The organism is Faecalibacterium prausnitzii (genome assembly GCF_003324185.1).
Classification (GTDB): domain Bacteria; phylum Bacillota; class Clostridia; order Oscillospirales; family Ruminococcaceae; genus Faecalibacterium; species Faecalibacterium prausnitzii.
This window is the reverse complement of record NZ_PXUP01000006.1, coordinates 1-57,363: the sequence shown is the minus strand read 5'-3', so window position 1 is coordinate 57,363 and position 57,363 is coordinate 1. Positions and strand designations below refer to the sequence as shown.

Here is a 57,363-nt window from a genome sequence, read left to right as displayed (position 1 = left end):
CGAGGAGGGGGTGGCGGTGGACGGCGTGACCGTAGCCGCCAGCATGGGCGAGGGCCCTGCCTGCGTTTACAAGACGCTGGTAACGCAGGGCAGCAGCAAAAACTATTTTGTGTTCGTCATTCCGGTGGCGGCAGAGCTGGACTTAAAGGCCGCTGCCCGCAGCGTGGGCGAAAAGAGCGTGGCAATGATCCATGTGGCGGATATCAACAAGGTCACCGGCTATGTGCGGGGCGGCTGCAGCCCGGTGGGCATGAAAAAGCAGTACCGCACCGTCTTTGACGAAAGCGTGCTGACCCAGCAGAAGGTCTATGTTTCCGGCGGGCGCATCGGTACGCAGGTGTGCTGTGCCCCGGCAGATCTGATCCGCGCTGCACGCGCCGACACCGCAAAGATCATTTTTTAAAAATCCGGCTTTCTATCTGGGATACATCAACACAGCCTTTACATAAAATATACCCGCTGCATAAGTCATACTTAAAAAGAAAAAGGATGGCGAAACTGCACAAAACTTTCGAAAGTTTTTTGACGGCATGGGAACACAAGGGAGAATTTGCCCAAACGCTCTTTGCAAAGCGGTTTTTTTGCCGTAAACTGTATCTAGCACAGGGACGATGCCCCAAAAAACGGGCTTGCATCGCCGCCTGAAAAAAACGCTTGCACAGGAAACTGCGGAGGGAAACTTCAATGATGCTGCTGGTGCCGGGTCGCATGGAATGGGGTCACATTCACTGCAATCAGGGGCATGGTGCAGCCTTGTGCAAAATGCGCGGACAGAAAAACTGGAAATAAAGGCCGTGGTACAGGTGTACCGCAGCCTTTTTTGTTTGTCGGTCTTGTTGGACATGAGAAAGAGAGGCTTTGGAAAATGGTTCGTAAAGTGGCAGTGATCATGGGTTCGGACAGCGATTGGCCGGTGGTCAAGGGTGCCTGCGCCCAGCTGAAGGCACTGGACATCCCCTTTGAGGCACACATCCTTTCGGCACACCGCACCCCCGCCGAGGCAGCAGCCTTTGCAAAAAGCGCAAAGGCCAACGGCTTTGGCGTCATCCTGTGCGCGGCAGGCATGGCAGCACATCTGGCAGGAGCTTTTGCCGCCAACACCACCCTGCCGGTCATCGGCATCCCCATGAAGGGCGGCGCGATGGATGGCTTGGACGCCCTGCTGGCTACCGTGCAGATGCCCAGCGGCATCCCGGTGGCGACCGTGGCGCTGAACGGTGCCAAGAACGCCGCATGGCTGGCTGCTGAAATTCTGGCACTGAGCGATGATGCACTGGCTGAAAAGCTGGAAGCCGAGCGCGTATCCATGGCACAGCAGATCGCAGCCAAGGAAGAAAAGCTGCAGAACGAACTGAACGAGCTGTAAAGGAGAACCAATGTCTGATTTTGCATATCCGCTGCATGAGGAGTGCGGCGTTTTCGGCATCTACGACCGTGCCGGTACCGAGGATGTGGCCGCAGCGGCTTATTCGGCGCTGTATGCGCTGCAGCACCGCGGGCAGGAGAGCTGCGGTATTGCCGTCAACGATGACGGCGTGATCTCCGGTCACCGGGATCTGGGCCTTGTGAACGAGGTGTTCACCCCGGAGGTGCTGGCAAGTCTGTCCACTACCACGGCACACATGGCCACCGGCCATGTGCGCTACGCCACCGCCGGCACCCGCGTCCGCGCCAACGCCCAGCCCATGATCGTCCGGCATGGCCGCGGCACCATGGCGCTGTGCCACAACGGCAACCTGACCAACGCCGTGGAGCTGCGCCGCCAGCTGGAAAACGAGGGCGCCATCTTCCACGGCTCCTCGGATACCGAGGTCATCTGCTACCTCATTACCCGCAACCGTCTGCGCATGGGCAGCATCGAGACTGCCATCAGCAAGACCATGGACGTGCTGGAAGGCGCATACAGCCTTGTGATCATGTCTGCCACCAAGCTCATCGCGGTGCGCGACCCCCGGGGCTACCGTCCTCTGTGCATCGGCACCCTGCCCGGCGGCGGCTACGTCTTTGCCAGCGAGAGCTGCGCACTGGATGCCACCGGTGCTTCTCTGCTGCGGGATGTGGAGCCCGGCGAGATCGTGGTGGTGGACACCAAGACCGGCGAGCTGCGCAGCATCAAGGATCACTGCGGCCGCCCGGACACCCAGATGTGCGTGTTCGAGTTCATCTACTTCGCCCGCCCGGACAGCGTCATCGAGGGCAGCTCGGTGCACGAGGCACGCAAGCAGGCAGGCCGCTTCCTTGCACAGGAGCACCCCGTGGAGGCCGATGTGGTCATCGGCGTGCCGGATTCCGGCTTGGATGCAGCCCTGGGCTACTCGCAGGAGAGCGGCATCCCCTACGGCATCGGCTTCATCAAGAACAAATACATCGGCCGCACCTTCATTCAGGGCAGCCAGAAGCAGCGCGAGAACAGCGTGCGCATCAAGCTGAACGTGGTGTCCAGCACCGTCAAGGGCAAGCGCGTGGTGCTGGTGGATGACTCCATCGTGCGCGGCACCACATCTGCCCGCATCATCAAGCTGCTGCGGGATGCCGGTGCTGCCGAGGTGCACTTTATGGTCTCTGCACCTCCCTTCAAGTATCCGTGCTACTTCGGCACCGATATCCCGGACCAGAAGCTGCTGGTGGCCACCGGCCGCACGCTGGAGCAGATCAACGAGGTCATCGGCGCCGATACGCTGGGCTATTTGTCCAACGAGCACGTTGTCCAGCTTGCCAAAAACGCAAAATGCGGTTTCTGCACAGCCTGCTTTACCGGCGAGTATGCCGTAGAGCCGGAAAGTGTGCTTTCTACCGATATTCACGACCGTCACCTGAACGACCGTCCCAAGGACGCCAAAAAGTTAGGAGAGTAAGAACATGGAAAAGAGCTATTCTGAAAGCTACGCCGCAGCAGGCGTGGACATTACCGCCGGTTACCGCTCTGTGGAGCTGATGAAGCAGTATGTCGCCCGTACCATGAACGAGCACTGCATCGGCGGCTTGGGCGGCTTTGGCGGCCTGTTTGAGCTGGACTGCACCGGTTACAAGCACCCGGTGCTGATCTCCGGTACCGACGGTGTGGGCACCAAGCTGAAGGTGGCCATGATCATGGATAAGCACGATACCATTGGTATCGACTGTGTGGCCATGTGCGTCAACGATGTCATCTGCGCCGGTGCAAAGCCGCTGGTGTTCCTGGACTACATCGCCTGCGGCCGCAACGTGCCGGAAAAGATCGCCAACATCGTCAAGGGCGTGGCCGAGGGCTGTGTGCAGGCCGATTGCGCTCTGGTGGGCGGCGAGACTGCCGAGCACCCGGGCATGATGCCGGAGGATGAGTACGATCTGGCCGGTTTCACCGTGGGCGTTGTGGATAAGGAGAAGATCCTGAACAACGAGACCATGGCAGCCGGTGACGTGATCCTTGCCCTGCCCTCCACCGGTGTGCACTCCAACGGTTTCTCGCTGGTGCGCAAGGTGTTCAACATCGACGCCGACCCCGATGTGCTGTTCTCCACCCCCGCCGAGCTGGGCGGCAAGACCCTTGGCGAGGCGCTGCTGGCTCCCACCAAGATCTACGTCAAGCCCGTGCTGAAGGTGCTGGAAGAGGTGCAGGTCAAGGGTATCTCCCACATCACCGGCGGCGGCTTCTACGAGAATATCCCCCGCAGCCTGAAAAAGGGTTGCTGCGCCCGCATCAACAAGGCAGATGTGCGCACCCCCGCCCTGTTCCACCTGATGCAGAAGGTGGGCGGCATCTCCGAGCACGATATGTTCAACACCTTCAACATGGGCGTGGGCATGGTGCTCACCGTGCCCGCCGAGCAGGCCGATAAGGCACTGGAGATCCTGCACGCCAACGGCGAGCCGGAGGCTTACCGTCTGGGCGTCATCGCAGAAGGTGAGGGCGTGGAGCTGTGCTGAACATTGCCGTGTTAGTGTCCGGCGGCGGCACCAATCTGCAGGCGCTGCTGGACAGCGAGGCCCGGGGCGAGAACCCCAATGGTAAAATCACGCTGGTAGTGGCCTCCAAGCCCGGCGTCTTTGCGCTGGAACGCGCCGCAAAGGCGGGTGTGGAAGGCTGCGTGGTGCGCCGCAAGGACTACGCCGCCAGCGAGGAATTTGACGCTGCGCTGCTGGAAACACTGCGGGCGCACAAGATTGATCTGGTGGTGCTGGCGGGCTTTCTGTCCGTGCTGGGCCCCAGCGTCATCGCGGCCTATCCGCGCCGTATCCTGAACGTGCACCCGGCGCTGATCCCTTCCTTCTGCGGGCCGGGAATGTACGGCCTGCGTCCCCATGAGGCTGCACTGGCCCGGGGCTGCAAGGTGACCGGCGCCACCGTCCACTTTGTCAACGAGGAGTGCGACGGCGGGCCCATCCTGCTGCAGAAGGCCGTGGACATCCTGCCCGGCGACACCCCCGAGGTGCTACAGAAGCGGGTGATGGAGCAGGCTGAATGGAAGCTGCTGCCCAAGGCGGTGGCTATGGTGTGTAGCGGAGAGATCTGCTGAAAGCTTGCAGAGCGTTGTTCTTGCCTCTCCCTTTGGGAGAGGTGGCACGGCGTAAGCCGTGACGGAGAGGGCGGGGAAGTTGCCTCCGCAAAGAGGTTCGCCCTCTCAGGCGCTGACGCGCCAGCTCCCCCAAAGGGGGAGCCGAGAGTTGCTCTTTGAAAACAAAAATGCAAGGGAGAACAACAATGGAAAAGATCAACCTGAACGAGTATCTGGCCTCCAACGAGTACCCCGGCCGCGGCATTGCTGTGGCAATGGCACCGGACGGACGGCAGATGTTTATCGGCTACTTTATCATGGGCCGCAGCGAGAACAGCCGCAACCGCGTGTTTGACCCTGTGCCCGAGCGCGGCGGCATCTGCACCGTTGCAGCCGACCCCGCAAAGCTGGAGGATCCCAGCCTGATCATTTATAACCCGGTGCTGACCCTTGGCAAGACCCATATCGTGACCAACGGCGACCAGACCGATACCATCTACGACCTGATGAGCCAGGGCAAGAGCTTTGCCGACGCCCTGCGCACCCGCACCTTTGAGCCGGACGGTCCCAACTACACCCCCCGCATCTCCGCTGTGGTGTACGCCGACGGCAGCTACCAGATGAGCATCCTCAAGTCTGCCGATGGCAACGGTGACAGCGTGCAGCGCTATTTCTTTGATTACCCCCAGCCTGTTGCAGGCGAGGGCCACTTCATCAGCACCTACAAGCACAACGGCAACCCCATCCCCAGCTTTGAAGGTGAGCCTTTGCGCTTTGCCTGCCCCCGCACCATCGGTGATTTTGCCCACGATATGTGGAGCAGCCTGAATCTGGACAACAAGGTGAGCCTGTTTGCCCGGGTCATTGATCTGGACACCGGCGAGAGCGGCGATATGATCTTTAATAAATATGATCCGGTGTGCAGCGACTTTGACGACCCTGAGGAGCCGGAGCTGCTGCCCGAGGAGCTGGAACTGCTCAAAAAGCTTGACGCCGAGGAAGAATAAGAGTAAACCTTAGGATATAAGGAGGATGCACCAATGAATGAACTCGCACTGAAGTACGGCTGCAACCCCAACCAGAAGCCCAGCCGCATTTATATGGAAGATGGCTCCGACCTGCCCGTTACCGTGCTGAACGGCAAGCCCGGCTACATCAACTTTCTGGATGCCCTCAACTCCATCCAGCTGGTCAAGGAGTTAAAGACTGCCTGCGGTCTGCCCGCAGCGGCTTCCTTCAAGCACGTTTCCCCGGCGGGTGCAGCACTGGGTCTGCCCCTGACCGAGGTGGAGCGCCGGATGTACCACATTGCCCCGGAGACCGAGCTCTCCCCGCTGGCTTGCGCCTACGCCCGCGCCCGCGGCGCAGACCGGATGTCTTCCTTCGGCGACTGGATCGCCCTGTCTGACATCTGCGATGTGCCCACCGCAAAGCTGATCCAGCACGAAGTCTCTGACGGTATCATCGCCCCGGGCTACGAGCCGGAGGCACTGGCCATCCTGTCCGGCAAAAAGAAGGGCAACTACAATGTGGTCGCCATCGACCCCGCCTATAAGCCCGCTCCCATCGAGCATAAGCAGGTGTACGGCATCACCTTCGAGCAGGGCCGCAACGAACTGGTCATCAACGCTGACACCATGCTGAACAACTGGGTCACCGAGAACAAGGACGTAACCGAGGAGCAGAAGCGCGACCTCGTCATTGCCCTTATCACCCTGAAGTACACCCAGTCTAACAGCGTGTGCTACACCTACAATGGTCAGACCATCGGCGTGGGTGCCGGCCAGCAGAGCCGCATCCACTGCACCCGTCTGGCCGGTCAGAAGGCCGACAACTGGCAGCTGCGCCACATGGATAAGGTGCTGAACCTGCCCTTCCGCGACGATGTGGCAAAGCCCAACCGCGACAACGCCATTGATGTTTACATCGGCGATACCCCGGAGGATGTCATTGGTGATGACGTCTGGGCCGAGACCTTTACCCGCCAGCCCGAGCCGCTGACCGCCGAGGAAAAGAAGGCCTACCTCAGCAAGGTGACCGGTGTTTGCCTTGGTTCGGACGCTTTCTTCCCCTTCGGCGACAACATCGAGCGTGCCCGCCGCTCCGGCGTGACTGCCATCGTGCAGCCCGGCGGCTCCATCCGCGACCAGCAGGTCATCGACACCTGCAACAAGTACGGCATCGCCATGGCCTTCTGCGGCCTGCGGCTGTTCCATCACTAAGGAAAAAGGAACGAACCCTCTCAGTCGCCTGACGGCGACAGCTCCCCCGAGGGGGGAGCTTTATGCGGGAAAACGGGCAGGAATGCTCCCTCCGTTGAACGCGGCACCTGCCGTCAGCGGAAAAAGCTCCCCCTTTCGGGGGAGCTGGCATTGCGCAGCAATGACTGAGAGGGTCATTCAAAAACGGGAAGGTGAATGATATGGCTGAAAAAATCTTGGTAGTGGGCGGCGGCGGCCGCGAGCACGCCATCATCAAGGCACTGAAAAAGAGCCCCGACTGCGGCGAGATCTGGTGCGCACCGGGCAACGGCGGCATCAGCTATGATGCCAAGTGCAAGAACATCAAGGCCACCGATGTGGATACCATGGTGGGCTTTGCAGTGGAAGAAAAGTTCGATTACGTTGTAGTGGCACAGGACGACCCCCTTGCACTGGGCATGGTGGACGCACTGGCAAAGGTGGGCATCCCCGCCTTTGGCCCGGACAAGGCCGCTGCCCGCATCGAGGCTTCCAAGGTGTTCTCCAAGGACCTGATGAAGAAATATGGCATCCCCACCGCAAAGTACGAGACCTTCGATGACCCCGCAAAGGTTATGGACTACATCCGCGCCGAGGGTAAGTACCCGGTGGTCATCAAGGCAGACGGCCTTGCACTGGGTAAGGGCGTGCTCATCTGCGAAAACGAGCAGCAGGCCGCCGACGGCGTTAAGGAGATCATGCTGGACAAAAAGTTCGGCGCATCCGGCAACCATGTGGTGGTGGAAGAGTTCCTCACCGGGCCGGAGGTCAGCGTGCTGAGCTTTACGGACGGCAAGGTGGTCAAGCCCATGGTCTCCAGCATGGACCATAAGCGCGCCAACGACCACGATACCGGCCTGAACACCGGCGGCATGGGCACCATTGCCCCCAACCCCTACTACACCCCGGAGGTGGCTGCGGAGTGCATGGAAAAGATCTTCCTGCCCACCATCCGCGCCATGAACGCCGAGGGCTGCCCCTTCAAGGGCTGCCTGTACTTCGGCCTCATGCTCACCCCGGACGGCCCCAAGGTCATCGAGTATAACTGCCGCTTCGGCGACCCCGAAACGCAGGTGGTGCTGCCGTTGCTGGAAAGCGACCTGCTGCACATCATGCAGTCCTGCACCGACGGCACGCTGGCACAGCAGGAGGTCAAGTTCTCCGATGGTGCTGCGGCCTGTGTGATTCTGGCCTCCGGCGGCTACCCTGTGGCCTACGAGAAGGGCAAGCCCATCTCCGGCCTTGTGGACGGTCAGCTGCCCGACGAGGAGAACGTGACGGTGTACCACTCCGGCACTGCCATCACCGAGGACGGCCAGCTTGTGACCAACGGCGGTCGCGTGCTGGGCGTTACCGCCACCGGCCCGCGCCTGACCAACGCCCTGAGCCACGCCTATGAAGCAGCCGAAAAGATCAGCTTTGAAAAGCTGCACAAGCGCAGCGATATCGGCCTGCGTGCCCTGAAAGCGCTGGCAGAGAAGCAGTAAGAAAGAATACAAAGGGGGAACCTACCCAATGGTCTATCGTATTTATGTGGAAAAAAAGCCCGGCTTTGATGTCGAGGCCAACGGTCTGAAAAACGAACTCACCAGCCTGCTGGGCATCAAGGACCTGACCGGTCTGCGCCTGCTGAACCGCTACGATGTGGAAGGCATCGACGAAGCACTGTTCAACCAGTGCGTCAGCACCGTGTTCAGCGAGCCGCCGGTGGATAACACCTACGCCGAGCTGCCCGCTGCCGAGGGCGTGTCCTTCGCGGTGGAGTATCTGCCCGGCCAGTTCGACCAGCGCGCAGCTTCTGCTGCCGAGTGCATCCAGCTCATCAGTCAGGGCGAGCGCCCGCTGGTGCGCTCTGCCCGCGTCTACCTGCTGGAGGGTGCTCTGACCCCCGAGCAGGTGGCCGAGATCAAGAAGTATGTCATCAACCCTGTGGAAGCCCGCGAGGCTTCTCTGGAGACCAAAGAAACCCTGAAGATGGATTACCCTGTGCCCGCTGCCGTGGCAGTGCTGGAGGGCTTCAACCAGCTGGACGAGGCTGGCCTTGCCAAGTTCATTGAGGAAAAGGGTCTGGCCATGGATCTGGGGGACATCAAGTTCTGCCAGGAGTACTTCCGCACCGAGCAGCGCGACCCCACCATCACCGAGATCAAGATGATCGACACCTACTGGTCCGATCACTGCCGCCACACCACCTTTGGCACCATTCTGGACGATGTGCAGATCGATGACGCCGTGGTGCAGGAGGCCTTTGACCGCTACATGGCTATGCGCACCGAGCTGGGCCGCGAGAACAAGCCCCGCTGCATGATGGACCTTGCCACCATTGGCGCCAAGGAGCTGAAGAAGCAGGGTATCCTGAAGAATCTGGACGAGTCTGAGGAGATCAACGCCTGCACCGTCAAGATCAAGTGCGACGTCAACGGCAAGGATGAGGACTGGCTGTTCCTGTTCAAGAACGAGACTCACAACCACCCCACCGAGATCGAGCCCTTCGGCGGCGCTGCCACCTGCATCGGCGGTGCCATCCGCGACCCGCTGTCCGGCCGCAGCTACGTCTATCAGGCTATGCGCGTCACCGGTGCAGGCGACCCGCTCAAGCCGGTCAGCGAGACCATGCCCGGCAAGCTGCCCCAGCGTAAGCTGGTCACCACCGCAGCCGCCGGTTACTCCTCCTACGGCAACCAGATCGGTCTGGCTACCGGTCAGGTGGACGAGATCTACCACCCCGGCTATGTGGCAAAGCGCATGGAGATCGGCGCTGTTGTGGGCGCTACCCCTGCTTCCCACGTCCGCCGCGAGTGCCCCGCTCCCGGCGATGTGATCGTGTTGCTGGGCGGCCGCACCGGCCGTGACGGCATCGGCGGCGCTACCGGCTCCTCCAAGGCACACAAGCTGGACAGCCTTGAGCACTGCGGTGCCGAGGTGCAGAAGGGCAATGCGCCCATCGAGCGCAAGCTGCAGCGCCTGTTCCGCCGCGAGGACGCCTGCAAGATGATCAAGCGCTGCAACGACTTTGGTGCCGGCGGCGTTTCCGTTGCCATCGGTGAGCTGGCCGACGGCCTGTACATCGACCTGAACAAGGTCACCAAGAAGTACGAGGGTCTGGACGGCACCGAGCTGGCCATCAGCGAGAGCCAGGAGCGCATGGCTGTGGCCCTTGCCCCGGAGGATGTGGACAAGTTCATCGCCATTGCCACCGAGGAGAACCTCGAGGCTACCCCTGTGGCTAAGGTTACCGAGGAAAAGCGCCTGAACATGGTGTGGAACGGCGTTTCCATCGTGAACATCAGCCGTGAGTTCCTGAACTCCAACGGTGCAGAGAAGCACCAGAACGTCCATGTGGAAAAGGGCAGCGTCTGGCAGCCCCAGTGGGCAGGCCTGACCTTCAGCCAGAAGATGAAGTCCATGGTGGGCGATTTGAACGTCTGCAGCAAGAAGGGCCTTTCCGAGCGGTTCGACTCCACCATCGGCGCTGCCACCGTGCTCATGCCCTTTGGCGGTGCATACCAGCTGACCCCCCAGAACGCCATGGTAGCAAAGCTGCCGGTGGACGGCGAGACCTCCACCTGCTCCGGCATGGCATGGGGCTATAACCCCTATCTGATGAGCGCCAACCAGTATGTGGGTGCACGGATGGCTGTTATTGAGAGCGTGACCAAGCTGGTTGCCACCGGCTTCCGCTACGAGGACGCTTACCTGACCTTCCAGGAGTACTTCGAGCGTCTGGGCAACAAGCCCGAGCGCTGGGGCAAGCCGCTGGCTGCCCTGCTGGGCGCACTGGATGCGCAGATCGGTCTTGGCATTGCTTCCATCGGCGGCAAGGACAGTATGTCCGGCTCCTTTGAGCAGCTGGATGTGCCCCCCACGCTGGTGTCTTTTGCCACCGCCATCGGCAAGGCAAGCCGCGTAGTCTCCACCGAGTTCAAGAAGCCCGAGAGCACCGTGGTGCTCGTGCGCCCCATCATCGACCCGGAGACCGGCTGCCCCAACTTCTTCTCCCTGAAGGCCAACTACAAGATCGTGGAGAACATGATCGAAGAAGGCATGGTCGCCTCCGCCTGCTCCGTGGGCTACGGCGGCATTGCCGAGGCACTGTTCAAGATGGGTCTGGGCAACCGCATCGGCTTCAAGATGCGTGCGGACATGACCACCCATCAGATGTTTGAGCCCATGTATGGTTCCATCATTCTGGAAATGGTGTCCGATTCTCCCGCCGGTATGCTGCTGGGCGAGACCACCAAGGAGTACACCTTTGAGTCCTGCGGCGAAAAGCTGGATATGGCCGAACTGCAGGAGATCTGGGAGAGCAAGCTGGAGCCTGTGTATCCCTACCGCAAGGCCGGCCCTGCCGTGGAGAAGATCAACGGTAGCCTGACCGCTCCCGCCGCACCCAAGATCGGTGTGGCAAAGCCCAAGGTTATCATCCCGGTGTTCCCCGGCACCAACTGCGAGTATGACACCGCCAAGGCCTTTGCCCGCGCCGGTGCCGACCCCGAAATTCTGGTGGTGCGCAACCTGACCCCCGCCGACGTTGCCGAGAGCTGCAAGGCACTGGTCAAGGCCATTGACGCAAGCCAGATCGTCATGCTGCCCGGCGGCTTCTCCGGCGGCGACGAGCCGGACGGCAGCGCCAAGTTCATCGCCTCCTTCTTCCGCAATCCTGCGGTCACCGAGGCTGTGCGCCGTCTGCTGCAGCAGCGCGATGGCCTGATGCTGGGCATTTGCAACGGCTTCCAGGCTCTGATCAAGCTGGGTCTGGTGCCCTACGGCGATATCCGTCCCATCACCGCCTGCGACCCCACCCTGACCTTCAACACCATCGGCCGTCACCAGAGCATGCTGGTACATACCCGCGTGGCTTCCACCGGCAGCCCGTGGCTTAGCAAGTGCGAGGTGGGCGAGATGCACACCATCGCCATCAGCCACGGCGAGGGCCGCTTTGTGGCTCCGCAGGAGGTGCTGGACACCATGCTGCGCAACGGTCAGGTGGCTACCCAGTATGTGGATCTGACCGGCGTGCCCACCATGGATCAGAGCTTCAACCCCAACGGCTCGGTGCTGGCTATTGAGGGCATCACCAGCCCGGACGGCCGCGTGTTCGGCAAGATGGGTCACTCGGAGCGCAGCGGCGAATACCTGTACAAGAACGTCACCGGCGATAAATACCAGCCGATCTTTGAGGGCGGCGTGGACTATTTCAAGGTTTGATGGTAGAATAAGAAGAAAACCCTCTCCGTCACGCCTGCGGCGTGCCACCTCCCCCGAAAGGGGGAGGTTTTCCGGTACTGACCGGCAGAGCGCAAAAAGCTCCCCACCTCGGGGGAGCTGGCGAGCGAAGCGAGACTGAGAGGGTTATTTTCAGGAGGAAAACAACCAATGTCACAGCATGATCGCTATATCAGCCCTTTTTCCACCCGCTACGCTTCCGATGAGATGCAGTACATCTTCTCGGACGACAACAAGTTCCGCACCTGGCGGCGGCTGTGGGTGGCGCTGGCTCGTGCCGAAATGGATCAGGGTCTGACCAACATCACCCCGGATATGGTAGCTGAGCTGGAAGCCCATGTGGACGATATCAACTACGAAGTGGCCATCGAGCGGGAAAAGCTGGTGCGCCACGACGTCATGAGCCATGTCTACGCCTACGGCCAGCAGTGCCCCAAGGCAGCCGGCATCATCCATCTGGGTGCCACCAGCTGCTATGTGGGCGACAACACCGATATCATCGTGATGCGGCAGGGTCTGGAGCTGGTGCGCAAAAAGCTGGTGGGTGTGCTGGCAAAGCTGGCACACTTTGCCAAGGAGTACAAGGATATGCCCTGCATGGCCTACACCCACTGCCAGCCCGCACAGCCCACCACTGTGGGCAAACGCGCTACCCTGTGGGCCAACGAGCTGGTGATGGATCTGGCCGAGATCGACCATCGTCTGGCTACCCTGCAGCTGCGCGGTGTCAAGGGCACCACCGGTACGCAGGCTTCCTTTATGGAGCTGTTCAAGGGCGATGCCGACAAGATCCGTGCCGTGGATGCTTCCATTGCAAAGGAGATGGGCTTTGACCCCAAGGCCGTTGTGCCGGTGTCCGGCCAGACTTACAGCCGCAAGGTGGATGCCTTTATCCTGAACGCACTGGCCGGTATTGGCCAGAGCTGCATGAAGTTTGCCACCGACCTGCGCCTGCTGGCAAACTTCAAGGAGATGGAGGAGCCGTTTGAGAAGAACCAGATCGGTTCTTCCGCTATGCCCTATAAGCGTAACCCCATGCGCTGCGAGCGCATCTGCGCCCTTGCCCGCTACCTGATGGTGGATGTGTTGAACCCCAGCTTTACCACCGGCACCCAGTGGTTTGAGCGCACGCTGGACGACAGCGCCAACAAGCGCGTGGCTATGGCCGAGGGCTTCCTTGCCACTGATGCCATCCTGAACATCATGCTCAACGTCACCGATGGTCTGGTGGTGTACCCCAAGGTGGTGCGCAGCCGCCTGATGGCCGAGCTGCCCTTCATGGCCAGCGAGAACATCATGATGCAGGCTGTGGAAAAGGGCGGCAACCGTCAGGAGCTGCACGAGCGCCTGCGCCAGCACGCCATCGCCGCCGGTAAGCAGGTCAAGGAAGAGGGCCTGCCCAACGATATGGTGGACCGCATTGCCGCAGACCCGGCCTTTGGCCTGACCCGCGAGGAGATCGTGGCGGGGCTTGTGCCGGAGAACTTTGTGGGCCGTGCACCCCAGCAGGTGGAGGAGTTTATCGCCAACGTCCTGCAGCCCATCTTCGATGCTGACCCCGAGGATGTGGAGCAGCACGCCTCCCTGAGCGTCTGATAATAGGATCAATTGCAAAAAGGAGAAGCCTACGGGCTTCTCCTTTTTGCGTTTGTGCCTTGCACGATTTTGTCTGTCATGTTACACTGAGGGCATCATCAACAAAGGAGAACCGCTTATGCGTTTGGATAAATATCTGGCCGAAACTGCCCAGTGCACCCGCAGCGAGGCCAAAACCATGCTGGCAAAGGGGCGCGTGCAGGTGAACGGCGCGGTGTGCAAAAAAGGGGACACCCAGCTGAAGGATAACGACACGGTGACGGTGGACGGCGCGCCGCTGCGCTATCAGAAGTTCGTCTACCTCATGCTCAATAAGCCCGAGGGGGTGGTGAGCGCCTCCACTGATAAGCGGGACACCACCGTGGTGGACCTGGTAGGGGACGCCTACCCCCGGCGGGAGCTGTTTCCGGCCGGGCGGCTGGATAAGACCAGCACCGGCTTTGTGCTGCTGACCGATGACGGCGGCTTTGCCCACGATATTCTGTCCCCCCGGCACCATGTTTCCAAGACCTACACTGTGACCATTGACACTCCGCTCACGCAGGAGATGTGCACCGGCTTTGCGGCGGGGGTCACGTTGGCAGACGGCACTGCTCTTTCGCCCGCCGAGGTGACCGCCCTTTCCCCGGACGGATGCACCGTGCGGGTAGTGCTGCGGCAGGGGGTGTACCACCAGATCAAACGGATGTTCGGTGTGTACGGTGCCGGGGTGAATGCTTTGCACCGGGAGGCGATTGGCGGCCTTGCACTGGATGCGCAGCTTGCCCCGGGGCAGTGGCGAGAGCTTTCTGACGAAGAAGTGGCAAAAATTACCAGATAAAACACTGCACTTTTCACGCGACTTTCAAAAATGTATCACAATTTACCGGTAAAATAACGGTAAGAACCACGCAAAAAGGCACTTTTTTGGCAAAAAATGGCCCCGAAAGATAATTTCAACAAGAAAGAATTATTTTTTTTGTTGAAATCTGTTGCAAAAGTAAATTCTTTTGTGTAAAATATAGATTGTAATGCGGCTAAATTGTTTAAAATCACAACCCATGCCGCCGCGGCTTGCACAAACGAGGAAAAGGGGTATCCATTTATGGCCAATAGAGTATTTCAAAGCGTGATCTACCAGATGAAGGACGCAATCAATCGGGTGGTCGGCGTTGTGGATGAGACTGGCGCTGTCATTTCCTGCTCGGAGCTGAACCTGATCGGCGAGGTGCGCGAGGGCTATATGGCCGAGCGTCTGACCGCAGGCGACCGCTTTGTGCGCGACGGCTATACTTACCAGCAGTTCTCCAATGCCAAGCATAACGATTATGCCGTGTTCGTGGAGGGCGCCGACGAGACTGCAGGGCAGTTTGCCGGTGTGCTGGCCATCAGCCTGCAGAGCATCAAGCAGTACCACGACGAAAAGTTCGATAAGTCCAACTTTATCAAGAACGTGGTGCTGGACAACATCCTGCCCGGCGATATCTACGCCAAGGCACGGGAGCTGCACTTTGCCACCGATGTTTCCCGCGTGGTGTTCATCGTGCGGGTGATCAGCGGCGGCGATATCTCTGCCTACGATGTGGTCAGCAGCCTGTTCCCCGATAAGCAGAAGGACTTTGTGTTCAATATCAGCGAGACCGACACCGTGCTGGTTAAGGAGATCCGCAAGGGCATCGACCGCACCGATATGGAAAAGCTGGCCGCCAGCATTGTGGATACCCTCTCCGGCGAACACTACATCAAGGCCGTGGTCGGCATTGGCACCCCCATTGCCAACGTGAAGGATCTGGCTACCTCCTTTAAGGAAGCCCAGATCGCCATGGAAGTGAGCAAGGTGTTCGATACCGAAAAGCAGATCATCCGCTACGATAACCTGGGCATTGCTCGTCTGATCTACCAGCTGCCTACCACCGTGTGCGAGATGTTCCTGCGCGAGGTGTTCAAACAGGGCAGCATCGAAAGCCTGGATCAGGAGACTTTGTTCACCATCCAGCGCTTCTTCGAGAACAACCTGAATGTGTCCGAGACCAGCCGCGGCCTGTTTGTGCACCGCAACACGCTGGTGTATCGTCTGGAAAAGATCAAAAAGCTGACCGGTCTGGATCTGCGTGAGTTCGACGACGCTATCGTCTTTAAGGTAGCGCTGATGGTAAAGAAGTACCTGTCCAACAACCCGGCCAAATACTGATATTCCGCTGTGCGGGTTTTGCCCCGCCGGCGTCGAACCGGCCGCTCGAAACCGATGCTGGCCGGTTCTTTTTGCAGTACGGGCTGCGGACGGGCTGTCTTGACCGTCAAAAATCTTGATGTCAGGAGCTAATACGATTCCATGATCGATTTTGAACACGTTTCCAAAGAATATAAAAAGGGCGGCCGCCTTGCACTGGAGGATATCAACTTCCATGTGGATGAAGGCGAGTTCGTCTTTCTGCTGGGTCACTCCGGCGCAGGCAAATCCACCCTGCTCAAGCTGATTCTGCGGGAGGCACTGCCTACCTCCGGCAAGGTGACCGTGCTGGGTAAGGACGTAGCCAAGCTGCGCCGCCACAAGATCCCTTACCTGCGCCGTCAGATGGGCATCATCTTTCAGGACTTCCGGCTGATCCCAAGCATGACCGTGTACGAGAACGTGGCCTTTGCCATGCACGTCCTCAACGTGCCCCACAAGGAGATCCGTCCCCGCGTGGAGTACATTCTGGAGCTGGTGCATCTGGAGGATAAGGCCAAGTGCTACCCGGATACCCTTTCCGGCGGCGAGCAGCAGCGTGTGGCTGTGGCGCGTGCGCTGGTGCATAACCCCAAGCTGGTCATTGCAGATGAGCCCACCGGCAACATTGACCCGGAGCTGAGCCTGGAAATGATGCAGCTGCTGGAGCGGGTGAGCAAAATGGGCATCACGGTGCTGGTGGTCACCCACGAGCACGAGCTGGTGCACCGTTTCCATCAGCGTGTGGTCACCCTGAGCCATGGGCGCATCGTCTCGGACGTGCCCGCAGACCCCGTGGCCGCCGCCGAGGATGATCTTTCGCTGGATGTTGCCGCCTTTGATGCGGACGATGCGTCCGCTGCCAAAAAGGAGGTGGCTGCCGTATGATGCGTCCCTCTACCTTCTTTTTCCTTACCCGGCGCGGTGTGCGCAACTTGGGCAAGCACTGGGCTATGACCATTGCCTGCATCGCTTCTTTGAGTGTTTGTATGACGCTGAACATCTTTGCCAGTCTGGCCGAGGTGAATGTGGGCAGCATGGTGGCCTATCTGGGCAGCCAGAACGAGACGGTGGTCTATCTGGACCCAGAATGTGATGATGCCACCGCTGCGCAGGTAGGCGAGACCCTTTCGGCTATGCCGGGGGTCAGCGGGGTGCAGTACGTTTCCAAGCAGGACGTGCTCGACACCTACCGCGGCTATATGCAGGATTATTCCTCCCTGTGGGATGAATTTGAGAACGACAACCCCTTTAAGGCCAACTACCGGGTCACCCTGAGCGATCTGACCCAGATGGAGCGCATGAGCGTGAAGATGCAGGCCATCCCGGGCGTTGTCAGCGTTGCTGCTCCGGTGGAGATGACCAATGTCTTTGTGGAGATCCAGAAGGCAGTCACCAAGGGTGGTCGCATGATCGTGATGGTGCTGATGGTGGTCAGCATCATCACGGTGGGCAGCACCATCCGTCTGAGCGTTTTTGCCCGCCGCCGCGAGATCGAGATCATGAAGTATGTGGGTGCTACCAACCGCATGGTCACCCTGCCTTTCTTTGTGGAGGGCCTGACCATGGGCCTGATCTCCGGCATATTGACCGCAGCGGTCAGCCTTGGCTGTTACAGTTATGTGGTCAACGCCGCTGGCGGCTTGGGCGGCATCTGGCAGATGCTCATGGGCCGTGCACTGGTGCCGGTGGCAAACGTGCTGCCGACTATCGTGGTAACAAGCCTGCTCAGCGGCGCTATCGTAGGCGGCGTGGGCAGTATGTTCTCTATCCGCAAACATCTGAATGTGTGACCGAAAGGAGCCGCGTTTTATGAGTAAAGCAATGCACGCAAAGCCCTTCCGGCTCACAGGCCCTTATACCGCCCGGCACGCCCGGCCGGAAAGCCCCCGCAGCAAGCTGATCCGTGCGGTCAGCCTTGGGCTGGCCTGTGTCTGCCTGCTGCTGACAGCCACGGTGTACCCGGCCTCGGCGGCTACCAGCAATACCAGTATGGCCAGCTTGCAGAGCAAGCTGGATAAGCTTTCCCAGTCCATCAACCAGCACAAAAAGGAGCTTTCGGACGCCAAAAAGAAGGAATCCGCCGCCAAGGCGCTGGAAAGCGAGCTGAAGGAACGGGTCACCGTTCTGCAGGATCAGATCAGCGTGCTGGGCGGTCAGATCGCCGCAGTGCAGAACAGCATCGGCGAGAAGGAACAGCAGATCGGCGTGATGCAGACCCAGATCACGGACAAGCAGACCCAGATCGAGCAAAAGCAGAACGAGATCGATGACCAGTGGGACGATTTTAAAAAGCACATGGCTGCCATGCAGGAGCTGCGGGACGGCGGCAGTGTGGCCATGCTCGGTGCGGTGAATGACCTGTATGAGCTGCTTACCTTCAACGAGGTGATGCAGGATATCTCCATCAAGGACACCGAGATCATGAACAACATGAAGTCCGCCAAGCAGGAGCTGGAGGACGATAAGGCCGCGCTGGAAGAGCAGAAGGCTGGTCTGGAAGCCGAAAAGGCAGAGCTGCAAAGCCAGAAGAGTGAGTTGGACAGCCAGAACGCCCAGATGAAGGGCAAGCAGAGCGAGCTGAACAACAGCATCTCTGCGGCAAAACTCTCCGCTGCCGAGGCACAGGCGGCGCAGCAGAAGGCACAGGCAGCCATTGAATCCGACGAGTTGAACTACGAGGCCGTGAAAAAGGAGATCCAGAAGATGATCGCCGCGGCCTCTGCCAGCAAGCCGCAGCTGAGCTTTAGCGGCTTTGCCTGCCCGCTGAAGAGTTACAGCCGCATCTCCAGTGAGTACGGCTGGCGTAAGAACCCGGTCTCCGGCGTGAACAAACTCCATGCCGGTACCGACTTTGCGGCAGCCGGCGGCACGCCTATCTACGCAGCCGCCAGCGGCTATGTGCAGGTTGCAGGTTGGTCTACCGGCGGCTACGGCAACTACGTTATCATCTACCACGGCAAAATGTCCGATGGCAATACCTATACCACCCTGTATGCGCACATGCGCTCGGTGGCTACCAGTGCGGGCAAGTATGTGAAGCAGGGCGAACTGATCGGTTATGTGGGCACCACCGGCAATTCCACCGGAAACCACCTGCATCTGGAGGTGTGGAAGGGCGGTTCCAAGGCCAACGCTGTGAACCCTCGGAGCTGCATCCCCATTCCCCACAACTAATAAGCAAGGCAAGGAGTCTGGTTGATCTATGAACGAACAAAAACGCAAGCGCGCGCTGCGCATCGGCTGTCTGGTTCTGGCAGGGGTGTTTGTACTCTCGCTGCTGGGCAGCATCTTTATGATGTTGCCGCTCTGACCGGGAGGAAAAAACCATGAACCGTAAAATTTCTTTGGGTATGGCAGTCACCATCGTGATCCTTGCCATGACCGTGACCTTTTCCATCACGATGCTCATCGCCATGCGTCTGTTCGACAGCACGGTCAACAGCGTAAAAGAAAAGGAAAGTATGTACAACAAGATCGCTGAGGTGGACCGCTATGTCCGCAGCAACGATTACTACACCATCGATGAGGCCACCCTGTACGACCGCCTGACCGCCGGTTATCTGCTGGGTACGGGCGATAAGTACGCCCGCTACTACACTGCCAACGCCTACACCGAGCTGATGAACATCCAGAGCGGCAAGATTTTGGGCATCGGCGTGGAACTTGGCATCGACCAGACCGGCTACGCTAAGGTGACCCGTGTTTACGATGGCTCTCCCGCACAGGAAGCAGGCATCGCCGTGGGCGACTACATCACCACCGTGGGCGATACCGATGTCAAGAGCCTGTCCGGTGCAGACGCCGTATACAAAGCCTTGCAGGGCGAGGCGGGCACTACCGTTACCGTGACATGGCTGAACAGTGCTGCGGCCAGTAAAACCGCTGAGCTGACCCATTCCGGCTACACCAGCACCACTGTGGACTACCAGCTGCTGGACAATGTGGGCTATATCCGCATTCGTCAGTTCGACGGCACTACGCCCAGCGAGCTGGACTATGCCCTGCGCACCCTGACCGCCAGCGGCGCAGCCAGTCTGGTATTCGACCTGCGGGATAACGGCGGCGGCATTCTGGAAGATGCCATCAACTGCATTGACCTGATCGCCCCGGAGGGCACGGTGGCCTACGCCGAGGATAAAAACGGCAACCGCACTGTCATCGGCAGCAGCGATGCCGAAAGCTCCGTCAGTCTGCCGATGGTCTGCCTGGTCAACGGCAACACCGCCAGCGCAGCCGAGCTGTTCGCAGCCACCCTGCGCACCATGAACGGTGCCCGTCTGGTGGGTACCACCACCATGGGCAAGGGCACCATCCAGAGCAGCCCGCAGCGTCTGTCGGACGGCAGTGCCGTGGTCATCACGGTGGCAAAGCTGGTCTGCGGCGACGGCAGCTGCTTTGATGGCACCGGCCTGACCGTGGATGTGGAGCGTGCCCTGAGTGCAGAGGAAGCAACGAACTTCTACGACTACACCCCCCAGACCGACCCGCAGGTACAGCGCGCTGTCAGCGCTGCCCAGCAGCTGAGCGGCACCACTACGCTGGCAGGCGCAAGCTCTGCCGCCGCAGCAGATAGCACCGCCGCCTCTGCGGCAGCAGACGATACCGCCCCCGCAGAGACTGCGGAGGGAGAGCCCGCCGAGGGTGAGACTGCCGCGTCTGAGCCGGAAACGGCTGCGAGCGCAGCGGAGTGAACCCCACGATCCTGAACCATAAACACCAAAAAGGCTGCTGCGTTCTGCAACAGCCTTTTTCTGAGAAAGGAAATGACCCTATGCCGGAACTGACCGACCTTTCTGTGATCCGTGCCCTGTGCGAAAAATACGATTTTGCACTTTCCAAGGGCTTTGGGCAGAACTTTATCATCAACCCGGGCATCCCCACCAAGATCGTGGATGCCAGCGGGGTAGACAAGCGCTACGGTGTCATCGAGATCGGCCCCGGCATCGGCGTGCTGACCAAGGAACTGGCCAAGCGTGCCGCCAAGGTGGTGTCCATCGAGGTGGACGAGCGTCTGCCGCCCCTGCTGGCCGAGACCATGGCCGGTGTGGACAACTTCAAGCTGGTGCTGCAGGATGTGCTGAAGGTAGACCTGAAAGCCCTCATTGCCGAGGAGTTCCCGGGAATGCCGGTGGCAGTGTGCGCAAACCTGCCCTATTACATCACCAGCCCCATCGTGATGAAGCTGCTGGGCGACCGTCTGCCCATCGAGAGCCTGACCGTTATGGTGCAGAAGGAGGCCGCTGACCGTCTGGCCGCTGTGCCCGGCACCCGCGCCTCCAGCGCCATCAGCTGTGCGGTGAACTACTACGCTACCTCCAAGCTGATGTTCACCGCCGCACCGGGCAGCTTTTATCCTGCCCCCAAGGTGACCAGCGCTGTGGTGCGCATGGATATCCGTCCCACCCCCGCCGTGCAGGTGGAGGACGAGGCGGGCTACTTTGCACTGGTGCGCGCCGCCTTTGGCCAGCGCCGCAAGACTGCTGCCAATGCCATTGCAGGCGGGCTGAACCTGCCCAAGGAAAAGGTCATTGCCGCCATCGAGGCCGCAGGCTTTGATGCCCGCATCCGCCCGGAGGCACTGACGCTGGAGGACTTTGCAAAGATCCAGCAGGCACTGGGCTGAGCAAAAAGCAGTATAGTCGGTGGGCGATAGCCCACTGAAAAAAGATCGCAAAAAAACCGGAACCTTTTCAGAGCCGCAAGGGCTCACAAAAAGGTTCCGGTTTTCTGTTTTTTAATGGTTATGCGGCAGCATTCGCCTTACTCAGAAGGGGAAGATGGTGCCGTCCTCCTTCACGGTGCAGGCGTTCAGGGCGACCTTACCGTGAATGTCTGCACCGTCTGCAAGGGTGTTAACGTTTGCTGCGGAGGAGGTGCCGAAGGCCTTGAATTGCCAGCCCTTTGCAGAGGCGCTGTCCTCTGCTGCCCAAACTGCGGCAGACAACGACGGACTGACTGCGGCATTGCCAAGAAGGGTATTATTTTGTGAAATGCTGGGACGAATGCGCAGGCGTACCGGACTTTTTTGCGCCCTTGCGCACCGGGCAAAAAAGAAATTTCTTTTCATAGTCCTGCGGTGGGTAGGACGAAACTTTGTCAAATGCGTGGAATATTACAGAAAAATTTGTGAAAGGCGACCAATGAATATCCCCTAAACGTGTTGATATTGAGAAAAAAGACGGAGGATTGTTTACAAAAGAATGACAGGCTGGTATACTTTATAACGGTAGATCCCTATGAGATCCGCAAAGAAATAAGAAAGGAAATACCGAACCGTGAATACCGCCGCACCGCACGCCCTGAAAAAACGATTGCTGACCCTAGCACTGAGCCTTGCTTTCCTGCTTACCTGTCTGCCCGCTGCACTGGCAGTGGATCTGAATGTGGACGCAGGCTTCTACTTCAAGCAGAGCCGGGGCGGCACCTGTACGCTGGCCTCCGCAGCCATGATGCTGCGCCGCCGTGCCTACTTTGACGGGCTGAGCGACTGGACGAACGTGACCGAGAACAGTGTGCGCTCCACAGCATGGGCCAACGGCCTTGCGCACAGCTTTACATATAAGGAGATGCAGGTGGGCTACGCCACTCTGCCTTCCGGGCTGCAAAGCAAAACGGCGGTGCTGATTTCCCTGCTGGAGCAGCACCCGGAGGGCATCGTCCTCTACGACCGCACCCAGCCCCATGCGGTGCTGCTGACTGACTACACCAACGGTATTTTCTATTGCTCCGACCCGGCGGGGAACATCGGCTACGGCCGCATCCCCATTACCAGCTCCAGCGTGTCCATTGCAAGAGCGTCCTGTTACTGGTACGTCACTGCAGATCACAACAGCGTGGCGGCACAGGCCGATGGTCTGCGGCTGGAGGGCGTGCGCTACCCGGTGAATATCCGCACCGGCAGCGGCATGACGCTGACCGGTACGGCTAACAGCGCTACCGGCACTACCTTGACCAGTGTACAGGTGGCCATTCTGGATGCGGCAGATCAGACCGTGCAGAGTGCGGCGGCGCAGGCGAACGCCGCCGCTTTCTCTCTGAACACGCTGGACAGTCAGATCCGCTTCGGGGAGCTGCCGGAGGGCAGCTACAGCTATATGGTGCTGGTGACCGACTCTACGGGCGAGAGCCTGTGCTTTGCCTCGGACTTCACGGTGTCCGGCAGCGCAAGCAGCACCCAGACCTACTGGTCGGTCAAGGATGCCGAGGGCACCAAGCTGCAGCAGACGGTCCAGCAGATGGAGACCACGGTAGAAACTGCTGCTGAGACCACCGTAAGCTGGTTTGCAAAGCTGTTCGACTGATAAAAAGAAATAATTCAGGGCTGCTGCACATTGCTTTGTGCAGCAGCCCTGTTTGTATCACAATAACAGCCGCTTTTCGTTACGACCCCTTTCCGTGAAAAAGTGGTTCCGCCCGCAGGCGGTTCTGAACCACAAAATTTAAAATGATTTTTCCGCGGCTATTACCCCCGCAGTTCTGTGCCGGGGTAATAGTGCGCCAGAATGGCGCGGTAGTCTGCGCCCTGCTCTGCCAGTGCCTTTGCACCCCACTGGCTCATGCCTACGCCGTGGCCGTAGCCCCTTGTGGTAAAGGAGAAGGTGCCGCTCTGGCAGACCACCGTAAAGCAGGCGCTGCGCAGCCCCAGCGCTTTGCGCAAGGTGGTACCCTGCACCGTCTGCCCGCAGACCGGCAGGTTTTCCACATAGCCGGAGGGAGTGAGCACCGGTGTGCCGAACCACTGTGCCTGTTGGGAGAGGTCCGCGGCGATGCCCAACCGCTCGGCCAGCAGCTGCTGCAATTGGGCGGCGGAAAGGTTCAGGGTGTATTCGTAGTTTTCTGCGGCGGTGTCAGTGCTGCTGTCCACCGGTACCAGATAGGGCAGGGCGGTGCCCCACACCTCCTCGCTGGCTTCGGTGCGGCCGTTGGACATGGCAAAGTAGCTTGTCCCGGCGGGGGCATCCTCGTAATACAGCACCTGCGTCTGTACTGCATCCACCAGCGCAGAAAGCCGGGCGTAGTTGGCCGCGTATGCGGTGCCCCAGTAACTGTGCAGCACTGCATCAGTCAGGCAGCCTTGCCGCCGGGCGGGGTCTGCGGTGAACCATGCGCAATTTTCCCCGGTGCTGTGGTCCCGGCGGTACAGAGCATAGCTGTGCGCCGCCACCGCCTGTGCCTTCAGCGCTTCATCCGGCCAGCTGACCGGCATCTCGGCGGCAACTGCCCCAATCAGGTATTCCCGCAGCGGCAGCGTTACCGTCTGACCGGTGCTCTGATCCGTAAAGCAAACGGTATCGGCTGTGTCAGCAGGGGAGGGAGCCCCTCTGCTGCTTTCTTCTGAGGTGACAGAAGCCGCTTCTGCTGCGGACGGCGCAGTGCCCTGCACAACAAGCGTCATACAGGCAAGACGGTAGGCAGCACACGGCAACGCGCAGCCCAGCACCAGCAGAACGGTGCACAGCAGCAAAAAGGAACGTTTCATACTAGACCTCCTCCCGGAACGCAAGCTTTGGGTACATCATACGCCCGGCAGCGTGCAAACCGGCAGGAAATGCGCAGGGAAGCCCCAGTATTTTTGCGCTTTGCGGTGAGAAGTGTACACTTAGCGCTTGAATTTACTTCATAAAAGCGATATTATAAAAGTATGTCCATCAGAGCGTAGGATGGACTGGATCGGAAAGTATAAGAAGTAAGAGACGGAAAGGAGCACTCCTATGAACTTTGCACACGCAGAAGTGGCAACGCTGGACCCGACGACCATGCGTACCCTGTGCGAGGAGTACATCGCAAACAACTACATCGACCCGGAGACCAGCGAGCGGCTGGGGGTCAAGCGCGGCCTGCGCAACCCGGATGGCACCGGCGTGCTGGCCGGCCTGACCAACGTCTGTGACGTTGTGGGCTACAAAAAGGATCAGGAGGGTCATGTGATCCCCACCCCCGGCAAGCTGATCTACCGGGGCGTCAACATCAACGAGATCGTGGACGAGGCTTACCGCAACGACCGCTTCGTGTTTGAGGAAGTGATCTGGCTGCTGTTGTTCGGCAGCCTGCCCACCCGGGAGCAGCTGGACGATTTCTGCGAGATCCTGGCAGAGTCCCGCGCCCTGCCGGACGGCTTCATGGACACCATGAACGCCCCCTCGCCCAATATCATGAACAAGCTGCAGCGCTGTGTGCTGGGCCTGTATTCCTACGATGACCGCGCCGAGGATCTGAGCCTTGAGAACATCCTGAACCAGAGCATCAACCTGATCGCCAGCATGCCCACCATGATGGTGAACGCTTACCAGATGAAGCGCCGCTACTACGATAAACAGAGCATGTTCTTCCACCTGCCCAAGCCCGGCCAGAGCACGGCAGAACACATCCTCAGCACCTACCGCCCGGATCAGAAGTTCACCCACGAGGAGGCAAAACTGCTGGATATGTGCCTGCTGGTCCACGCAGACCACGGCGGCGGCAACTGCTCCACCTTTACCACCCGCGTGCTGTCCTCCTCCGGTACGGACACCTACTCGGCCATCTCTGCGGCCATCGGTGCTCTGAAGGGCCCCAAGCACGGCGGCGCGAACCTGATGGTCAACCGCCAGCTGCAGGATATCCTCAAGCACGTCGAGAACCCGGAGGATGACGATGAGGTGCGCGAGTATCTGCGCCGCATCCTGCGCAAGCAGGCGGGCGACGGCTCCGGCCTGATCTACGGCATGGGTCATGCGGTTTACACCATCAGCGATCCCCGTGAGGTCATCCTGAAGCAGCGCGCAAAGCATCTGGCCTACGAAAAGGGCTTTGAGGAAGAGTACAATATGCTGTGCAGCATCGAGCGGCTGGCACCCGGCATCTTTGCTGAGGAAAAGGGCAGCTCCAAGCCGGTGTGCGCCAACGTGGACCTGTTCAGCGGTCTGATCTACAATATGTTGGGCATCTCGGAGGATCTGTACACCCCGCTGTTCGCCATCGCCCGTGTGCCGGGCTGGTGCGCACACCGGGTGGAAGAGGTGATCTTTGCCAACCGGATCATCCGCCCGGCCTACAAGTATCTGGGCGTGCGCCAGAAGTATAAGCCCATCGAGGAGCGTTAATGAAACCGTTAGAGTTCGTTGTTGTCCTGCTCTGCGTGCTGCTTGGCCTTGGCCGCGGCGCAGACCTTGCCTTTGCCACCGACGCTGCCACCGGTCTGTGTACCGCAGGTGCGGTGTGGTGGCGGTATCTCGCCTTGGGCGCTGTGGTGCTGGCCGCAGTGCTGGCCGGGCGCAGCCGCCCGCTGCCCCCGGAGCCGCTGCGCAGCCGCCGCCCGGCGGCAGGCGTGCTGGCCTTTGCCGGGGCAGTGTGTATGCTGGCTGCCGGTGCAGCACAGTTTGTGCTGGCCGCCGGTACGGTAAGCACCTTTGTACGCATTCTGCTGGAGGTAGCCTGTGCCGTGTGGCTGAGCAGCCTTGGGCGCAGCTGGCTGCGCCGGGACGGCTGGAAAACGCCCGCCGGTGGTCTGCCGCTGGCCATAGCGGGCAGTGCGTTGTTCTACTGGAATGTGTTGATGCGCTTTATGGAGAACAGTTCCAGCTGGCACCGGGTACAGCCCACGGCAGCAGTCTGGCAGGAGATGGCGGCGTTGCTGCTTCTGGCGGCGCTGGCGCGCACGCTGTATCTGCCCCGGCCGGAAAATGGCCGTAGCCTGCACGCAGCGGCGCTTGCAGCCTTTTGTCTGTGCCTGTGCTGGGAGCTGCCCCGGGTGCTCCTGCTGTTGGCAGCAGGCTTTGGCGGCGGCATGGCGGCGGTGTTGCCGGAACTGCTTTCCGGCCTTGCGCTGTGCTGCATCGGCGGCATGGGACTTGCTTGTACCAGAAAGGGAAAAGCTGGAAATAACTGACCAAAACGGCTTGATACCCTTGGTGCAATTGAACAAAAGCTTTGTGGCGGGGTGCATAAAATCGTACAAAAGCCAAAAAAGATAAAATTATGTTGTTAATTTTTTAGCAGACACTTGAAAGTTTGCCGGTTTTGGTCTACAATAAAGATACCGTGATTTATCCGATTATGGGTAAAATAATTAGGAGGTACTATTACAATGGCTGTTAGAGTTGCTATCAATGGTTTCGGTCGTATTGGCCGTCTGGCTTTCCGTCAGATGTTTGATGCTGAGGGTTACGAGGTCGTCGCAATCAACGACCTGACCAGCCCCAAGATGCTGGCTCACCTGCTGAAGTACGATACTGCTCAGGGCTCTTTCTGCGGCAAGATCGGCGAGGGCAAGCACACTGTCGAGTCCACCGAGGATTCCATCATTGTTGACGGCAAGGAGATCAAGATCTACGCTGTTAAGGACGCAAAGGATGCTCCTTGGGGCGAGCTGAACGTTGACGTCGTTCTGGAGTGCACCGGCTTCTACACCAGCAAGGAGAAGAGCATGGCTCACATCCAGGCTGGCGCAAAGAAGGTCGTTATCTCTGCTCCCGCAGGCAACGATCTGAAGACCATCGTCTACTCCGTCAACGAGAAGACCCTGACCGCTGAGGATCAGGTAATCTCCGCTGCTTCCTGCACCACCAACTGCCTGGCTCCCATGGCCAACACCCTGAACAAGACCTATCCCATCGTTTCCGGTATCATGACCACCGTTCATGCTTACACCGGCGACCAGATGATTCTGGATGGTCCTCAGCGCAAGGGCGACCTGCGCCGTGCTCGTGCTGGCGCACAGAACATCGTCCCCAACACCACCGGTGCTGCTAAGGCCATCGGTCTGGTCATCCCTGAGCTGAACGGCAAGCTGATCGGCTCTGCTCAGCGTGTGCCTGTTCCCACCGGCTCCACCACCATTCTGGTTGCTGTCGTCAAGGGCAAGGACGTCACCAAGGAGTCCATCAACGCTGCAATGAAGGCTGCTACTTCTGAGTCCTTCGGCTACAACGAGGATCTGATCGTTTCTTCCGACGTTATCGGCATGCGTTACGGCTCTCTGTTCGACGCTACCCAGACCATGGTCGCTAAGATCGATGACGACACCTATCAGGTTCAGGTCGTGTCTTGGTACGACAACGAGAACTCCTACACCTCTCAGATGGTCCGTACCATTAAGTACTTTGCTGAGAACTGCTAATCACAGCTCTACGCTCAAAAGTGCTTGAGGTGCCGTGCTGAATGACGGCTGGTACCGGCTTTGCTGGTACGAACATGCGGTGATTGGTACGACAATAGGATATTGAGTTCTACACCCTTCCTTTTGCGGGTCTCCGTGAGAGGAAGGGTGTTTTTTATCTTCTAGCAGGGGGAAAATCCCAAGAAAGGATGATTTACTCCAAGAAATGTGCTATACTGAACTCACAGTGCCCCGGAGCCGATGCACTATGCGGATGACAATGCTGTTTTGCGGGTAGCATCATGCAATAGGGGAAAGCATATATACTTATACACTAATGAAAGTTCACTTTTGGGAACGAGGTAAGCAAGAATGGGAAAGTATTTTGGGACCGATGGCTTCCGTGGTGAAGCTGGTATTGATCTGACTGCCGACCATGCCTACAAGGTTGGTCGCTTTTTGGGCTGGTATTACAATATGCTCCGCGAGCGCAATGGCAACAACGAGCCTGCACGCATTGTAATCGGCAAAGACACCCGCCGCAGCTCCTATATGTTCGAGTACAGTCTGGTCGCAGGACTGACTGCCTCCGGAGCAGACGCTTACCTGCTGCATGTCACTACTACGCCCAGTGTGGCTTACATCGCTCGCGTGGATGACTTTGATTGCGGCATCATGATCTCTGCCAGCCACAACCCGTACTATGATAACGGTATCAAGCTGATCGATTGCTACGGTGAGAAGATGCCCGAGGAGACCCTGCTGCTGGTGGAGGACTACATCGACGGCAAACTCCATGTATTTGACAAGGACTGGCCGGAGCTGCCCTTTGCACACCGGGAGCACATCGGCTGCACCGTGGACTATGTGGCAGGCCGTAACCGCTATATGGGTTACCTGATTAGCCTGGGCATTTACTCCTTCAAGGGCGTGAAGGTCGGTCTGGACTGTGCCAACGGTGCAAGCTGGAATATCGCTAAGTCTGTTTTTGATGCTCTGGGTGCGGATACCTACGTTATCAACAACAAGCCGAACGGTCTGAACATCAACAATAATGCTGGTTCTACCCATATCGAGGGCTTGCAGAAGTTCGTGGTAGAGAACGGTCTGGACGTTGGCTTTGCCTTTGATGGCGATGCTGACCGCTGCCTGTGTGTGGACGAGAAGGGCAATGTCATCACCGGCGACCACATCCTGTACATCTACGGCTGCTACATGAAGGAGCACGGCGAGCTGATGAACAACACCGTGGTCACCACGGTCATGTCCAACTTTGGCCTGTACAAGGCTTTTGATGAGCAGGGGATCGGATACGCTAAAACTGCTGTGGGCGATAAGTACGTCTATGAGTACATGGCTAAGAACGGCTGCCGTATTGGCGGTGAGCAGAGCGGTCATATTATCTTCAGCAAGTACGCCAGCACAGGCGATGGTATTCTGACCAGTCTGAAGATGATGGAAGTCATGCTGGCCAAAAAACTGCCCATGAGCAAGCTGGCTGAGCCGCTGAAGATCTATCCGCAGGTACTGGAGAATGTCCGCGTCACCGATAAAAAGGCCGCACAGAACGACCCGGCAGTGCAGGAGGCCGTCAAGGCTGTGGCTGAAGCGCTGGGCGATACCGGACGTATTCTGGTTCGTGAGTCCGGCACCGAGCCCCTTGTCCGCGTGATGGTGGAGGCTCCCGACCACGACACCTGCCAGAAATATGTCTCTCAGGTCGTGGAGGTCATCAAGAGCAAGGGTTACGCCGTCTGAGGCTGAGCGCTGCGGCGGATGTTGCCCGCGCACCAAAATGCGGGCAGCAGATGCTCTGTGTGGCGTGATTCTGCATCTTTTTGTTGACAAACCCGCACTTTTTGCGTATGATAAAGGTAACACTGAAAATTGTGTTAAATTGGCTGTGAAGAGAAGAGTACGCACCGTCTGCGCCTGACAGAAAGCCCGAAGGATGGAACCGGGCAGGCCGCGCGGTGCCGAAGATGGTCTTGGAGCCGCGCAGGTGAACAATGAGCCTGCGACGGGGTGCGCCCGTTACCGCGCAAAGGCCGGTTTTTGCCGGCTAAAGGCTGCGTCCGCAAGGGCGCGGCGAAGCAAGGTGGTACCACGAAGGTTCAGCGCTCTCGTCCTTGTCCGGTTATACCCGGCAGGGCGGGAGCGCTTTTTGCTTGCAGGAGAAGCTGCAGAACCAAAAGAAAGGAAGATAGAACCCCATGAGCGAACACAAGACATTTTATATCACCACCCCTATCTATTACCCCAGCGATAAGCTGCACATCGGCCACAGCTACACCACCGTGGCCTGTGATGCGCTGGCCCGCTTCAAGCGGATGCAGGGCTACGACGTCATGTTCCTGACCGGCACCGATGAGCATGGCCAGAAGATCCAGGATAAGGCTGCCGATGCCGGCGTCACCCCCAAAGAGTATGTGGACAAGATCGTGGCCACCGTCAAGGATCTGTGGAAGCTGCTGGATGTCAGCTACGACCGCTTTATCCGCACCACTGACGACTACCATATGGAAAGCTGCCAGAAGATCTTCACCAAGCTGTACGAGCAGGGCGATATCTATAAGGGCGAGTACATTGGCCACTACTGCAAGCCCTGCGAGAGCTTCTGGACCGACAGCCAGCTGGTGGACGGCAAGTGCCCGGACTGCGGCCGCGAGGTCTACGATGCCCACGAGGAGGCCTACTTCTTCAAGACCAGCAAGTACGCTGACCGCCTGCTGAAGCTCTATGAGGAGAACCCCCAGTTCATCCAGCCCGAGAGCCGCAAGAACGAGATGATCGCCTTCATTAAACAGGGCCTGCAGGACACCTGCGTGTCCCGCACCTCGGTCAAGTGGGGCATCCCCGTGCCCTTCGACCCCAAACACACCATGTACGTCTGGGTCGATGCTCTGAGCAACTATATCTCTGCACTGGGCTACGGCAACGAGACTTATCACGATTACGATAAGTTCTGGCCGGCCGACCTGCACATGGTGGGCAAGGAGATCCTGCGCTTCCACACCATCCTATGGCCTGCCATGCTGATGGCACTGGATTTGCCGCTGCCTAAGCGCGTGTTCGGCCACGGCTGGCTGCTGATGAACGGCGGCAAGATGTCCAAGTCTGTGGGCAACGTGGTAGACCCCGTTATCCTGTGCGATCGCTACGGCGTGGACGCCATCCGCTACTTCCTGCTGCGCGAGATCCCCTTTGGCAACGACGGTATGTTCACCAACGAGGCACTGATCAACCGCATCAACAGCGATCTGGCGAACGATCTGGGCAACCTGCTCAGCCGTACCGTGGCCATGTGCGAAAAGTACTTCGGCGGCACCGTGCATAACGTGGCCGGTACCGAGGCCATCGACACCGAGCTGGAGACCATGGTCAACGAGCTGACCGCCAAGGTCACTGCCGATATGGATGACCTGACCATCCCGCAGGCGCTGATGGAGATCTTTGCGGTCATCCAGCGCGCCAACAAGTATATCGACGAGACTGCACCCTGGGCCCTGGCAAAGGACGAAGCCAACAAGCAGCGTCTGGAGAGTGTGCTGTACCACCTGTGCGAGGCACTGCGCGTGTGCGGCATTCTGCTGAACGCATACCTGCCCACCACTGCACCCAAGATGATGGAGCAGCTGGGTCTGGACGCTTCCGCACTGGATCTGACCAAGACCACCTACGGTGCACAGCAGACCTATACCGTGCACAAGGGCGAGGCACTGTTCCCCCGCATTGACGTGGCCAAGGAGATCGCCCACCTGAAGGAAGAGGACGAGAAGCGCAAGGCTGCTGCCGCTGCTGCCAACAAAGCCAAGGAGGAAGCCGAGAAGAAGGCTGCCGCCCCCGCAGAGGAGAGCACCGTGGACTTCACCCACGAGGAAGAGATCGACTTTGACACCTTCTGCAAGGTGGAGCTGCGCGTGGCCGAGGTGCGCGCCTGCGAGAACCTGAAGGAGAGCAAAAAGCTGCTGCACCTCACCGTTTTTGACGGCGAGCGGGAGCGCTGCATCCTGTCCGGCATTGCCAAGTGGTTCAAGCCGGAGGATCTCATCGGCAAAAAGCTGGGCATTGTGTGCAATCTGGCACCCCGTCCCATGCTCAAGGGCAAGTACGTCAGCGAGGGCATGATCTTCGCTGCCGACACCGCCGACGGCGGCTGCTCCATTGCTTTCTACGGCGACGATACCCCCGTGGGCAGCCGTATCCACTAAGTGAGGAGCATCATGTCTGATAATACAGCCGTTCGTGCGGCAAAGCTGGATAAGATCTTCGGCACGCCGGTGTGCGCCATGCTGCTGGCTATTTTCTGTAATGTCCTGTGGGGCTCGGCCTTTCCGTTCATCAAGCTGGGCTACCGCCTGTTCTCCATCGACTCCGGCAACACCGCCTCCATCTTCTGTTTTGCAGGGGTGCGGTTCATGCTGGGCAGCGTGCTGGTGCTGCTGGGCAGCATTCTGCTGCAGGGAAAGGCACCTCGCCTGCCCCGGGGCAGGGTAGCAGCCGAGTGCTGCGCGCTGGGACTGTGGCAGACCACGGCACAGTATGCGTTCTACTATATCGCCGTGGCCATGCTCACCGGCGCGTTTGGCGGCATCCTGAACAGCACCCAAAGCTTTTTGGGCGTCATCTTTGCCCACTTTATCTACGGCAATGCGGACCGCATGACCCCGGCAAAAACGCTGGGCTGCGCTGTGGGTTTTGCCGGAGTGCTTATCGGTACGATTGGCAACCACGGCAGCGGCAGCGGCTGGGGCGTGTTCTGTATGATGGCGGCGACCGTCATCTTCACTCTGTCCGGCCCGTGGAACAAGTCGGTCACCAAAAAGGCCGACAGCTTTGCTGTCTGCTTCCTGAACCTGTTTGTGGGTGGGCTGGCACTGTTTGTGCTGGGCACTGTCATGGGCGGCCGTCTCCATGTGCAAAGCGCACTGGCTGCGGTGGTCATGCTGTATCTGGCCTTCATCTGCGGCGCAGGCTATATCCTGTGGGCGCTGCTGATGAAAAACAACCCGGTCAGCCGCATCGCCATCTTTGGTTTCGTCAACCCGGTGGTCAACGTGCTGCTCAGCGCCGTGCTCAACGGAGAACCGCTGTTCCGCTGGCAGTATCTTGCGGCGCTGGTGTTCGTGTGCGTGGGCATCTGGCTGGTGAACAAAGCCCCCGCCCAAAAGGAGAAGGTATGACCGGACCTATTTTTGACACCCACGCCCATTACAGTTCCCGCGCCTTTGACGCCGACCGCTTTGCGCTGCTGGACAGCCTGCCCGACAAGGGCGTGGTAGGCGTGTGCGAGCAGGCCACCCACTCCGGGGATGCGCCCCGGGTGCTGGAGCTGGCGCACCGCTACCCATGGGTGGTGGCAGCCATCGGCATCCACCCGGAAAGCCTGCTGCCCGCCGCCGACTGCGGCGAGGAAGGCCCAGCGCCCACGGTGTCGGTGTATGGCGGCGACTGGGCTGCTGAGATGCGGGCGCTGATGCCCTACTACGACGACCCCAAGGTGGTAGCGGTAGGGGAGTGCGGGCTGGACTACCACTGGCCCGTGCCCAAGGACGCCCAGCTGGCGCTGTTTGAAGCCGAGATCCGGCTGGCGTTGGAGTTGGACAAGCCCATCATCGTGCACGACCGGCAGGCGCACGCAGACGTCTACGCCCTGCTTAAAAAGTACCGCCCCAAGGGCATCGTGCACTGCTATTCCGGCAGCGCCGAGGATGCCGTGCAGTTGGCAGCGCAGGGACTGTACATCGGTTTTGGCGGCGCTTGCACCTTCAACGGTGCCAAGCGCGCAGCCAAGGCTATTGACGCCCTGCCGCTGGACGCCATCGTGTTGGAGACCGACTGCCCCTACATGGCACCGGAGCCGGTGCGCGGCACCCGCTGCGACAGCTCTCTCATCCGCTATGTGGGCGCATACATCGCCCAGCGCAAGGCGCTTGCCCCGGAAGAGGTGTTCCGCACCACCGCCGCAAACGCCCGCCGGGTGTTCGGGCTGTAACCGTTTTTCCGCAGGTCGCGGGGCAAAGCGCTCCGCTTCTGAATAAAAAGCTGATTTATTGAAAACGATAAGAATAAGGAGATCACTATTATGAAGGCACGTATTCCCAAACACCGCGAGTTCATCATCAACTTCCCCGACAGCATCGACCAGAACAAGGCCAACGAGGGCTGGGCAAAGCTGCAGCAGATCGTGGAGGACTACAAGAAGGCACACAACGGCGCTTCTGTTTACGCTCCCACCTTCATCGAGGACTGCGAGCCTGAGGTCAAGAAGCTGCAGGAAGAGTACGGCTTTGAGTACACCGTGGAGTTCGTTCAGTAAGTTCAGCATCGCCTGATAGTAAAAGGGTCATTGCACAAACCGTGCAATGACCCTTTTTGCGTAAGTTCATTCCATAAAATGGAATCCCGGAGGGCAGCTTGAATCATCCTCCGGCCTTGCTGCCTTACACCTCGTAGTCCAGACAGACGCGGTTTTTGTAGTAGGGACGCACCTTGCTGTTTGCCACTGCCACATGTGCCGGGTGGGTGGAGTAGCCCTTGAGCGCCTCGGCGCTCTCAAAGGTGGTGTCCAGCATCAGGTCTGCGTTGGAGGAGGGGAGAGCATCAATGTTGACGTGGATGTCCACAAGCCCCGGAATCTTGCCGGAAAGGCTTTCCAGACCCTCCTTGATGCCAGCCTTGACGGCGGCCTTTTCCTCGGTGGACAGCTCGTCCTTCAGCTGCCAGAGAATAACGTGCTTGACCATAACAAAAAACCTCCTGCGTTTTTTCTCATTGTAACAGGATGAGAAAAAATCCGCAAGAGGAAACAGGAAAGTCTTACGTGGGTGCGAACAGCAGCACCACCAGAAGCACGGCACTGAGCACCGAAACTACGATGCCCTCCAGCCGGGTCAGTCGGATGTACTCTTCCGTAGGTTCGGGCACCTGCGTGTACCGCCTGCGGGAGCTTAGGGCAATGGCATCCTCCGGCTGCAGCGCCATAAAAATACCGAACCCGATGCCGAAAAGCGCGACTAAAATTGCGCAGATAACTTCCATAAAAACCCCTCACTTTTTGTTTTTGTCGTCCCTGCTCAGGGTATAGCACAGATGTGAGATCAGCAACGCAACGCAGAACACGAGCGTCACGACCATCAAAATAGAGTGCAGCGGCTCTACTCTAGGTAGAAAAATGTTGACCAGCCAGAGCGCACCGCAAAGGAGCGACAGGATGCCGAAGGGTCTGTGGAAGTGGTTCTTTTCGTCCTCATTGCTCCAACCGGTGCCGGTGCCATTGTACAAGTCCCGGATGCCGCGGTATAAAAATAGCACGCCCAGTGCAACGTTCAGCCAGTCTGAAGTGGAAAGGTTCAGGTTCATATATTTGTACTTACCTCCCGGCGGCTCAGTCCGCACTGTGCTCCCAGATTTCATACAGGATCAGGTAGATGGCATCAACGACAAGGGCAATGGTGTGCGCCCAGTTGCTCAAGGTAGGGAAGTTGCCCAGAAACTGCAGGGAAGCAAAAATAATGGCATTGCAGATCTCCCACACGCCGTTTTTCTTCTGCCACATGGCGCGGTATTCCGGGTCGCTGTCATATTTGTTGAAAAAGGTGTGGATCAGCGGGTCTTTGCCCTGCAGGTCGCGGATGCCCATCCACAGCGCCACAAGGCAGAACAAGAGTTCAATAATGTTGTACCAGCCAAACGCCAGCTGCATAAAATACACCTCCCATCTTTTACCATATTATAACATAGGAGAGCGAAAACACAAGGACGGTATTCAACCTTCCTGCGTAAATTTTGCATAAATTGCGCATCAACTATTTGTTGAAACAACATAAAACAAAACCAGCCGGACGAGGCGGTTGCAAGCCCTCGTCCGGCTGGATACTTACTTCTTCGGAGTCATAAGCCTCTTCTCCTTGGTGACCTCATTTTCGGAATACGGGTTTCATAGGGTGACTCTCCTTAGAAACGTTTCTTCAGAATTTAGGTACTTTGCAAGGGGATGAAAATCAACTGTACATTGGACTGACCCTTTTCTCAACTGTTGGACTGCGGCAAACGGTTCATGAGGATGAATTTCATATTACCACATTCTTTCGAGTTAGATTTGCAAGGGAAACGTCTTACTTAGTACATTGGTAGAACTCCTTTTCAGCTATTCAAATAAGGTTCTCCGGATCATTGATACTTTCATAAGAATCATCTCCAGCGGATCTATCTGAACGCTCTGGGGAAGAATTGAATCGACAGGTTGTCGTGTTATCGCATTTTTGATGCTCAAGACTGGCTCTGTTTTTGTGTTTTTATACGGGGGAAACATCCCGTTTGTGGTGAGCCTCTGTTTTGCTTCTCAGCGAACCCCGACAGCCTGTCCCTGCTGTGCGGGTTCCATATCAACCATCGGTCTTCGCTCCTTTCTTCTTAAAGTCAGCGGGAGTAACTCTCTTTTGAGCTTCTGCTGTACCTCTCTGGTTTCTGGCTTAATTATACAGGAAGATGCACGTTTTGTCTATTGGCAGACCGCACAAAGAATGGACTTTGTTTTTGTGCAATGCTAAAGTCTGCGGCCGTGCGGAAAAATTGCCCAGAAGTTCCGGGTCGTTTGTGAAGGATTTTCCACAAAAGGGGAGAAAGTGCCCGCAAGGTATTATGCGCCGGCTTTATTTGTGCTAAAATAGCGTCAATGAATGGTAGTCGCCGCCGCCCCGCGAGATGAAAGTTTCGCGGGGCGGCTTTTTTGCGGCAAAAATTTGCATAAAAAAGAAATGGAGAATCAATCAAAATGCCTAAAACTTTACCGGAACGCATCTTCTTTACCATTGTCATGGCCGCTATCATGGTCTATGGCATGATCGTCTACAATGTGGCGTTGAACACAAACGGCGTGACCAATGCTACTTTTGTTATGGCTCTGCACGAAATGCCGATCATGGTGCCGGTAGCCTTTGTGCTGGAATTTTTTGTGGTGGAAAAGCTGGCCACGAAGCTGGCATTCCTGTTTATGCGCCCCACAGACCGCCCGCAGTTCATCACCTACGCCATCTCGCTGATGATTGTGTGCATCATGTGCCCGGTGATGAGTCTGGTCGCAACGCTGCTGTTCAAAGAGCCGAGCTTTGGGATGTGGGTACATACTTGGGGCTGCAATATGCCCATGGCGCTGTGCTGGCAGATGTTGTACTGCGGCCCGCTTGCCCGTGCCATCTTCCGGCTGGTGTTCTGCCGCGGGGAAAAGCAGGCTATGTAAGGCGGTCTGGCTGCGATTCTATAATAAATATGTATAAAGAATATACATAAGATGCCGTCCAAACATACCGGGGAAGATACCTATACGTTTTTTATATACCTGATATATAAAAGCTATACGGTACGGCTATTTTTGCGGAAATATTTCCCAAAACCGGCAGAATACGCCTGCAAAGCACTGGATAAATCCAAGAAGATTGTACAGATTATATGCTTTATTAACTTGCAATTGTGCACTCTGTACAACAGTTTTGTTTTGCTGGTGCAATGCTACCGGATAAAATGTAGAATGTGCACAAATACCCTTGCCAATTTTGTGCAATCGTACTATTATACACAACGAAAAAAGACGAAACCGAAAAAGAAAGGGGAGGGCGCAGATAGCATTCAGGCAGCGCCTTCCTTGCTTTTTTCACGGTGCACAGTCTTTTCTTCGCGCGATAAGAAGGTGTGAAGGGGCGCGGAGCAAAGGTGTGCGACAGATCCTCGGCCGGGGATCTGGCGCACACCCGGCTCCCGCCCGCAGACCCCTATCCCTGCAGGAAGGAGGAAAAGCAAATGAACAAATTGACGCAGGCTCTGATGGAAGAGCTCACTGTGGAGTATGTTAAGGTCGGCTCGCTGCAGATCCCGGAATCGGTGGTCATCAGCTGGGTGATCATGCTGCTGCTGGTGGTGGGCTCCATCCTGCTTACCCGCAACCTGAAGGTGGATCACATCAGCAAGCGTCAGGCAGCACTGGAAGCGCTGTACTCCCTTGGCAAAAACTTCTTTGAAGGGTTGCTGGGCAAGGAGGGCAGCCGCTATGTGCCCTACCTGATGACCGTGGCGCTGTACATTGCCTGCTCCAACGTGATCGGTGTGTTCGGCGTAAAGCCCCCCACAAAGGATCTGGATGTGACTGCTGCGCTGGCGCTGATGAGCATCGTGCTTATCGAGTATGCAGGCGTTCGTGCCCGGGGCGGCGCGGGCTTTCTTAAGAGCCTTGCAGCCCCTACCCCCATCATGACCCCTATGAACATCCTCGAGATCGCCATTCGCCCCACCAGTCTGTGCATGCGATTGTTCGGCAACGTGCTGGGCGCGTTCGTTATCATGGAACTGCTCAAGCTGGTGGTGCCGGTGTTCGTCCCGGCGGTGTTCAGCCTGTATTTTGACCTGTTCGATGGTCTGATCCAGACCTATGTTTTCGTGTTCCTGACCGCACTGTTCATGAAAGAGAGCATCGGCGGCGAGGAATAAACAACACATTTAAAACTGTAATTACAAAGGAGATAGAACTATGAGTGGTTTGGTAGCTCTGGGCGCTGGCATTGCAGCGCTGACCGGCATTGGCGGCGGTATTGGCATTGGTATTGCAACGGGTAAGGCAACGGAGGCCATCTCCCGCCAGCCGGAGGCTTCCGGCAAGATCCAGACGAACCTGCTGCTGGGCGCTGCTCTGGCAGAAGGTACCGCAATTTTCGGCTTCGTCGTTGCACTGCTGATCATCCTGTTCCTGGGCCAGTAACGGAGGCGTGGACGAATGCTGAAGTTGGATTTGAACCTGCTGTGGACCGTGGTGGATGTCCTGATCCTGTATGTGCTGCTGCGCAAGTTTTTGTTCAAGCCCATCCAGAACGTGCTGGATCAGCGCCAGAAGACGATCGAGGCAGACATTGCAGCGGCACAGACCTCCAAGACCGAGGCCGCCGCAGCACTTACGACCGCGCAGGACAAGCTGCGTAATGTGGACAACGAAGCCGCAGCCCGCCGCGAAGCCTACGAAAAGCAGGCCGAGGTGGAAAAGCAGCAGCTGCTGGCCGACGCGCAGAAGCAGGCCGATGAGATCGTGGCTGCCGGTAAGGCTGCTGTGGAGATCGAGCGCCAGAACAAGCTGCGGGAAGCAGATGCACAGGCTACGGCACTGGCACGCTCCATGTGCGAAAAGCTTTTGAAACATAATTTGACCGCCCAGGATGATGATCAGCTGCTGGACGATCTGCTGCAGAAAGCAGGTGCAGGCAATGGCAACTGAATTCAGTCGTGAATTTTTTGCGGATAACCGCATCGTCAAGGCCAGCCTGCGCTGCGCCCATAAACTCCGCGAAAAAGATCTGGACCGCATCAAGTCGGAGATCAAAAAGCTGTATGACGCCACGGAAGTCATCCTGAATATCACCGTGGACGAGAGCCTGCTTTCCGGCTATGTCCTGCAGGTGGGCGACCGCGTGTTCGACAATTCCGGCCGTCATCAGCTGGACAAAATGATGGAGGGCAAGCCCTCGCTGGCTACCCTCAAGACCCGCATCGAGGACTACAAGCCCGCCGAGACCTCCGCAGAGGGCGGCGTGGTCATCTCCTCCGCCGATGGCATCGTGCACATTGACGGCATGAACCGTGCTGTGTACGGCGAGATCGTCACCTTTGAAAACGGTGCCAAGGGCATGGTGGAAAGCGTAGAGCCCGAGCAGCTGGGCGTTATGCTGTTCGATGGTGCCGAGACCGTTGGTGTGGGCACCATGGTCACCCGCAGCGGCAAGCGCGCCGGCATCCCGGTGGGCGATGCTTTTCTGGGTCGTGTTATCAGCCCGCTGGGCGAGCCCATCGACGGCAAAGGCCCCATTGAGGCTGAGGGCTACAACCCCATTGAGAAGCAGGCACCCAGTATTCTGGAGCGCCAGAGCGTGGACACCCCGCTGCACACCGGTATTCTGGCCATCGACTCCATGTTCCCCATCGGCCGCGGTCAGCGTGAGCTGATCATCGGCGACCGCCAGACCGGTAAGACTTCCATTGCCACCGACGCCATCCTGAACCAGAAGGACAAGGATGTGCTGTGCATCTATGTCGCCATCGGTCAGAAGGCTTCCTCCATTGCCCGCGTGGCTGAGGATCTGAAAAAGCATGGCGCTATGAGCTATACCACCATCGTGGCAGCTACCGCGTCGGATTCTGCCCCGCTGCAGTACATCGCTCCCTATGCGGGCACTGCACTGGCCGAGTACTTCATGGCCAAGGGCAAGAGCGTACTCATCGTTTACGATGATCTGTCCAAGCACGCGGTGGCCTACCGTGCCATCTCGCTGCTGCTGCGCCGCTCCCCGGGCCGTGAAGCTTACCCCGGCGATGTGTTCTACCTGCACTCCCGTCTGCTGGAGCGCTCCTGCCGTATGCGGGATGATCTGGGCGGCGGCTCTATCACCGCACTGCCCATCGTAGAGACGCAGGCCGGCGATGTTTCGGCCTACATCCCCACCAACGTCATCTCCATCACCGACGGTCAGATCTTCCTGGAGAGCGCCCTGTTTAACGCCGGCAACCGTCCGGCTGTCAACGTGGGTCTGTCGGTGTCCCGTGTGGGCGGCGCTGCCCAGACCAAGGCCATGAAAAAGGCCAATGCAAACCTGCGTATCGAGCTGGCACAGTATAAGGAGATGGAATCCTTTGCACAGTTCAGCTCCGATCTGGACGCCGAGACCCGCCGTCAGCTGGAGCACGGCAAGGCACTGATGGAAATGCTCAAGCAGCCGCTGTGCCAGCCCAAGTCCGATGCCGAGCAGGTGGTCATTCTGGTGCTGGCTTCCCACGGCCTGCTGGACACTCTGCCCACCGCAGAGCAGCGGGAAAAGACCGCTGCCTTTGTGCGGCAGTTCCGCGCAGACGTCTCCGGCACCATGCAGAAGATCGATGCCGACGGCAAGCTGGAGCCCGACCGGGTGGATGCCATCCTGAACGCTTGGAAAGCTTATGCGGGAGGCAATGACCATGTCGTCCAGTAAGCTGCTGAAGGAGCGCATCGAGAGCATTCAGGACACCATGAAGATCACCAATGCCATGTACCTGATCTCTTCGTCCAAGCTGCGCAAGGCACGGCAGAACTACCAGAATGTGTCCCCTTACTTCAACCGTATGCGGGATACCATCTCCCGTGTTGTGCCGCATCTGCCGGAGGAGCCGGAGCACCCCTTCTTCCATGAGCGGAATCTGGAAAACCCCCGGCGGGCGTATTTGGTGCTTACTGCCGATAAGGGCATGGCAGGTGCTTATAACCAGAACCTGCTCAAGTTTCTGCGGGAGCACGCAGACCCCAACGACCGCTTTTATGTCATCGGTCAGGTGGGTTACCGCGCCCTGCGCCACCGGGACCCCCGCCTTGTGGAGGAGTTCCGTTATAGCGCAACCGCACCCACTTTGCAGCGTGCCCGCGACATCACGGTAGACGCCATTGACGACTTCAAGTCCGGCAAGCTGGACGAGATCTACATCGTCTACACCAAGATCCAGAACGCTCTTACCAGTGAGCCTGTCATGGAGCGTCTGCTGCCGCTGGACCGGCGGTTTTTGCAGCCTGCTCCCAAGGGTCTGGGCGACCCCAAGGGCGAGGTGGAACTGGTGCCGGACGCATGGACAGTGTTCGAGCAGATCGCACCCATCTATATGCACGGCATGATCTTTGGTGCCATGACCGAGAGCTTCTGCGCCGAGCAGAGCGCCCGCATGACCGCCATGGATTCTGCTACCAAGAGCGCCAATGATATGATCCGGGACCTGCAGCTGGAATACAACCGCACCCGTCAGGGCTCCATTACACAGGAGATCACCGAGATCATCGGCGGCGCAGCTGCCGTGCAGGACCGGACATAATAAAGGAAAACCCTCTCCGTCACGCCTGACGGCGACGCAGATAAAAGCCTCCCCTTCGGGGGAGCTGGCATCGCGCAACGATGACGGAGAGAGTTCGTTGGACAAACAAGATTTGACAAGAGGCAATCCAAATGATACAGGGAACTATTATTCGCGTAGCAGGCCCCGTGGTGGATGTGCAGTTCACCGCCGGCAGGCTGCCTGCCCTGCAGGAGGCGCTTACCGTGACCGCAGAGGGCACCGAGCGCACCATGGAGGTGACGCAGCACGTCAACGAGACCACGGTGCGCTGCATCATGCTTTCTGCCAGCGAGGGTCTGGGCAAGGGTATGCCGGTGGAAGCTACCGGCCACGGCCTGACCGCCCCTGTGGGCGAGGGCACACTGGGCCGTATGTTCGACCCGCTGGGCCGCCCCATTGACGGCAAGGGTGCTGTGGACGAGCTGCCGCACTGGCCCATCCACCGCAAGGCACCCGGCTTTGCAGAGCAGAAGCCCGCAACTGAGATTCTGGAGACCGGCATCAAGGTCATCGACCTGCTGGCTCCTTACGCCAAGGGCGGCAAGATCGGCCTGTTCGGCGGCGCCGGCGTGGGCAAGACTGTGCTGATTCAGGAGCTGATCCATAACGTGGCCACCGAGCACGGCGGCTACTCCATCTTTACCGGCGTGGGCGAGCGCTCCCGCGAGGGCTGCGACCTGTGGGGCGAGATGAACGCCTCCGGCGTGCTGGACAAGACCGCACTGGTCTTTGGTCAGATGAACGAGCCCCCGGGAGCCCGTATGCGCGTGGCCGAGACCGGCCTGACCATGGCAGAGTACTTCCGTGAGGAGACCCACAAGGACGTGCTGCTGTTCATTGATAACATCTTCCGTTTCGTGCAGGCCGGCAGTGAGGTCTCGGCTCTGATGGGTCGTATGCCCTCTGCCGTGGGCTACCAGCCCACGCTGGCCAACGAGCTGGGCGCTCTGCAGGAGCGCATCACCTCCACCAAGGACGGCTCCATCACCTCGGTGCAGGCCGTTTATGTGCCCGCCGACGACCTGACCGACCCCGCCCCTGCCACCACTTTTGCCCATCTGGACGCCACCACCGTGCTGTCCCGTAAGATCGTGGAGCAGGGCATCTACCCGGCTGTGGACCCGCTGGCCTCCACCTCCCGCATTCTGGAGGCGGACATCGTGGGCGAGGAGCATTACCGCGTAGCTCGCAAGGTGCAGTCCATTCTGCAGCGCTATCAGGAATTGCAGGACATCATTGCCATTCTGGGCATGGACGAGCTGGACGAGAACGACAAGCTGACCGTCATGCGCGCCCGCAAGCTGCAGAAATTCCTGTCCCAGCCCTTTGCCGTGGCCGAGAACTTTACCGGCCTCAAGGGCAAGTATGTGCCCCTGAAGGACACCGTGCGCAGCTTTGCCGCCATTGTGGACGGCAAGGCCGACGACCTGCCGGAGTGGGCATTCTTCAACGTCGGTACGCTGGAGGAAGCGCGCGAAAAGGCAGAAAAGAAGCTGGCTGAGGAAAAGGGCGGTGCCGTCTGATGAACAAGTTCATGCTGAGCATCACAGCGTCCAGCGGCGAGTTCTATCAGGGTGACTGCGAGGATCTGACCTTGCCCATCAGCGATGGCATCTACGGCGTACAGGCCGGGCATAACCCGGTTCTGGTGGCGCTGCACATGGGCATCCTCCACTTTGTAGTGGACGGCAAAGCCCGGGATGTGCTGGTGGGCGATGGCATTGCTGAGGTGACCCCCGCCTATGTGATGGTGCTGGTGGACAGCGCCGAGAACCCGGAGGACATCGACAAGAACCGTGCCGAGGCCGCCCGCATCCGCGCTGAGGAACGCTTGCAGCATAAGCAGAGCATGCACGAATATTACCAGAGCAAGATCGCGCTGGACCGTGCCATGCAGCGTTTGCAGACTGCTGCAAAGTATAAGCGCTGAGGCAGAATCACTATTCCCATATAACAAAACCTCCCCGTGCAGGAAACCTGCATGGGGAGGTTTTTTCTGTCTGTCAACGATGCGAAAATTGTGTCACAGGGTTATTTTTTGGAATCGTCATGCGCGCTGCCGTGCCTTACGCCCGCACATCTTCCCGGCGTAAAAGCAGCCATGCCAGAAGGAACATCGTCCCCAGCCAGAAGATGCAGCTGAAGGCAAACAGCCCGTAGCTGCCAGCCAGAGCATCCGCACTTCTGTTGGAGTTCATTCCGAGTTGCATCAGGGAATAGGGCCACAACAACCCATGACCCTTGGAGCTGATAAAGATGCCGGTAATGCCGCCCAGCAGCCCCAGAAAAATGGGCACGGCAAAGCTGCGGATGACCATGGCCAGCACCAGCTGTGCGGCAATGACAGCCAACGCACCCAGCAGTCCCCGCAGTAAAAACAGAGGTAAGGTGACCGGCGGCAGCCCGGGCAGATGGGCAAATACCTTGCCGCAGAACACGAACAGTGCAAACACAAAACCGTGGGTCAGAAGCGCCAGCTTTGTCACCACCGCAAACTTTGCTGCAAACAGGTCCAGCGGCGGTACAGGGCTTGCCATGATAAGGTTCCAGTTGTGCCCCAGATGTTCCAGCCGCCACAAGTAGGCAGCATAGGTGGCTACCATGGCAGGGAAGAAAAGCATGGAATAAAACAGGGTGTGCTGGGTCCACAGGCTATACCAGCCGTCGGTGAGGATCTCAAGATTTTGCAGATAATTGAAGGTGCCGTAGGTGGCCGAAAGAATGGGCAGAACAAAGAACATTGCCCAGATGGGGGATGCGTGGAGTTTGCGGTTCTCCGCAAGAATGCAGCGTTTCAGCATGGTTTTATACCTCCTCGTCCTGTACCTTGCGCCACGCAAGGGCAAACAGCACAGCGCCCAGCGCAAGGGTAAAGGCCAGCAGCCCCCAGTTGAAGGAGCGGGTGCCGTAGGTGACAGTGTGGGTGGCCTTGTCCCAGTTCGCCACTTCGTAGGCGCTCAGAGGGATGTAGTACCCAAAGGGCACAAAATAACTGGCAAGCGGCGGCATAAAGGCAGAGAACAGCCCTACCAGCGCCCCTACAATGCCCACGCAGAGCGCCGGCAGGGGATTGCCTACCCACAGCATCAGCAGAAATTCTCCAAAGAAGAGCATTGCGTCCACAGCCAGCGTGCAGACGAACAGATAGCATAGCTGCCCAGTGGGAAAGGCTTCGGTATAACCATGGACACGCCCCAGCACCGGAACACAGGCCAGCTCCAGCACCGTGACCAACAGCACCTCCAGCACTCCAAAGACCGCCTTGCCTGCAAACAGGCTGCGGCGGCTCTGCAGGGTGTAGAGCAGCTTGGCGGTGTTGCCTTTGATCTCCATATCCCACAGCCGGGAGGCCAGCACTGCCATCATCACCGGCATCAGAATGGCTTCAATGACGGGCAGGCTGTAAAGCAGGGCGCTGTAACCGTTGGCGAGCTCCTCCGGGTCTGCCGGGGCAAGGCCGCCCACCCACAGCACGATAATGCCGGGGATGAGCAGGCAGAGAGCAAGGTCGTGCCGACGGTGGGCTTTTTGCAGTTCTGCACGGAAAGCTGCCATCTTATGCCACCTCCCCGCTGGTCTGGGTCAGGCTGAGGAAGATGTCCTCAAGGCTCTTTGTCTGCGCAGTCAGTCCCACCACACCCACGCCGCTTTCGGCAAGGGTACAGACCAGCGCCGCCAGCGCTTCGTCCGGCAGCGGGGGAAGCTGCAGGGTGTCCGGCTGGTCTGCCGGTGCAGCGGCTTTTACTCCCTGCTGCTGCAGGACGGCTGTGGCTTTGGGTGCGTCCAGCACCCGCAGCAGAATGCCGCCCCGGCTGTGCTTTTGCAACTGCTGCAAGGAGCCCTCGAACAGCAGTTTGCCGTGGTTCAAGATGCCCACCTGATCCACCATCTGCTCGATTTCTCCCAGCAGGTGGCTGGAGATCAGCACGGTGGCTCCGGTGGTCTGGGGCATGGAAGCGATCAGACTGCGCATTTCCTGAATGCCTGCCGGGTCCAGACCATTCGTAGGTTCGTCCAAGATCAGCAGTTTGGGGCTGCCCAGCAGCGCCATGGCAATGCCCAGCCGCTGCTTCATGCCAAGGGAATACTGCCCCACCTTCCGGTCAGCGTCTTTTGTCAGGTGTACGATCTCCAGCACCCGGCTGATGTCCTTCCGGCCCACGTCCTTCAGGTCAGCCACGATGGAAAGGTTTTCCCGGGCGGTCAGATGCAGGTAACCGGAGGGGGCTTCGATCAGACTGCCGGTCTGCCGCAGCAGGGCGATGCGGTTTGCTTCGTTCAGGGTGTGCCCCAGCAGTTCCACACTGCCGCCGGTGGGGTGTACAAGCCCCAGCAGCATCTTCATAGTGGTGGATTTGCCCGCACCGTTGGGGCCTAAAAAGCCGTAAACACAGCCCTCCGGGACAGTCAGGTTCAAATGATCCACCACCGGACGGCCATGGTAGCTTTTGCAAAGGGCATGGGTCTCGATCACAGGTTTCATAAAGGGTCTCCTTTCGCATTCATGGTTTTCGGAACGATGCCAGAATACACCTGCTGCCTTAAACTGACCGGAAGCGCAGCTTAATTTACCCTTAAATTTGCAGGTGTTTTCCGCTGCGGCGCAAAAAGTGTGGTATAGTAAAGGCGGGAAAGGAGAACTGCCCTTATGGATACCGTTTATGATGCAAAGCTTCTCATCGTGGATGACAACGCCGAGCTGCTGGCACTGCTATGTGAGCAGCTGCGGGGCGCAGGATATGGCCATATCAGAACTGCCCAAAGCTGCGCCGCTGCCCGCGGCTGCTTTGCGGCAAAGCAGCCGGAGCTGATGATCCTGGATATCAACCTGCCGGATGGGGATGGATTTTCGCTGTTCCGGGCGCTGCGGGCAAAAGCGGATGTCCCGGCGCTGTTCCTCTCCGCACGGGACGCGGATGCCGACCGTCTGTTTGGGCTGGGTCTTGGCGCAGATGACTACCTGACCAAGCCTTTTCTGATGCAGGAACTGCTACTGCGGGTGCAGCATATTTTGCAGCGGGCGTACCGGGCAGAGCTGTCCCGTACAAAACCGGCACCTTTGCAGCTGGGGGAGCGGTGCGTAGACTTGAATGATGCCATTGTTACCCTGCCGGAGGGCAAAACACTGACGCTGACCGCTACCGAACTGGCGCTGCTGCGGAAATTGGCAGAGAACCGGGGACACATCGTTACCTACGATGCCCTTTGTGCGGCGGTCTGGGGCGCAGATTACTATGGCTACGAGAACAGTCTGGGTGTACATATCCGGCATCTGCGGGAGAAGCTGGAAGCCGAACCCGGTGCGCCGCAGTTTCTGCGGACGGTGCGGGGCATTGGCTATAAGCTGACAAAGGGGGAAGAAACATGAAAACCTTTGTGCGCCTGATCCGGCGGTATGTGCTGGCGGCGGTGGGCATTGTTCTGCTGCTGTTGTTTTCCGGTGTTGCGGTGCTGGGCTGGCTGGGTTGGCAGGAGGGCTGCCGCCTGCCGCAGCGGGAGTATTCCTCCAGCGAGATCGCGGATTCCATGGTGGAGACCGCCGAAGGGCTTGCCTTTGGGGCAGAACGCACCCCGCAGGAGTGGATGAATGGCTACGAGTGGGCGATGGTGCTGGACGATGTGGGAAACATCCGCTGGAGCTACGGCCTGCCGCAGGAACTGGACCATGCCTACACTCCCGGCGATATCGCCAAATTTGCCCGCTGGTATCTGGCAGATTACCCGGTGTTCTGCTGGACAGAACCCTATGGACTGTTCGTCATCGGGCTGCCAAAGGGGAGCCTGTGGAAGTACAGCATTTACAGCTCACCGGACTTTGCCCTGAGCATGGTGCGGGTGCTCCCGGCAGCAGTGCTGGGAATGCTGCTGCTGGGTCTGGCGCTCTGCTTCTGGCTGAGCTGGCGGGGGGCAAAGCGGCTGGAGACCGTGGCAAACGGTCTGGAAGCGCTGGCGCAGGGGCAGACCGTTCAACTGCCTACGGATGGTTTTGCCGGGGAACTGGCAGAAAAGCTGAACCAAACCGGGGCGCAGCTGCAAGCCAAAAATGAGATGCTTTCCCGGCGGGACAATGCCCGCACCCAGTGGATCGCAGGGGTCAGCCATGACGTGCGCACCCCGCTGGCGCTGATCTTAGGCTGGGCGGAGCAGCTGGAACAGGATGCACTTTTGCCGGACAGCTCCCGGCAGAAAGCGACCGGCATCCGCACCCAGTGCGAAAAACTGCGCACCCTCATTGATGACCTGAACCTGACCAGTAAGCTGGAATACGGTGCCCAACCCCTGCGCCGGAAAGACCTCCGGGCAGGGCCGCTGTTCCGGCAGCTGGTGGCGCAGTTCTGCGAAAGCCCACTGGCAGAGCGCTGCGAGATCACACTGGAACAGGAAGAACCAGCAGAACAGACCGTGCTTTCGGTGGATGAGGCGCTGCTGGCACGGCTGCTGGAAAACCTGATGAACAACAGCGTCCGGCATAACCCAAAGCCGGTGAACATTACCGTGCACACCCGGCGGGTAGGGGAGCGCTTCTGCCTGACCGTAGCGGATGACGGCATCGGCTATCCAGCTGCCGTTCTGGTGGCACTGAACGCTGCGGAGCCTGCCGAAAATGCGCCCCATATCCTTGGCTTGTATGTAGTGCAGCAGATCGCCGCCGCCCATGGCGGCACGGCAGTGTTCGGGCAGAACACCCCCTGCGGGGCAAAAACAACGGTCTGGCTGCCCGGCCGGGCGTGAACGGGGCAAAAAAGAAAATAGCGCAAAAAACAGACCGCTGCTTGCAGTTGTTGCAAACAGCGGTCTTATTGTTATGCGTTTTTGCTTTTATCCAGCGCGTCAAACTGCTGTAAGATCTGGGGGTCTTTCAGCTTGATGACCTTGCCGGAGAGGTAGTGCAGGGTGTTTTCCTCCGGTATATCCAGAAAGCTGATGCGCACCGCGCACAGTGCCTGCGTCTTGGTGCCGGTACGCTCGTTCATCTTGCGGTTGCCGTATTTGATATCGCCCAGCACCGGCTTGCCCAGATAGGCCAGATGAGCGCGGATCTGGTGGGTGCGCCCGGTGACAAGGCCAATCTTGCACAGGGCAAAGGGGCCTGCGGTGCGCAGCACGTCCACGTCCGTAATGATCTGCTTGCGGCGCTCGTCCTGCGATTGATGGGCGTGGATGCTGACCTTGTTGTTTTTCTCGTCGTGCTCCCACCATGCGGTGAACCGCCCGGACTGCGGAATGCCCACCGTGATGGTGTAGTACTCCTTTTTCAGCAGGTCGGTGCGGATGATCTCGTTCATGTCCCGCAGGGCGGCGTAATTCTTGGCGGCGATCACCAGCCCCTCGGTGCCGCGGTCCAGCCGGTTGCAGATGCCGGGCTTGAAGCGGTTCTCACCGTGGGGGTCGTATTCGCCCTTCTGGGTCAGGTACTGGGTAAAGGCATCCACCAGATTGGCATCGCCGGTGCGGTCGCTGTGGCACAGCAGATGGGTAGGCTTGTACAGCACCGCAAGATTTTCGTCCTCGTAGATGACCGTCACCTTGGGCTGATTGGGCTGCTTTTTGGGGGCAGCCTTCTGCACCGGCTTTGCGCCCTCGGGAGGGAAGAACTCGTCGTTGATGTACAACTCGATCAGGTCTCCCGCCTGCAAACGGTACTCCGGTGCGGCCTTTTTGCCGTTCACCTTCACCCGCTTGTTGCGGAAACTCTTGTACAGCAGGCTGGTGGGAAAATCGCGGGTCACGCTCTGCACAAAGCGCGAAAGACGCACGCCGTCATCGTTGGCGGTGGCAGTAAATTGTTTCATAAAGCTATCCTCATCGTTTTTGTCAGAATTATGCTTTTATAGTAATACAGGCGGGGCGGGAAGTCAACGCGCATTCCGGTGCAAAATCCGGGTTATTTTTGCAGAACGCTTGTGTTTGCGCCGCAAAATGGGTACTATAAGGAAAGAACATAGAAAAAGGAGTACCGCTATGGCAGAGAATAAACGGCACAAGGGACATCGCCAGCGGATGCGGGAGCGGGTGCAAAGCTACGGGCTGGACAGTCTGGCCGAGCACGAGGCGCTGGAATATGTGCTTTACCTGACCAACGCCCAAAAGGACACCAACGGTATCGCCCACGATCTGATCGATCGGTTTGGGGATTTTGCGGCGGTGCTGGAGGCCAGCGAGGAGGAACTGTGCACCGTGGAGGGCGTAGGCCCCTCTACTGCCCGGATGCTGCATCTGCTGCCCCAGATCAGCCGGTACTATGGCCGCAGCCGCACCAGCACCACCCGCTGCATCAAGACTACCGAGCAGATGGGCAGCTACCTGATGGCAAAATTTGCGTGGTCGGACTACGAGCGCGCCATGCTGGTCAGTCTGGACAGCCGCAAGCGGGTGCGCGCCGCCGTCTGGCTGCGGGAGGGCACCTCCGACCGGGTCAGTCTGGATATCAAAAATGTGGTAGCAGCCGCCATCAAGGGCGGCACGGACGCCGTGGTGCTCTGCCACAACCACCCCAACGGGGTGGCGCTGCCCTCGCTGGAGGATATGGACGCCACCGGCAGCATTGCCCGGGCGCTGGGACTGGTAAATGTGCACCTGCTGGACCACTTTATCCTGACCGACACCGAGTATTTTTCCATGCGGGACGCCAACCGCCTGCCTATCTACGATTTCAAGACCGGCACGCTGTTCTGGCCGTAAAACAAAAAACTGTTTACATTATAAAATGTGCGTGCTATAATACAACTTGAAGCAACAACTGATTGTGGTTATGCGCACGGAAGGGAGAAAACGATGGCAGAGGAAAAATTTGAACTGGTGTCGAACTATGCCCCCACTGGCGACCAGCCTCAGGCGATCGCGCAGTTGGTGGAGGGGGTGCAGCGGGGTGACCGCTGCCAGACCCTGCTGGGCGTGACCGGCAGCGGCAAAACCTTTACCATGGCCAACGTCATTGCCCAGTGCAACCGCCCCACGCTGGTGCTGGCGCACAACAAAACGCTGGCGGCGCAGCTGTGTACCGAGTTCCGCTCGTTTTTCCCCAACAATGCGGTGGAGTACTTCGTCAGCTACTACGACTACTACCAGCCGGAGGCCTACATTCCCAGCACCGATACCTATATTGAAAAGGACAGCGCTATCAACGACGAGATCGACCGCCTGCGCCATTCGGCTACGGCGGCACTTTCCGAGCGGCGGGACGTCATTATTGTGGCCTCGGTGTCCTGCATCTACTCGCTGGGCGACCCCATCGACTACCGCAGCATGGTCATCAGTCTGCGCCCCGGGATGCAGATGGAGCGGGATGAGTTGTGCAAAAAGCTGGTCACCCTGCAATACGAGCGCAACGACGTGAATTTTGTGCGCAATAAGTTCCGGGTGCACGGTGATACGGTGGACATCTATCTGGCCTATATGAGCGAGCTTGCCATCCGGGTGGAGTTCTTCGGGGACGAGATCGACCGCATTACCGAGTTCAACCCCCTGACCGGCTCCAAGCAGAACGTGGTCAAGCATGTTGCTATCTTCCCGGCCAGCCACTATATCGTCAGCGCGGAAAAAAAGGCCGCTGCACTGGAAAAGATCCGCGCCGAGTGCGATGCGCAGGTCAAACAGTTCACCGCCGAGGGCAAGCTGATCGAGGCGCAGCGCATTGCCCAGCGCACCAACTACGATATCGAGATGCTGAACGAGGTGGGTATCTGCAAGGGCATCGAAAACTACTCGGCAGTGCTGTCCGGTCGTGCGCCGGGCAGTATGCCCACCACCCTGCTGGATTATTTCCCGGAGGATTTTCTGCTCTTCGTGGACGAGAGCCACGTCACCTTGCCGCAGGTGCGCGCCATGTACGGCGGCGACTACGCCCGCAAAAAAACGCTGGTGGAATACGGTTTCCGTTTGCCGTCCGCCTTTGATAACCGCCCCCTGAAATTTGAGGAGGTGGAGTCCAAGCTCAACCAGATGATCTTTGTCTCCGCCACCCCCGGCGAGTACGAGCGCCGGAACAGCTCACAGGTGGCGCAGCAGGTCATCCGTCCCACGGGTCTTTTGGACCCGGTCATCTCGGTGCGCCCGGTGGAAGGGCAGGTGGTGGACCTGCTGGGCGAGATCAACGCCCGCATCCAGCGGCAGGAGCGGGTGCTTGTGACCACCCTGACCAAAAAGATGGCCGAGGATCTCACCGATTACCTCACCGAGCAGGGGATCAAGGTCAAGTATATGCACCACGAGGTGGATACCTTTGAGCGGATGGAGATCATCAAGGATCTGCGTTTGGGCAGCATCGACGTGGTGGTGGGCATCAACCTGCTGCGCGAAGGTCTGGATTTGCCGGAGGTGAGCCTTGTGGCCATTCTGGATGCCGACAAGGAGGGCTTTCTGCGCAGCGAGACCAGCCTGATCCAGACCATCGGCCGCGCCGCCCGCAACGCGGAGGGCATGGTCATCATGTACGCTGATGTGGTGACCGACAGCATGGAGCGCGCCATCACCGAGACCGAGCGCCGCCGCGCCATCCAGATGGCCTATAATGAGGAACACGGCATCGTGCCCAAGACCATCGTCAAGGCCATTGCTGACAGCATCGAGATCAGCGATAAGGCCGAAAACGCCAAGCGCAACACCCGCCGCATGGGCAAGATGGAGCGGGAAGCTGCCATCGAGCGCCTGACCCGGGAGATGAAGGAGGCTGCGAAGCTGCTGGAATTTGAGCACGCAGCCTTCCTGCGGGATCAGATCGACCGTCTGCGCCGGGGCGAAAACCCCACCGTGGACTCCGCCGCCGAGACCGAACGCAAACAGAACCATGCACAGACACAACGAAAAGGGAGAAAATACCTTGGCAAACGATAAAATCATCATCAAGGGTGCCCGCGAGCACAACCTGAAAAATATCAACCTGACCCTCCCACGGGAAAAGTTGATCGTTATGACCGGCCTTTCCGGTTCGGGCAAGTCCAGTCTGGCTTTCGATACCATCTATGCCGACGGTCAGCGCCGCTATGTGGAAAGCCTTTCCAGCTACGCCCGGATGTTTCTGGGGCGGATGGATAAGCCGGACGTGGACGAGATCACCGGTCTTTCGCCGGCCATCTCCATCGACCAAAAGACCACAAGCCACAACCCCCGCTCCACCGTGGGCACTGTGACTGAAATTTACGATTATCTGCGCCTGCTGTACGCCCGCATCGGCGTGCCGCACTGCCCGGTGTGCGGGCGGGTCATCAGCCAGCAGACCGTGGACGAGATGGTAGATGCCGTCCTCAAGCTGGAGGAGGGCACCAAGTTCCAGATTTTAGCCCCCGTGGTGCGCCAGCGCAAGGGCACCCAGCAAAAGGAGCTGGATGCCGCCCGCCGCGCCGGTTACGCCCGCGTGAAAATCGACGGCAACCTGTATGATCTGGACGAGGAGATCAGTCTGGAAAAGAACATCAAGCATACGGTGGAGATCGTGGTGGACCGTCTTGCTTTGCGCAAGGGCATCCGCAGCCGTCTGGCGGATTCGCTGGAAACGGCGCTGGCGCTCACCGGCGGCGTAGCCGAGGTGGACGTCATCGGCGGCGAGTGCATGACCTTCAGCCAGAACTTTGCCTGCCCGGAGCATGGCATTTCCATCAGCGACCTGTCGCCCCGGCTGTTCTCCTTCAATAACCCGCTGGGTGCCTGCGAAAAATGCACCGGCCTTGGCACCTTTATGCGGGTGGATGAGGATCGCATCCTGCCCAACCGCAGCCTTTCCATCCGCGAGGGTGCCATCAAGGCCAGCGGCTGGTACTACGCCGAAGGCTCGGTGAGCGAGATGTACTACCTTGGTCTTGGCAAAAAATACGGCTTTACGCTGGATACGCCCATCAAGGAGATGAGCACCGAGGCGGTGAACGCCCTGCTCTACGGCACCAACGGCGAAAAGATCGAGATGCACCGCACCAACGAGTTCGGCAGCGGGGTGTACTACAACACCTTTGAGGGCATTGTGGAAAATCTGGAGCGCCGCTTCCGCGAGACCAGCAGCGAGTGGATGAAGGAAGAAATCGGCAGCTTTATGTCCGGCGTGGAATGCCCGGACTGCCACGGCCAGCGCCTGAAGCCGGTGGTGCTTGCCGTGACCATCGGGGACAAGAACATCAGCCAGTTCTGTGAGATGTCCATCCGGGACGAGCTGGAATTTATCAAGCAAAACGAGTCGAACCTCACCGAAAAGCAGCAGCAGATCGGCGGCCAGATCATGAAGGAGATCAAGAACCGCCTGCAATTCTTGCAGAGTGTGGGTCTGGATTATCTCACGCTTGCCCGGGCGGCGGGCACGCTTTCCGGTGGTGAGAGCCAGCGCATCCGTCTGACCACCCAGATCGGTAGCGCCCTGTCCGGCGTGCTCTATGTGCTGGACGAGCCCTCTATCGGCCTGCATCAGCGGGACAACGATAAGCTCATCGCTACCTTGAAAAACCTGCGGGATTTGGGCAACACGGTCATCGTGGTAGAGCACGACGAGGACACCATGCGCAGCGCGGACTATATCGTGGACGTAGGCCCCGGTGCCGGCGTGCACGGCGGCGAGATCGTAGCCGCAGGCAGCGTAAAGGATATCTGCAAGGCCAAGCGCAGCATTACCGGCGACTATCTCTCCGGCCGCAAGCGCATTGCAGTGCCCCAGACCCGCCGCACCGGCAACGGCCACTGTCTGACCGTAAAGGGCGCACGGGAAAATAACCTGCGCAACATCGACGTCAGCTTCCCTCTGGGGGAGTTCATCTGCGTCACCGGCATTTCCGGCTCGGGCAAGTCCAGCCTCATCAACGAGATCTTGTACAAAACGCTGGCCAGCGAACTGAACGGTGCCCGCTCCCGCGCCGGCAAATGCGATGGGGTAGAGGGGCTGGAGTTCGTGGATAAGGTCATTGGCATCGATCAGCAGCCCATCGGCCGCACCCCGCGCTCCAACCCCGCCACCTACACCGGCGTGTTCAACGATATCCGCACCGTATTCTCCCAGACGCAGGACGCCAAGATGCGCGGCTACGGCCCGGGACGGTTCAGCTTCAACGTCAAGGGCGGCCGCTGCGAAGCCTGCGAGGGCAACGGCATTCTGCAGATCGAGATGCACTTTTTGCCGGATGTATATGTGCCCTGCGAGGTGTGCAAGGGCGCGCGCTACAACCGCGAAACGCTGGAAGTAAAGTATAAGGAAAAGACCATTGCGGATGTGCTGAACATGACCGTGGAGGAAGCGGTGGTGTTCTTTGCCAACCAGCCCAAGATCGCCCGCAAGCTGCAAACGCTGCTGGACGTGGGTCTTGGCTACGTCACCTTGGGGCAGAGCGCCACCACCCTGTCCGGTGGCGAGGCGCAGCGCGTAAAGCTGGCCAACGAGCTTGCCCGCCGCGGCACCGGCAAAACGGTGTATATTCTGGACGAGCCCACCACCGGCCTGCACATTGCAGACGTGCACCGCCTGATCGAGGTGCTGCAAAAACTGGTGGACGTGGGCAATACGGTCATCGTCATCGAGCATAATCTGGATCTGATCAAGTGTGCCGACCATATCATCGACCTTGGCCCGGAGGGCGGTAGTGCCGGTGGCGAGATCGTGGCCGAGGGTACCCCGGAGCAGGTGGCCGCCGTGCCCGGCAGCTTTACCGGCCAGTACCTGCGCCCGCTGCTGGAACGCGACCGTGCGCAGCGCGCCGCAGAAGCGGAAAAACACTGAAAACAGCAAAAAACAAAAAAGCGCGTATCCGTGTAAAAATCAGACTTTTCTCAGAAAAAACCAAAAATAATCGAAAAATCTGTTGACAAAACGGCCTTGCCTGAGTATAATATCTCTTGTCGCCACGCTTCGGTAGGGAAGCGGCGGTCGATATCCGGGTGTAGCGCAGTTTTGGTAGCGCGCTTGAATGGGGTTCAAGAGGCCGTGAGTTCGATTCTCGCCACTCGGACCATAAATCCAACGATTTCACGTTAGAAATCGTTGGATTTTTTTGTTTATAGGCTGACCTCATTTGGTTTTGACCACAATTTTGACCACAATGCCAACGATTTTATCTGGTCTAATTAGTGCCGTTCCATCCAATTTTCAGGCCGAAAACGCCTCACTGAACAACTGGATCGCACTCTGCCGAATGGATTCCTGAACATGGAGATAATGTTCAGTCATCTCGGTGTCGGCATGGCCTACGATGCTCTGGATGGTCTGGATATCCACGCCCAACGCCTGCATCTGCGATACATAGGTGTGGCGGCAGCTGTGCGGTGTGAGCAAGCGGACATCGCCCGCTTCTTCCAGAGATTTGCGGAACACATCCCGGAAATGGGTGGGGGTGCAGGGCAAGCCGGTCTTGGGGCTTTCCCAGATGAACTGGTCGGTGGTATCCCGCAGCTTGATGGCACACGGGCGGACATTCAGCGGCACCGGAATATCCCGGATACTGTCTTTGGATTTCGGACTGCCGATGCTGACTGTACCTTTTACGACCTTTACTGCCTGCCGGATGTGAATGACAGAGCCATCTTCTTCAATAAACTGCGGCTCCAAAGCCAGAAGTTCCTGCATTCTCATTCCAGTGCCGAGTAAAAGCCGGATGCTCAAGCCCATGCGGTCATCGGGCAGTACCTTCATCAGGTGTGCGACTTCCGCTGTGGTAAAGGCTTCCTTGCGTTTTGCGGTGCCGGATGCCCGCATCTTTTCAGCAAGCCGGACCGGGTTGCGGCGCACAAGGTCATTGGCTTCTGCCTTTTGAAAGATCTGGTAGAGCATCCCTCGTGCCTTGCTGATGTAAGAATCCGAGCGGCCATCGCGCCGCATCCCTTTCAGGAAGTTTTCAATATCGATCGGGCGTATGACGGTCAAGGGGCGATGATAAAATCCCTCTTTGAGCATTTTCAGGCAGTATTTGTAGCTTTCCTGTGTCGTGGGAGCGATATTATCCTTGTGACCCTCGAACCATGTATCAGCCCAATCCTCAAAGTACAGGATCGTGTCCAGCTGGACACCGCTGATAAGCGCATCCTGATACTCTTTCAGTTTGAGCTTGACCTCCTTCTGAGTCTTGCCATAGAAGGTCTTGAAGCGCGGCGAACCATCTTTCTGGTAGCCGTCCATCATACGTAATTCCCAGCGACCATCGCTGCGGTGGCGAAGCGTACCCTCGCCGTGTGAACGTTTGCTTGGCATATTGCCTCCTTCCTGATGTCAAGTCGTTTCGGGAATAGTATAGAAAAAGAAACCTCTTGAATCAAGGATGTCAGATCAGCCATTTACGCTGTCCGTGATCCACTGAAGAAAACGGTCTTTGGGTACGACCATCCGCTTACCGATGTGGAGCGTGGGAAAGCCGTCCGAACGGAGCAGGATGTAAGCGTTGGCGCGGGAGATGCCCAGCGCAGCAGCGACATGATCGGCTGTCAGAGTGATGGGAAGCTGCTCATACGAAGTGAACTGAGAGCGCATAGAATACCTCTTTTCTCTGAATGCTGTACTAACTGAATAAACGAAACCTATATATTGTAGTCTTAATATGTAACAAGGGGCATCTGCGGTTTGCGGATGCCCCTTGTGTATATGGGAGACTAACTATTAAAAGTCAAGCCCCAAAATGAAAAAATCCGTCTGCCGACTGCTGCCCCTGACAAACAGCATTCAAATGCCATAATCAATGCAGCGAGGGCGACGGAGAGAATAGCAAAGCAAGCCCG

At 58.5% G+C, this 57,363-nt stretch carries 52 protein-coding genes and 1 tRNA gene (1 of these 53 only partly in view); 40 read left to right on the top strand and 13 right to left on the bottom strand.

What is annotated here, in order from left to right; genetic code table 11:
* The 11 genes from ybaK to C7J97_RS05425 form a co-directional block, all read left to right on the top strand.
* Positions 1–403, top strand: partial view of a Cys-tRNA(Pro) deacylase gene (gene ybaK, locus C7J97_RS05475; RefSeq protein ID WP_113992926.1) — the 3' portion only. 80 nt of this gene lie to the left of the window's left edge; the window shows 403 of its 483 coding nt (coding positions 81–483); the start codon falls outside the window, past its left edge; the stop codon is at positions 401–403.
* Positions 404–865: 462 nt separating this feature from the next.
* Entirely contained in the window at positions 866–1,366 is a 501-nt protein-coding gene (gene purE / locus C7J97_RS05470) for a 5-(carboxyamino)imidazole ribonucleotide mutase (RefSeq protein ID WP_055185360.1), read from the top strand.
* Between the two features lie 10 nt (positions 1,367–1,376).
* Positions 1,377–2,855: an amidophosphoribosyltransferase gene (purF, locus tag C7J97_RS05465; RefSeq protein ID WP_113992925.1), complete on the top strand. Its 1,479-nt coding sequence runs from the start codon at positions 1,377–1,379 to the stop codon at positions 2,853–2,855.
* 4 nt (positions 2,856–2,859) lie between these two features.
* Positions 2,860–3,906, top strand: coding sequence for a phosphoribosylformylglycinamidine cyclo-ligase (purM, locus tag C7J97_RS05460; RefSeq protein WP_015538200.1), 1,047 nt, complete (start codon positions 2,860–2,862; stop codon positions 3,904–3,906).
* A complete protein-coding gene (purN, locus tag C7J97_RS05455) occupies positions 3,900–4,496 on the top strand; it encodes a phosphoribosylglycinamide formyltransferase (RefSeq protein WP_113992924.1) in 597 nt (198 codons plus the stop codon). Before purM ends, purN begins: the two co-directional genes overlap by 7 nt.
* Before the next feature lie 185 nt (positions 4,497–4,681).
* Positions 4,682–5,482, top strand: a complete 801-nt coding sequence (locus C7J97_RS05450; protein ID WP_005922296.1) for an IMP cyclohydrolase — start codon at positions 4,682–4,684, stop codon at positions 5,480–5,482.
* A gap of 33 nt (positions 5,483–5,515) precedes the next feature.
* Positions 5,516–6,697, top strand: a complete 1,182-nt coding sequence (locus C7J97_RS05445; protein WP_113992923.1) for a phosphoribosylaminoimidazolecarboxamide formyltransferase — start codon at positions 5,516–5,518, stop codon at positions 6,695–6,697.
* A gap of 200 nt (positions 6,698–6,897) precedes the next feature.
* On the top strand, positions 6,898–8,202 hold the full coding sequence (gene purD / locus C7J97_RS05440) for a phosphoribosylamine--glycine ligase (RefSeq protein WP_097786041.1): 1,305 nt from the start codon (positions 6,898–6,900) through the stop codon (positions 8,200–8,202).
* 28 nt (positions 8,203–8,230) lie between these two features.
* Positions 8,231–11,923: a phosphoribosylformylglycinamidine synthase gene (locus C7J97_RS05435; RefSeq protein ID WP_113992922.1), complete on the top strand. Its 3,693-nt coding sequence runs from the start codon at positions 8,231–8,233 to the stop codon at positions 11,921–11,923.
* 168 nt (positions 11,924–12,091) lie between these two features.
* Positions 12,092–13,537: an adenylosuccinate lyase gene (gene purB / locus C7J97_RS05430; RefSeq protein ID WP_015538205.1), complete on the top strand. Its 1,446-nt coding sequence runs from the start codon at positions 12,092–12,094 to the stop codon at positions 13,535–13,537.
* 118 nt (positions 13,538–13,655) lie between these two features.
* Positions 13,656–14,357 (top strand): pseudouridine synthase, encoded by a 702-nt coding sequence (locus C7J97_RS05425; RefSeq protein WP_113992921.1) that lies wholly within the window; start codon positions 13,656–13,658, stop codon positions 14,355–14,357.
* A gap of 35 nt (positions 14,358–14,392) precedes the next feature.
* Here the strand turns inward: C7J97_RS05425 and C7J97_RS14830 are convergent, their stop codons facing one another.
* Complete coding sequence (locus C7J97_RS14830; RefSeq protein WP_005922290.1) at positions 14,393–14,572, bottom strand: hypothetical protein; 180 nt, start codon at positions 14,570–14,572, stop codon at positions 14,393–14,395.
* Positions 14,573–14,621: 49 nt separating this feature from the next.
* On the opposite strand from C7J97_RS14830, the gene C7J97_RS05420 reads away from it, so the two are divergent.
* The 6 genes from C7J97_RS05420 to rsmA all read left to right on the top strand — a co-directional run bounded on the left by C7J97_RS05420 (position 14,622) and on the right by rsmA (position 21,351).
* Positions 14,622–15,707: a PucR family transcriptional regulator gene (locus C7J97_RS05420; RefSeq protein ID WP_005922289.1), complete on the top strand. Its 1,086-nt coding sequence runs from the start codon at positions 14,622–14,624 to the stop codon at positions 15,705–15,707.
* 141 nt (positions 15,708–15,848) lie between these two features.
* Positions 15,849–16,613, top strand: a complete 765-nt coding sequence (ftsE, locus tag C7J97_RS05415; protein ID WP_113992920.1) for a cell division ATP-binding protein FtsE — start codon at positions 15,849–15,851, stop codon at positions 16,611–16,613.
* Entirely contained in the window at positions 16,610–17,518 is a 909-nt protein-coding gene (locus tag C7J97_RS05410) for a cell division protein FtsX (RefSeq protein ID WP_113992919.1), read from the top strand. Before ftsE ends, C7J97_RS05410 begins: the two co-directional genes overlap by 4 nt.
* Positions 17,519–17,537: 19 nt before the next feature.
* A complete protein-coding gene (locus C7J97_RS05405) occupies positions 17,538–18,902 on the top strand; it encodes a murein hydrolase activator EnvC family protein (protein ID WP_113992918.1) in 1,365 nt (454 codons plus the stop codon).
* A 152-nt stretch (positions 18,903–19,054) separates the two neighbouring features.
* Positions 19,055–20,419, top strand: coding sequence for a S41 family peptidase (locus C7J97_RS05400; protein ID WP_113992917.1), 1,365 nt, complete (start codon positions 19,055–19,057; stop codon positions 20,417–20,419).
* Between the two features lie 80 nt (positions 20,420–20,499).
* Positions 20,500–21,351 carry a 16S rRNA (adenine(1518)-N(6)/adenine(1519)-N(6))-dimethyltransferase RsmA gene (gene rsmA / locus C7J97_RS05395; protein ID WP_112121500.1) on the top strand — a complete coding sequence of 284 codons (852 nt, stop codon included), beginning with the start codon at positions 20,500–20,502 and terminating at the stop codon, positions 21,349–21,351.
* Between the two features lie 141 nt (positions 21,352–21,492).
* On the opposite strand, the gene C7J97_RS05390 is transcribed toward rsmA, so the two are convergent.
* Positions 21,493–21,672 carry a hypothetical protein gene (locus C7J97_RS05390; RefSeq protein ID WP_044960032.1) on the bottom strand — a complete coding sequence of 60 codons (180 nt, stop codon included), beginning with the start codon at positions 21,670–21,672 and terminating at the stop codon, positions 21,493–21,495.
* A 331-nt stretch (positions 21,673–22,003) separates the two neighbouring features.
* On the opposite strand from C7J97_RS05390, the gene C7J97_RS05385 reads away from it, so the two are divergent.
* On the top strand, positions 22,004–23,029 hold the full coding sequence (locus tag C7J97_RS05385; protein ID WP_005922278.1) for a cysteine peptidase family C39 domain-containing protein: 1,026 nt from the start codon (positions 22,004–22,006) through the stop codon (positions 23,027–23,029).
* A gap of 161 nt (positions 23,030–23,190) precedes the next feature.
* Here the strand turns inward: C7J97_RS05385 and spoIID are convergent, their stop codons facing one another.
* Positions 23,191–24,207, bottom strand: coding sequence for a stage II sporulation protein D (spoIID, locus tag C7J97_RS05380; RefSeq protein ID WP_113992916.1), 1,017 nt, complete (start codon positions 24,205–24,207; stop codon positions 23,191–23,193).
* Between the two features lie 232 nt (positions 24,208–24,439).
* Here spoIID and C7J97_RS05375 point away from each other — a divergent pair, with 232 nt between their 5' ends.
* The 8 genes from C7J97_RS05375 (at position 24,440) to C7J97_RS05340 (ending at position 34,123) form a co-directional block, all read left to right on the top strand.
* A complete protein-coding gene (locus tag C7J97_RS05375) occupies positions 24,440–25,810 on the top strand; it encodes a citrate synthase (protein WP_005922275.1) in 1,371 nt (456 codons plus the stop codon).
* A complete protein-coding gene (locus tag C7J97_RS05370) occupies positions 25,810–26,595 on the top strand; it encodes a hypothetical protein (protein ID WP_113992915.1) in 786 nt (261 codons plus the stop codon). The genes C7J97_RS05375 and C7J97_RS05370 overlap by 1 nt, the downstream gene beginning before the upstream one ends.
* 198 nt (positions 26,596–26,793) lie before the next feature.
* A complete protein-coding gene (gap, locus tag C7J97_RS05365; RefSeq protein WP_055185327.1) occupies positions 26,794–27,825 on the top strand; it encodes a type I glyceraldehyde-3-phosphate dehydrogenase in 1,032 nt (343 codons plus the stop codon).
* Between the two features lie 351 nt (positions 27,826–28,176).
* Complete coding sequence (gene glmM, locus C7J97_RS05360; protein ID WP_113992914.1) at positions 28,177–29,562, top strand: phosphoglucosamine mutase; 1,386 nt, start codon at positions 28,177–28,179, stop codon at positions 29,560–29,562.
* 455 nt (positions 29,563–30,017) lie between these two features.
* Positions 30,018–32,015: a methionine--tRNA ligase gene (gene metG / locus C7J97_RS05355; RefSeq protein ID WP_015538213.1), complete on the top strand. Its 1,998-nt coding sequence runs from the start codon at positions 30,018–30,020 to the stop codon at positions 32,013–32,015.
* 12 nt (positions 32,016–32,027) lie between these two features.
* The gene (locus tag C7J97_RS05350) at positions 32,028–32,987 is read left to right on the top strand and encodes a DMT family transporter (RefSeq protein ID WP_113992913.1); all 960 of its coding nucleotides are present in this window, start codon (positions 32,028–32,030) and stop codon (positions 32,985–32,987) included.
* The gene (locus C7J97_RS05345; RefSeq protein WP_113992912.1) at positions 32,984–33,799 is read left to right on the top strand and encodes a TatD family hydrolase; all 816 of its coding nucleotides are present in this window, start codon (positions 32,984–32,986) and stop codon (positions 33,797–33,799) included. The genes C7J97_RS05350 and C7J97_RS05345 overlap by 4 nt, the downstream gene beginning before the upstream one ends.
* 90 nt (positions 33,800–33,889) lie before the next feature.
* Positions 33,890–34,123 (top strand): hypothetical protein, encoded by a 234-nt coding sequence (locus tag C7J97_RS05340; RefSeq protein ID WP_005922262.1) that lies wholly within the window; start codon positions 33,890–33,892, stop codon positions 34,121–34,123.
* 124 nt (positions 34,124–34,247) lie between these two features.
* On the opposite strand, the gene C7J97_RS05335 is transcribed toward C7J97_RS05340, so the two are convergent.
* From C7J97_RS05335 to C7J97_RS05320, 4 genes are all read right to left on the bottom strand, one after another.
* Complete coding sequence (locus C7J97_RS05335) at positions 34,248–34,550, bottom strand: Dabb family protein (RefSeq protein WP_113992911.1); 303 nt, start codon at positions 34,548–34,550, stop codon at positions 34,248–34,250.
* Between the two features lie 73 nt (positions 34,551–34,623).
* Positions 34,624–34,845, bottom strand: coding sequence for a DUF6199 family natural product biosynthesis protein (locus C7J97_RS05330; RefSeq protein ID WP_113992910.1), 222 nt, complete (start codon positions 34,843–34,845; stop codon positions 34,624–34,626).
* 9 nt (positions 34,846–34,854) lie between these two features.
* The gene (locus tag C7J97_RS05325; RefSeq protein WP_113992909.1) at positions 34,855–35,166 is read right to left on the bottom strand and encodes a hypothetical protein; all 312 of its coding nucleotides are present in this window, start codon (positions 35,164–35,166) and stop codon (positions 34,855–34,857) included.
* Positions 35,167–35,191: 25 nt separating this feature from the next.
* Complete coding sequence (locus C7J97_RS05320; protein ID WP_113992908.1) at positions 35,192–35,509, bottom strand: hypothetical protein; 318 nt, start codon at positions 35,507–35,509, stop codon at positions 35,192–35,194.
* A gap of 1,071 nt (positions 35,510–36,580) precedes the next feature.
* Here C7J97_RS05320 and C7J97_RS05315 point away from each other — a divergent pair.
* The 8 genes from C7J97_RS05315 to atpC all read left to right on the top strand — a co-directional run bounded on the left by C7J97_RS05315 (position 36,581) and on the right by atpC (position 43,621).
* Positions 36,581–37,045: a DUF2798 domain-containing protein gene (locus tag C7J97_RS05315; RefSeq protein ID WP_113992907.1), complete on the top strand. Its 465-nt coding sequence runs from the start codon at positions 36,581–36,583 to the stop codon at positions 37,043–37,045.
* Between the two features lie 557 nt (positions 37,046–37,602).
* Positions 37,603–38,286, top strand: coding sequence for a F0F1 ATP synthase subunit A (locus C7J97_RS05305; RefSeq protein ID WP_015538221.1), 684 nt, complete (start codon positions 37,603–37,605; stop codon positions 38,284–38,286).
* Between the two features lie 40 nt (positions 38,287–38,326).
* Positions 38,327–38,554 (top strand): ATP synthase F0 subunit C, encoded by a 228-nt coding sequence (gene atpE / locus C7J97_RS05300; protein ID WP_005922245.1) that lies wholly within the window; start codon positions 38,327–38,329, stop codon positions 38,552–38,554.
* 15 nt (positions 38,555–38,569) lie between these two features.
* Complete coding sequence (locus C7J97_RS05295) at positions 38,570–39,061, top strand: ATP synthase F0 subunit B (RefSeq protein WP_005922244.1); 492 nt, start codon at positions 38,570–38,572, stop codon at positions 39,059–39,061.
* Entirely contained in the window at positions 39,051–40,805 is a 1,755-nt protein-coding gene (atpA, locus tag C7J97_RS05290; protein WP_005922243.1) for a F0F1 ATP synthase subunit alpha, read from the top strand. Before C7J97_RS05295 ends, atpA begins: the two co-directional genes overlap by 11 nt.
* Positions 40,792–41,670 (top strand): ATP synthase F1 subunit gamma, encoded by an 879-nt coding sequence (gene atpG, locus C7J97_RS05285; RefSeq protein WP_015538222.1) that lies wholly within the window; start codon positions 40,792–40,794, stop codon positions 41,668–41,670. The genes atpA and atpG overlap by 14 nt, the downstream gene beginning before the upstream one ends.
* 131 nt (positions 41,671–41,801) lie before the next feature.
* Positions 41,802–43,214: a F0F1 ATP synthase subunit beta gene (gene atpD, locus C7J97_RS05280; protein WP_005922238.1), complete on the top strand. Its 1,413-nt coding sequence runs from the start codon at positions 41,802–41,804 to the stop codon at positions 43,212–43,214.
* The gene (gene atpC / locus C7J97_RS05275) at positions 43,214–43,621 is read left to right on the top strand and encodes an ATP synthase F1 subunit epsilon (protein WP_005922235.1); all 408 of its coding nucleotides are present in this window, start codon (positions 43,214–43,216) and stop codon (positions 43,619–43,621) included. The genes atpD and atpC overlap by 1 nt, the downstream gene beginning before the upstream one ends.
* 136 nt (positions 43,622–43,757) lie before the next feature.
* On the opposite strand, the gene C7J97_RS05270 is transcribed toward atpC, so the two are convergent.
* Genes C7J97_RS05270 through C7J97_RS05260 form a run of 3 tightly spaced genes read right to left on the bottom strand, consistent with a single transcriptional unit; the run spans position 43,758 to position 46,174 of the window.
* Positions 43,758–44,492, bottom strand: coding sequence for an ABC transporter permease (locus C7J97_RS05270; protein WP_005922233.1), 735 nt, complete (start codon positions 44,490–44,492; stop codon positions 43,758–43,760).
* A 4-nt stretch (positions 44,493–44,496) separates the two neighbouring features.
* A complete protein-coding gene (locus tag C7J97_RS05265; RefSeq protein WP_113992905.1) occupies positions 44,497–45,246 on the bottom strand; it encodes an ABC transporter permease in 750 nt (249 codons plus the stop codon).
* A gap of 1 nt (position 45,247) precedes the next feature.
* A complete protein-coding gene (locus C7J97_RS05260; RefSeq protein WP_113992904.1) occupies positions 45,248–46,174 on the bottom strand; it encodes an ABC transporter ATP-binding protein in 927 nt (308 codons plus the stop codon).
* Between the two features lie 165 nt (positions 46,175–46,339).
* Between C7J97_RS05260 and C7J97_RS05255 the strand changes: the two genes are divergently transcribed.
* On the top strand, positions 46,340–47,059 hold the full coding sequence (locus tag C7J97_RS05255; RefSeq protein WP_113992903.1) for a response regulator transcription factor: 720 nt from the start codon (positions 46,340–46,342) through the stop codon (positions 47,057–47,059).
* Positions 47,056–48,423: a sensor histidine kinase gene (locus C7J97_RS05250; RefSeq protein WP_113992902.1), complete on the top strand. Its 1,368-nt coding sequence runs from the start codon at positions 47,056–47,058 to the stop codon at positions 48,421–48,423. Before C7J97_RS05255 ends, C7J97_RS05250 begins: the two co-directional genes overlap by 4 nt.
* Before the next feature lie 71 nt (positions 48,424–48,494).
* Here the strand turns inward: C7J97_RS05250 and C7J97_RS05245 are convergent, their stop codons facing one another.
* A complete protein-coding gene (locus C7J97_RS05245; protein WP_112121486.1) occupies positions 48,495–49,484 on the bottom strand; it encodes an RluA family pseudouridine synthase in 990 nt (329 codons plus the stop codon).
* 169 nt (positions 49,485–49,653) lie between these two features.
* Here C7J97_RS05245 and C7J97_RS05240 point away from each other — a divergent pair, with 169 nt between their 5' ends.
* The 4 genes from C7J97_RS05240 (at position 49,654) to C7J97_RS05225 (ending at position 55,610) form a co-directional block, all read left to right on the top strand.
* Positions 49,654–50,373 carry a JAB domain-containing protein gene (locus tag C7J97_RS05240; RefSeq protein WP_055186335.1) on the top strand — a complete coding sequence of 240 codons (720 nt, stop codon included), beginning with the start codon at positions 49,654–49,656 and terminating at the stop codon, positions 50,371–50,373.
* A 93-nt stretch (positions 50,374–50,466) separates the two neighbouring features.
* Complete coding sequence (gene uvrB, locus C7J97_RS05235; RefSeq protein ID WP_005922217.1) at positions 50,467–52,524, top strand: excinuclease ABC subunit UvrB; 2,058 nt, start codon at positions 50,467–50,469, stop codon at positions 52,522–52,524.
* Positions 52,478–55,378 carry an excinuclease ABC subunit UvrA gene (gene uvrA / locus C7J97_RS05230; RefSeq protein WP_394371849.1) on the top strand — a complete coding sequence of 967 codons (2,901 nt, stop codon included), beginning with the start codon at positions 52,478–52,480 and terminating at the stop codon, positions 55,376–55,378. The genes uvrB and uvrA overlap by 47 nt, the downstream gene beginning before the upstream one ends.
* Positions 55,379–55,532: 154 nt before the next feature.
* Positions 55,533–55,610 (top strand) — tRNA-Pro (locus C7J97_RS05225).
* Positions 55,611–55,744: 134 nt separating this feature from the next.
* On the opposite strand, the gene C7J97_RS05220 is transcribed toward C7J97_RS05225, so the two are convergent.
* Together C7J97_RS05220 and C7J97_RS05215 are read right to left on the bottom strand one after the other, a co-directional pair.
* Positions 55,745–56,842 (bottom strand): tyrosine-type recombinase/integrase, encoded by a 1,098-nt coding sequence (locus C7J97_RS05220; RefSeq protein WP_242983444.1) that lies wholly within the window; start codon positions 56,840–56,842, stop codon positions 55,745–55,747.
* A 75-nt stretch (positions 56,843–56,917) separates the two neighbouring features.
* Positions 56,918–57,118: a helix-turn-helix domain-containing protein gene (locus C7J97_RS05215; RefSeq protein ID WP_005927005.1), complete on the bottom strand. Its 201-nt coding sequence runs from the start codon at positions 57,116–57,118 to the stop codon at positions 56,918–56,920.
* Positions 57,119–57,363: the final 245 nt, after the last annotated feature.

Bases quoted from the DNA above. Each gene is read 5' to 3' on its own strand.
- purE (WP_055185360.1), top strand. From the start codon at position 866: ATGGTTCGTAAAGTGGCAGTGATCATGGGTTCGGACAGCGATTGGCCG.
- purF (WP_113992925.1), top strand. From the start codon at position 1,377: ATGTCTGATTTTGCATATCCGCTGCATGAGGAGTGCGGCGTTTTCGGC.
- purM (WP_015538200.1), top strand. From the start codon at position 2,860: ATGGAAAAGAGCTATTCTGAAAGCTACGCCGCAGCAGGCGTGGACATT.
- C7J97_RS05450 (WP_005922296.1), top strand. From the start codon at position 4,682: ATGGAAAAGATCAACCTGAACGAGTATCTGGCCTCCAACGAGTACCCC.
- C7J97_RS05445 (WP_113992923.1), top strand. From the start codon at position 5,516: ATGAATGAACTCGCACTGAAGTACGGCTGCAACCCCAACCAGAAGCCC.
- purD (WP_097786041.1), top strand. From the start codon at position 6,898: ATGGCTGAAAAAATCTTGGTAGTGGGCGGCGGCGGCCGCGAGCACGCC.
- C7J97_RS05435 (WP_113992922.1), top strand. From the start codon at position 8,231: ATGGTCTATCGTATTTATGTGGAAAAAAAGCCCGGCTTTGATGTCGAG.
- purB (WP_015538205.1), top strand. From the start codon at position 12,092: ATGTCACAGCATGATCGCTATATCAGCCCTTTTTCCACCCGCTACGCT.
- C7J97_RS05425 (WP_113992921.1), top strand. From the start codon at position 13,656: ATGCGTTTGGATAAATATCTGGCCGAAACTGCCCAGTGCACCCGCAGC.
- C7J97_RS05420 (WP_005922289.1), top strand. From the start codon at position 14,622: ATGGCCAATAGAGTATTTCAAAGCGTGATCTACCAGATGAAGGACGCA.
- ftsE (WP_113992920.1), top strand. From the start codon at position 15,849: ATGATCGATTTTGAACACGTTTCCAAAGAATATAAAAAGGGCGGCCGC.
- C7J97_RS05410 (WP_113992919.1), top strand. From the start codon at position 16,610: ATGATGCGTCCCTCTACCTTCTTTTTCCTTACCCGGCGCGGTGTGCGC.
- C7J97_RS05405 (WP_113992918.1), top strand. From the start codon at position 17,538: ATGAGTAAAGCAATGCACGCAAAGCCCTTCCGGCTCACAGGCCCTTAT.
- C7J97_RS05400 (WP_113992917.1), top strand. From the start codon at position 19,055: ATGAACCGTAAAATTTCTTTGGGTATGGCAGTCACCATCGTGATCCTT.
- rsmA (WP_112121500.1), top strand. From the start codon at position 20,500: ATGCCGGAACTGACCGACCTTTCTGTGATCCGTGCCCTGTGCGAAAAA.
- spoIID (WP_113992916.1), bottom strand. From the start codon at position 24,207: ATGAAACGTTCCTTTTTGCTGCTGTGCACCGTTCTGCTGGTGCTGGGC.
- C7J97_RS05375 (WP_005922275.1), top strand. From the start codon at position 24,440: ATGAACTTTGCACACGCAGAAGTGGCAACGCTGGACCCGACGACCATG.
- C7J97_RS05370 (WP_113992915.1), top strand. From the start codon at position 25,810: ATGAAACCGTTAGAGTTCGTTGTTGTCCTGCTCTGCGTGCTGCTTGGC.
- gap (WP_055185327.1), top strand. From the start codon at position 26,794: ATGGCTGTTAGAGTTGCTATCAATGGTTTCGGTCGTATTGGCCGTCTG.
- glmM (WP_113992914.1), top strand. From the start codon at position 28,177: ATGGGAAAGTATTTTGGGACCGATGGCTTCCGTGGTGAAGCTGGTATT.
- metG (WP_015538213.1), top strand. From the start codon at position 30,018: ATGAGCGAACACAAGACATTTTATATCACCACCCCTATCTATTACCCC.
- C7J97_RS05350 (WP_113992913.1), top strand. From the start codon at position 32,028: ATGTCTGATAATACAGCCGTTCGTGCGGCAAAGCTGGATAAGATCTTC.
- C7J97_RS05345 (WP_113992912.1), top strand. From the start codon at position 32,984: ATGACCGGACCTATTTTTGACACCCACGCCCATTACAGTTCCCGCGCC.
- C7J97_RS05340 (WP_005922262.1), top strand. From the start codon at position 33,890: ATGAAGGCACGTATTCCCAAACACCGCGAGTTCATCATCAACTTCCCC.
- C7J97_RS05335 (WP_113992911.1), bottom strand. From the start codon at position 34,550: ATGGTCAAGCACGTTATTCTCTGGCAGCTGAAGGACGAGCTGTCCACC.
- C7J97_RS05330 (WP_113992910.1), bottom strand. From the start codon at position 34,845: ATGGAAGTTATCTGCGCAATTTTAGTCGCGCTTTTCGGCATCGGGTTC.
- C7J97_RS05325 (WP_113992909.1), bottom strand. From the start codon at position 35,166: ATGAACCTGAACCTTTCCACTTCAGACTGGCTGAACGTTGCACTGGGC.
- C7J97_RS05320 (WP_113992908.1), bottom strand. From the start codon at position 35,509: ATGCAGCTGGCGTTTGGCTGGTACAACATTATTGAACTCTTGTTCTGC.
- C7J97_RS05315 (WP_113992907.1), top strand. From the start codon at position 36,581: ATGCCTAAAACTTTACCGGAACGCATCTTCTTTACCATTGTCATGGCC.
- C7J97_RS05305 (WP_015538221.1), top strand. From the start codon at position 37,603: ATGAACAAATTGACGCAGGCTCTGATGGAAGAGCTCACTGTGGAGTAT.
- atpE (WP_005922245.1), top strand. From the start codon at position 38,327: ATGAGTGGTTTGGTAGCTCTGGGCGCTGGCATTGCAGCGCTGACCGGC.
- C7J97_RS05295 (WP_005922244.1), top strand. From the start codon at position 38,570: ATGCTGAAGTTGGATTTGAACCTGCTGTGGACCGTGGTGGATGTCCTG.
- atpA (WP_005922243.1), top strand. From the start codon at position 39,051: ATGGCAACTGAATTCAGTCGTGAATTTTTTGCGGATAACCGCATCGTC.
- atpG (WP_015538222.1), top strand. From the start codon at position 40,792: ATGTCGTCCAGTAAGCTGCTGAAGGAGCGCATCGAGAGCATTCAGGAC.
- atpD (WP_005922238.1), top strand. From the start codon at position 41,802: ATGATACAGGGAACTATTATTCGCGTAGCAGGCCCCGTGGTGGATGTG.
- atpC (WP_005922235.1), top strand. From the start codon at position 43,214: ATGAACAAGTTCATGCTGAGCATCACAGCGTCCAGCGGCGAGTTCTAT.
- C7J97_RS05270 (WP_005922233.1), bottom strand. From the start codon at position 44,492: ATGCTGAAACGCTGCATTCTTGCGGAGAACCGCAAACTCCACGCATCC.
- C7J97_RS05265 (WP_113992905.1), bottom strand. From the start codon at position 45,246: ATGGCAGCTTTCCGTGCAGAACTGCAAAAAGCCCACCGTCGGCACGAC.
- C7J97_RS05260 (WP_113992904.1), bottom strand. From the start codon at position 46,174: ATGAAACCTGTGATCGAGACCCATGCCCTTTGCAAAAGCTACCATGGC.
- C7J97_RS05255 (WP_113992903.1), top strand. From the start codon at position 46,340: ATGGATACCGTTTATGATGCAAAGCTTCTCATCGTGGATGACAACGCC.
- C7J97_RS05250 (WP_113992902.1), top strand. From the start codon at position 47,056: ATGAAAACCTTTGTGCGCCTGATCCGGCGGTATGTGCTGGCGGCGGTG.
- C7J97_RS05245 (WP_112121486.1), bottom strand. From the start codon at position 49,484: ATGAAACAATTTACTGCCACCGCCAACGATGACGGCGTGCGTCTTTCG.
- C7J97_RS05240 (WP_055186335.1), top strand. From the start codon at position 49,654: ATGGCAGAGAATAAACGGCACAAGGGACATCGCCAGCGGATGCGGGAG.
- uvrB (WP_005922217.1), top strand. From the start codon at position 50,467: ATGGCAGAGGAAAAATTTGAACTGGTGTCGAACTATGCCCCCACTGGC.
- uvrA (WP_394371849.1), top strand. From the start codon at position 52,478: ATGCACAGACACAACGAAAAGGGAGAAAATACCTTGGCAAACGATAAA.
- C7J97_RS05220 (WP_242983444.1), bottom strand. From the start codon at position 56,842: ATGCCAAGCAAACGTTCACACGGCGAGGGTACGCTTCGCCACCGCAGC.
- C7J97_RS05215 (WP_005927005.1), bottom strand. From the start codon at position 57,118: ATGCGCTCTCAGTTCACTTCGTATGAGCAGCTTCCCATCACTCTGACA.